Origin of the sequence: uncultured Prevotella sp., assembly GCF_946407605.1 — a bacterium.
Taxonomy (GTDB): Bacteria; Bacteroidota; Bacteroidia; order Bacteroidales; family Bacteroidaceae; genus Prevotella.
Genome location: NZ_CAMJOS010000017.1, coordinates 1 through 57,671, shown reverse-complemented (window position 1 = coordinate 57,671; position 57,671 = coordinate 1). Strand labels below are relative to the sequence as shown.

Genomic DNA, 57,671 nt, shown 5'->3' with positions numbered 1-57,671 from the left:
GCACCGTCGCCGGGCTGTCCCGGATAGTCCTCCATTTGGTTGAAGAGTTCAACCAAGGCATTCTGCTTCTCATGGAAAGCCTGCTTGTCGGCCGGTGCCCACCAGTCGCGTAGTTTTCCGTCGGCATCAAACCCAGAGCCACCATCATCGAAACCGTGGCAGAACTCGTGACCGAAGCAGGTGGAGGTGGCATAAATGATGGCCTCACTCAACTGGCTGTCGAAGCGGGGACGAGTAATCCACGAAGGCAGGATTATCAAGGAGTTGCCTGGTCGTAAATAGGACGCATTGTCTAAGATGAACTGTGAACTTGTAGCAAAGTAGTCCCAGCCAATGTCATCAAGATTTCTGCCTATCATCTTCTTGGCAACAGCTACCGAGTGCTGACGCAGCTGGGTGGCTGCTGCCAGCAGACAGTCGCCGTCGGCCTCGGGCGTCAGGTCATTGTTCCACTTATCGGGATAGCCAACGTAGAACTTCATGGCTTCAGCCTTATGACGGGCTTCGGCCTTCGTGGAAGCGCTCATCCAGTCTAGGTTTTCAACGCGCTGAATGAACACCTGGCGCATCTTCTCCAGAATGTCCAGACACTGGTGTTTGTAGATATTCTCGTAGCCACACGCTTCTGTCAGGATGCGGTACTTATAGTATTTATTGTAGTGAAGCAGGTTGTTCAGGATGGTAAGGCGATTGGTCTGTCCGGTCAGTTTGGGAACGCAGAAGGCATCTTGACTGATAACATTATATATCATATAGTCACGGAAGAGTGGAACCAGTTCCGGCTGCTGACTAGCACTTGCAAACAGAGTGATACAGTTCATAGGCAAGGGTAAGACTCTTCCTTCTCTGATATCTCCCTCGTCAATACCCATCAGTGCCCCCACTTTTATCTTGGCATTCATTGACTCATCTTCATCGTTCCCTCTGGTTGCAGCGAGTTGTGGGCGATTCAGAAGCTCTAAGTTGACGATTATAGAGAAAACCTGCATCTCCATCGTTTCCACCTTCGTGGCATTCTCGCTGATTTGGGCAATGCGCTCTTCAGAATAGTCAAAGTGACGCAGTGCCTGGCAGTAGGATAACACTTTCTCGGGCAACCGTTGTACTTCATTCTTCCCCATCACGGTATCCATCTCCGCCGTCTTTGCGCCAGTAAGCATTATGTTTATAATGTTCTTTCCAGTACTATTACTGACATATGGTGCCAGACGAGCCAGCGGACTATAGCCCAACTGATGCAACTTAGCAAAGGCATCATACAGTTGGTCGGCAGTCTCTATCTGCTCCAGCATCTGCAAACGCTCTTTGAGCAGGGCTGCGCTGCGGCTGTCGTCCGACATAGCATCATCGACCAAACTGCGCAGCCGCACCAACAAGGGGTCGTTGCCGGTGGTCAGCGTCTTGACGAGAAGTGCCTGATTATTCTCACGTATTTGCTGGAAGAGAGAGGGCGCAGGGTCGTCACTGTCAAGCCACTTACCAAGGGCGTAGCGATAGAAGTTGTCGCCCGGTCGCACCGTATTATCAATCTCACTATCGTAGGTGAATGGCTTGTCATCAGTCACCACCACTGGGTTGTCATCGTTGTCACTGGTGCAGGACGTCAGCACCGTCATTGTCATCATCAGCGTTATGGCCGCTGTTGCCATCAAAAATTTTTTCATTCTCTTAGTATTACAATTTATTTTTGTGAACTGTCGTTGCTGTATTTATTGTTTATTGAAGTTTCAAGTACATAAGGGTCAGGTCGTCGCTGGGCTCGGCTCCGTTGCGGTGCTGTTCCACAGCCTCCTTCATCATGCCGATCAGCTGGTGGGAGTCGAGCGACTGTGCGTCGGCCATCAACTCCAACAGGCGGTCATCGCCCAGGAGTTCGTGCTGGGTGTTCTCGGCCTCGTTCAGGCCGTCGGTATAGACGAGCAGTTGATGATTGCGGATATCTTCAATACTTTCGCCATAGAAGGGAGCGCCCTCCAACACACCAATCATCTGATTAACATACTGCATCTTCAAGAACTGACCGTCATACACAGGCGCATTGTGGCCGCAGTTGCAGAAGTCGAGGCGACCTGTGTCGAGATGTAGCAAACCGATGAACATGGTGACGAACATAAAGCTGTCGTTGCCTTCTACCAATTCATTGTTCATGCGTGTGGCAATGTCGGCTGGCATCATTCCCTCGGCGGCGAGGGTGCGGAAGAGGCGGGCCGACTGTGCCATGAAGAGCGAGGCGGGAACACCCTTGCCCGAGACGTCGCCCACGCAGAAGTAGAGCATGTCACCCTGAAGGACATAGCCGTAGAGGTCACCACCCACCTCCTTGGCGGGTGTCATCTCCGCATACATATCAAGACCTTTGCGCTCAGGGAACACACCCGGCACCATCGACATCTGGATGTTGCGGGCGATGCGCAGTTCGCTCTCGATGCGCTCCTTGGCGGTAGTCGTCTCCTCTAGTTGGTCGTAGGCTGTCTGGAGTTCCGTGTGGGCGGTCTCCAAATTCTCGTGCGCCGTCTCCAACTGCTGGTGGGCAGCGGCAAGACGCTTCTGGGCACGACGACGATGGAGCGTATAAATAATAAAGAAGGTGGTGAGCAGTACCAGTGCCGCCAGTGTGCCTATCCACCTTTGGCGGGAGAGCGATATCTGCTGCTGGGCTATCTCGGCATCCTTCTGCTGCGTCTGATAGACGGTGGCTAACTCGGCAGCGGCATTGTTCTTTTCCTTCTTGATGGCCGAGTCAAGGTTTTCAACGATGTATGCCGCTACGGCCAGAGCCGAATCACGACGGCCCGCCTTGTAGTTTGCCTCGTACTTTTCTCCATAGAAATGAGAGATGTTGTCGAGTGACAGTTCCCTTGCAGTTTCTGCAAGGTATTGGTCCATTATAGCGAAGGCATCGGCAGCCTCAGCGTAACGTTTGGCTTTAAGCAGAAGTCTTGCACATTCTAGCTGACCCATAAGGGTCTTTGAAAATTCAGTTTTCTTATAATCATCGATGGCACGATTACCTTCTGTCAGGTAATTCTGACCAATTGCCAAGTCAGCATGGGAAAAACAGTTTAATGCAATACATTCATCCAACGAGGATGCCGGCACGGAATCCCGCTCCGAAAGGATGGCGAGGACGGAATCCTGACGGTGACACCACTTCATTGCACCCTCATAATCCTCTATTCCCGAATAACAGCCAAATGTATTATAGGTGCGAATGAAAAGGTCAAAGAGTGTCCCCCATGTAGGATTTGAAGCACATCTCTCCCGCAAACTGTTGTAACTCATATCAAACGACTTGGCTGCATCTTCCTTCATTCCGAGCGATAATTGGGCCATGGCGACATTTTGTGTCAGAAGTCCAAAACTATGGTTTTTCTTATCCTCTGCGCCATTCATCTTCTCAAGCAGAGGAAGCGCAATCCGCAACACACCTTCGTAATCATCTCGTACATTATATATCCCTGCCATTATACATAAACAATCAATGTAACAGGCGCTATCCTGGGAAGTCGTAGGCGTCATGTCCTTGACGGGTTTCAGTACTTCCTCAGCATGTCGCAAGTGGTTCTGCATTGCATAGGCTCCCCCCTGATAATATGCCGACTTCATCGGTGAGATGTCGCCCGTCTGATCCAGACTGTCAGCAATGACAATGACACGTTCATAATCCCCAGCGTTCCAGACCGCAACGAGAAGACTGTCGGCCTCAGACTGCTTTTCGGCGCTTTGCTGTCCCTGCCCGCATGATAGCATCGCGGTCAGCACTGCCGCTACGGCCAGCAATAGGATGAGATGTTTTTTCATTGTCTAAAATAATTTATTTGTTCGCAGCCTTGTATTCACGGAATTTGGCGAGGAGGTTATTGTAGGCAGCAGGATTAAAGAACCAGATGCGGCTATCGCCTTCGTTGGTCGACAATTTGCGTGGGTCCTTTATCCTATGACCGAAATTGAAGGTCATCGGTCGTTTTTCCCTCTCCTCGTCTGACATGACGGTGAACTGGAAGTCATCATCGCAGATAATGGTTTCATTGCCCTCGAAAGCATCGTTTTCTTCTTTGGTACGCATGAGACTCGGCACCTTCCATCCCACGAGGGGACGTTCCATGTTCCAGTCGGATGTCTGCACGATGAAGTAACGTTTTCCGTCGATGAAAATCAGCGGCAGGGCATAGCGGAAGTATTTGGTCCGTTCGGCAATAAGCATCTCCAAAGCCGACTCCAGTAGAATATTGGCTTCATCCATGTTATTGATGCGCTTGTTATTTGGTGCGATGCTATTGTCAAACATGGCCTCCTGAACCTTGGTGAAGCCACGGACGGGCTGCGGGCCCATCATCATTACGGCATAGACAAGTTTGGTGCCGTTGGTCACGGGGTCGTCACGTCCCAGTTCCACCTCAAAGGCATCTACCGACATCTCAAAGAAATCGTTGGCATTCTCATACTCCTCTTTACCTAAATAAATCATACCAAGTGCCATGTAGGTTAGGCCCTGCAAAGTATCTTGAGGGGCAGGGTGCTCGCGGGCAATCTTCAGCGCGCGGTTGGCGTAGGTCAGGGCGCGGTCGTAATCCTTCTTCTCCCCCAGCTCATCGTTGATGAACATCATCGCAGCCTCGTACTGTTTCTTGCCGTTCTTAGGGTTCTTGTCGGCCTGTTTGGCTTTCTGCTCTGCTGACTTCAACGCTTGTTCTACAGTCATTTGGGCATTCATCTGGAATGTCACGGCGCACATCAGCGCCACAATTGTCAGGATTCTTTTCATGATTCTGCTTGTTTTATTGTTACACATTATTCTTTACAGGATGAGTCCATCATTGTTATTTCGACTGCAAAATTACGTCAACACAGCAAAATGACAGTCTCAAGGTAGGAAAATATAGTCTCATTTTGAGAAAAACTCGCATTTTCTGTCGTCTCAAGACAAAAAAAACAAAGCCCGGCACAAGGATGCCAGGCTAAAAATTACCGATGAAATGGACGGTTTTATTTTCCTGCCGCTTTACGATAGTCTGTGGGCGACATGCCGTAGGCATCGCTGAAGATGCGGAAGAACGAACTGCGAGAGAAGCCGGAGAGCTCGGCAATCAATGAAACAGAGTCTTTCGTGGTAGCTAATAAACGGGTAGAATAGCGCAGACGGTACTCGTTGAGGAAGGCGTTGACGCTCTTACCATCAGTACAGGTGCTGATGGCATCGGTGACGTAGTGTTCGTTGGTGCCGAGGAGCTGGGCCAGGCGGTTACGGTCGAGGTCGGCATCGGTATAGATATGGTCTGACGAGTCCATGAGGTCGCAGATACGACGGAAGAGTTGCTGCTCGGCTGTGAGCGCATCCTCCGGTTTTGCTTTCAACAACTCGATGCTCTGTTGCTGTTCCTGCTCGCGCTGTTCTATCTCAGCCAACAGTCGGCGGTTCTTCTCAAGGAGTGCCTTGTTATATTGATGAGAACGCCAGAGGAAATAGATGATGAGCAGGATGATGAGGACAGCGGCAACGAGGATGATGCGGTGGATGATGAGCGACTGGCGGCGGCTGGCAATCTCTGTCTCCTTCTGGCGGATTTCCTCTTGCTGCTCCACGTCAATCTTCCTTTCCTGTATATGGATGGAGTCGGTCAACTGGCGCATACGGTCGGACAGAATTTGTGCCTCGTCGTTGCGTCCGGCTTTCTGCAAGGTCTCATACTGATACATCAGGTAGTGTTTGATGTATTCGGTGGTGATAGCGCTGCCTTGGGCCATATAGAGCGAGTCGGATTGGCGGAACAGGCGGATGGCCTCGTCGTAACGACCGGTCATAGTCAGGTAGCGGGCATCGGCACCGATGTCATAGACCCTCAGGTTTTCACTCTGTCGGTGTTTCTGATAGAGAGCCTCGGCCTTGTCGTACTGACCGTTAGCGGCATAGATCATAGCCTGGCCGATAGTGATGTTGTTGTGGCGGATTTGACGAGCGAGGTCGGGCAATTCACCGCAGCGATCCAGACGGGCCAGGGCCGTATCGCCTTTAGCCACCAGAGGCAGGGCCTTTTGAGGCATGCCCTGCCCAAGGTAGAACTCGGTGGCCTCTCCAACTGCGATAATCATGGCGTCCATCACCCAGTAGTCGTTGGTATGCGTCACACCGTCCATCATGATGTCAATGCCCTCCAGATAATACTGTTCGGCCTTGTCGGGGTGCCCCATATCCAACTCACAGCTGCCCTTAAGCACTAGCGCACGACTTTTTACGCGTAAAGCCACTTCTTCGCTGATACCGGATATGCCGCCACCCTGCTCCCGCTCATGCTCCACGTCGGCAATAATCTCATCGCACAAGCGAAGGACCTTGCCGTATTCGCCATTCCTCTCCAGCCATCCGTTCAGCATGAGAAGGGCTGAATAGTAGGAAACACCTTCGCGCTTCAGTTCGGGAACGTTCACTATCTGCTCGCCGTAGAATATAGCCAACCGCGTCTGTCCCATTTGCCCGTAGAAGTTAGTCCTGATGAGGTTGGCCGTGGCAGGTGAAAACAAGCCCACCCGCTCTGCACTGTCTATCCGCGCAAAGGCCTTTTCAGGTGTCGTGAATGCCATTTCCTGCAACTCGTTTTTCAGCTTTTGCGCCTCCTCACTGCGGTCTGGCTCTGTGCAACCCACCGTCAAGGTACAGCCAACAAAGAATATAATAAGGTGCTTTGTCTTTCTTATTTTTGCCAACAGCCCAATGACAATGGCGAGGGTGCAGCCTACGGCATCGGCGGCGAAGTCGAGCCATTCGCCAGAACGGGTGGCGGTACATTGTTCCTGCACTATCTCAATGATGCCGCCCATGATGACAGGGAGGAGCCAGGCAAAGAGGAACAGCTTGCGCCACTCCATGCGCTGGTGGCTGCGCAGATACTCTATCCAGATGACCGAGCACGTGCCGCCATACATCACAAGATGGGTCCATTTGTCAAGGAAGTTGATGCTGGGCATCTCCATCTCCTCTGGCGGCATGAACCAGATAGAGAGGTACCACACCAGAGCGATGCAGAGCAGCGAGAATGGGTATTTCTTGATAAAATGAAACATAATTAGCCCTTCTATTTTCAATTTGGCTGCAAAGGTACAAAAAAATTCATAATTAATAATTCTTTTTCAAAAAAAGCGACAAGTCGAGCGCACAATTCATAATTATTTCCTAATTTTGCAGCCGAAAACAGACAAACCATAGTATGAGTCAGACAGAAAGAGCAAATTTTGGAACGAAACTGGGCATCATCCTGGCCACGGCAGGATCGGCCGTAGGACTGGGAAATGTGTGGCGTTTCCCCTATATGACAGGCCAGAACGGTGGTGCTGCCTTTATCATCATCTATGTTGTATGCGTGCTGATGCTGGGCATCCCTTGTATGCTCAACGAGTTTATCATCGGACGCAGGGCACAGGCCAACACGGCACGGGCCTACTCGAAACTGGCCAACGGCACCCCCTGGCGACTGATTGGCATCTTCGGCGTGTTCACAGGTTTTCTGATTACAGGTTATTATGTGGTAGTGTCGGGCTGGTGTCTGCAGTATATCTATGCCTCGGTGGCTGGTCATCTGAACGGCGACGCTTCCTACGTGAAGACTTATTTCGAGACATTCTCGTCGCACCCCTGGAAGCCTGTGGTGTGGATGCTGGTGTTCATGTTTTTATGTCATTTCATCATCTCAAGAGGTGTGGAGAAGGGTATTGAGCGCGCCTCAAAGCTGATGATGCCGCTGCTGTTTGTGCTGCTGGTGGTCATTGCCGTGGCATCGTGTCTGCTGCCAGGTGCCGGCAAGGGCATCACGTTCCTGTTCAGCCCCGACTTCTCGAATGTTGACAGCAAGATGTTGCTGGGAGCATTGGGACAGGCCTTTTACTCGTTGAGTCTGGGCATGGGTTGCCTGTGCACCTATGCCAGCTATTTCAAGCGCGACACACATCTCACGAAGTCGGCTGTGCAGATTGTCAGCATCGACACGCTCATCGCCATCCTGGCAGGTCTGATGATATTCCCCACCTTCTTCGCCAGCTATCCTGATGCTGCCGACAAGTTGGCCGACCCACAGCTGGCCAGTCAGTATTCGGGTCCCGGACTGGTATTCATCACGCTGCCCAACGTGTTCCAGCAGGCTTTCTCTTCTGTGCCGCTGGTGGGCGAGATTGTGGCGTTGCTGTTCTACGCCCTCCTGTCGCTGGCAGCCCTCACCTCGCTGATGTCGCTCCACGAGGTTAGCACCGCCTTCTTCCACGAGGAACTGAAGATAACACGTGCCAAGGGTGCGGTTATCGTCACGTTGCTGTGTTCTGTCATTGGCGTGTTCTGTGCGCTGTCGTATGGCGACACCCGCGACTGGCTGGTCTTTGGCGGAGAGTCGGTATTCAACTGGTTCGACTTCCTTACGGGTCAGATATTCCTGCCTACGGGCGGACTGCTCACCTGTCTGTTTATGGGTTGGTATGTGCCCAAGCATCTCATCAAGGATGAGTTTACCAATGGCGGCACGCTGCGAGGCCGTTTCTTCGGCTTCTATTTCTTTATGGTGCGCTATGTATGTCCCATCTGCATCCTACTCATCTTCCTGCATCAGTTTAATGTGATATGAGACTTAGACTCAGCAACCTATATTACCTGAACCATCACGATCGTAGAATCCTCCTGGTGCTACTCACGGTGGCTGTAGTGGCCCTCGCCCTGATGTTCGTCGTTGGGGGACGCGACGATACGTCAGAAATCGCTCATTCCATCGAGACATCTGCAGCATCCGAGAAACTCGGAGCGACCGCAGATTCCGGTACTTCCACCCCTCAATACTACGCCCAGCCGGAGCGCCCTGTGGAGCGCTTTACGTTTGACCCCAACACCGCCGACAGCACCCAGCTGCTTCGCTTAGGGCTGCAGTCGTGGCAGGTAAGGAACATCTATAAATACAGGGCGGCAGGGGGCATCTATCGCACGAAAGAAGACTTTGCCAAGCTTTACGGACTAACGGTGAAGCAATATCGGGAGTTGGAGCCATTTATTCAGATTTCATCGGACTATCTTCCCGCCACAACGCTTATCAAGGAAGAGAAGACAACCTACGAGCGCGACACGCTGCGCCATCCACAAAAGATAACGGAGGGCGAGACCATTGACCTGAATGCCGGCGACACCACCATCTATAGGAAAGTGCCTGGCATTGGCAGTTACTATGCTCGAAAGATTATGGATTACGGCAACAAGCTGGGCGGCTATGTCAGTATTGACCAGCTGGACGAGATTGCTAACTTCCCACAAGAAGCTAAGAAATTCTTCGCGTTGCCAAGTGGCAACGTCAGACAGCTACATATCAATCATCTGTCGCTCAACGAGCTCAAGCAGCATCCTTATATCAGCTACGCCCAGGCCAAGGCCATCATAGACTATCGCCGTCTGTATGGCGATATCCATTCCCTGCAGGAGCTGTCGCTACTGCCTGCATTCTCCCATCAGGCCATTATCCGCCTGGAGCCTTACATCAGCTACAACTGAAATCACTTCCAGTCCTTATAGGGATTTCTGCGAAGGTGAGAGTTGTAATAACGATGGTCGCCCGTGACCTCATCACCGATGAAATCGGGCTTTTCGTAAGGTTCGTCGGGGGATGACAACTCCACCTCGGCTATCACCAGCCCTTCGTTGTCGCCATAGAACTCATCAACCTCGAAGGTATGATTGCCGCTGCTCACCAGATAACGTGTCTTGTCAATCACACCCGGCTCGCAGATACGAAACAGCTGCTCGGCTTCCTCCAGCGATATCTCATGCTCGAACTCATAACGACTCAGACCACCGTCGAGCGAAGGTCCTTTGATGGTGAGGAAGCCCTGGTTATCACGGATGCGCACGCGTACCGTACGTCCGTTACCACTACTGATATAACCCTGTTTAATACGGTAACTCTTGTGTGCGCGACGTTTGAAGTCATCGCCGCGCACCAAGAATTTCCGCTCAATCTCCATGCCGCTCATTGCTTAAGCGAAGTTGTAGATGGAGTAAGCACAGAAGATGATAGCCAGAATGATGAGGATGCCGAAGAGCCAGTTCACGATATTACGGCCTTCCTGCTCCTGCTTCTCTGCATAAGCCTTCTGCTTCACGTTCGATTTCTTTGTCTTTGCTGTTTTCATAATAGGAATAATTAATTGGTTTTTGTTATGATTCTTCTGTTACAGGGAATTCCATGAGATAAGCCTTGATGAAATCATCGAGCTTGCCGTTCATGACGCTGTCCACATCGCGGGTCTCGAAATTGGTGCGATGGTCTTTTACGCGCTTGTCGTCGAAGACATAAGAGCGGATCTGACTGCCCCACTCTATCTTCTTCTTGCCGGCCTCAATCTTGGCCTGGGCCTCCAGGCGCTTCTTCATGGCGCGGTCGTAGAGTTGCGAGCGCAGCAAAGCCATGGCACGCTCTTTGTTCTTAGGCTGGTCGCGGGTCTCGGTATTCTCGATGAGGATCTCCTCTTCCTCGCCCGTATCGGGGTCGGTGTACCAATAGCGCAGACGGACACCCGACTCCACCTTGTTGACGTTCTGACCACCGGCGCCACTCGAACGGAAGGTATCCCACGAGAGCTTGGCGGGGTCAACATAGACCTCGATGGTATCGTCGACCAGAGGCGACACGAAGACGGAGGCGAACGACGTCATACGCTTGCCCTGGGCGTTGAACGGGCTGACACGCACCAGACGGTGCACACCATTCTCGCTCTTCAGGAAGCCATAGGCAAACTCACCACCCTCAATCTGCATGGTGACACTCTTGATGCCAGCCTCATCGCCGTCGAGCAGGTTGGCAATGGTCACCTTATAGCCATGAGCCTCGGCCCAGCGCATATACATGCGCATGAGCATGCTGGCCCAGTCCTGCGCCTCGGTACCACCAGCGCCGGAGTTGATCTTCAGCACGCAGTCCATAGGGTCTTCCTTCTGGCGCAACATATTCATCAGCTCCAGTTTCTCAATGGCTTCGATGGCCTGCTGGTAGTTGTCATCAACCTCCTGCTCGGTGACCATCTCGTCTTTATAGAAGTCGAAGGCGAGCTGCAGCTCGTCGGCCTTGGTACGCACGTCGTTATAGCCATCAATCCATTTCTTGATGCCCTTCACCTTCTTCATCTGCTCCTCGGCACGCTTCGGGTCTTCCCAGAAGTCGGGGGCCTGAGTGCGGAGGTCTTCTTCCTCCCACTCTACCTGCTTCTGGTCAATCTTCAGGTAAACATATAATTTCTCGGCTCTGTCTAATACGTCTTTTAATTGATCTTGGGTTATCATTTATTCTTCGTACATTTTATCGATTTGTTCCTTATAGTTCTCGTTGAGCACACGACGTTTGATCTTCAACGTGTTGGTGAGTTCACCACGGCTCATGGAGAAGGCTTGAGGCAGCAGGGTGAAACGCTTGACCTGCTCGTAGTGGGCCAACTGCTGCTGTAGCGTCTCGATACGCTCTGTGAGCATGCGGATGATACGCTTGTCGCTACACAGGTCCTCACGACTGTTGAAGGCAATGTCATGGGTGCGGGCATACTCTTCCAACAGCTTATACTCCGGCACGATGAGAGCAGAGACGAACTTACGCTGGTCGGCGATGATGGCAATCTGGTCGATGTACTTGTCGACCAGCAGCTTCGACTCAATCATCTGAGGCGCGATATACTTGCCGTTAGACGTCTTGAACAGATCCTTGATACGGTCTTTCAGGAAGAGCTCGCCATCATTGATATAGCCCGAGTCGCCCGTACGGAAATAGCCGTCCTCAGTAAACGACTGGCGGGTAATATCGTCGCGGTTATAGTAGCCACGGGTGATGGTGGGACCCTTGAGCAGGATCTCGCCCTCGTCACTGATCTTGATGCTGATGCCCTGGATGGGATGACCCACAGAGCCTATCTGATAGGGCTGACCCAGATGGTCGCACGACACGGTGGCCAGCGACTCGGTGAGTCCGTAGCCCACCACCATGTTCAGACCAATGGTATGCACAAACTCCTCAACATGTGCAGAGACGGTGGCGCCTGCCGTGGGGAAGAAATGGGCATTCTCCAAGCCCAGCTCCTTGCGTACCAGCGAGAAGATGGTCTTGTTGAGCAGCTCGTACTCCAGATGCAAAGGCAGGGGCGGCTGCTTACCGGCGGCCAGGTATTCTATGTTATGACGGCGGCCTATCTCCTCGGCATGGCGGAACAGCTTACGCTGCACGCTGCCGCTGGCCTCAATCTTCTCCTGCACACCCTGATATACCTTCTCCCAGAAACGCGGTACACTCGACATACAAGTGGGATGTTGCTCGCGCATCGACTTCTGAACCTCCTGCGGATAGGTGTTCACAATCAGTCGGGCACCAACGGTGATGCACAACAGGGCCCAGCCACGCTCAAAGATATGTGTGAAGGGCAAGAAGTTCATCACGCGGTCGTTCTCGTCCACCGGCACATCCTTATGGTTGGCCTCCAAAGCCGCATGGAACTGTCCCATGCTCAGAATAACGCCCTTCGAGTCGCCTGTGGTACCGCTAGTATACAGGATATTAGCGATGTCGTCCATAGTGGCGGCAGCCTGACGGCGGTTGAACTCCTCCTTACGTGTCAAGCCCTCACCCAGCTTCAGGAATGCCGAGAACGACATCACCGAGGGGTCATTCTCGGGAATCTTCACGGCAGGGTCGAACACAATGATACGCTCCAGCGACTGGCATGTGGGGAACACACGATGTGCTTTGTCGAACTGCTCTTGCTCGCCCACGAAGAGAAAACGTATCTGGGCGTCGTTGATCATAAACTGTATCTGCTGCTCGCTGCTGGTGGCATAGAACGGTACTGTAACAGCACGAATACCCCAGGCGCCGAAGTCAACAAACAGATACTGTACCGAGTTCTGCGAGAAGATACCTATGTTCTCCTGTTCGCCAACACCCAACGCCAGCAGGGCGTCGGACACCTGACGGGCTATGCCCGAGAACTGGTTCCACGAACATGACTTCCACTGTGTACCCCCGAAATTCTTGTATATCAGCGCCTCGCGGTCGCCATATTTGGCGGCTACGTCATGTACCAGACGGGAGAGATGGCTATTAATCTGCATAATATGCTTATATTTGATGTTGCAAAATTACTCAAAATCAGTCATACTGCCAAATCTTTCAACAACTATTTCTCGTTATTGTATGATTGATTATCATGCCTTTAGGGGTTGTATGAAACAAATACAAAAAGAAAAGTGCTATTTTTTGAAAATAACCACCTTACCATTGCGAATGTATAGTCCCGGACGGGGACGGGATACTGCCTGACCCTGGAGATTATATAACTGACGGTCGGAATGGCGGCGAGAAGGGGTGGTGACGATGGAGGCATCATCATCGGTATCGTCGATATCGACATAAGAGAGGATATCCTCGAGAACCCAGTCACTACGGAAGGGGAAATACTCGGTGAGCAGGCGCTCGCGCTCGGCCTGATAATAGTCATCGACGGTATACAGGTGGCCTGCCGACTGCCAACGGTGTACATCGCGGCGGTAGTCGCCCCAACGTGCAGCCTCATCATATAGAGCGGTGGAGATGGTATTGTAGAGGCTGTCCCACAGCGCTACTACAGAAGCCTCACCCAGCAGACCATCATCGGCCAGCAGCTGTTTGGCACGACGGACATATTGACGCGCAAAGGTATCGTTATTCAGCAGGTGCTGGAAGATGCCGGTGGGATATTGCCGGCCGTTGTTCTTACTGAGCACATTCTCGTAGACATTATCAAAGACAATCTCCGAGTCCCAGCAGAGGAAACGGAAGCCGGTGCTCAGCGCGCTGTCGTTGTTATGGCGGCGGATAGCGTACCAGTTGTGATGGTCCCAATCGGTATTGCCGGCATACTGATTGATGAGCATGTAGTCGATAAAGGCAGGGATGTCGAGCAGCGTGTCGAGCTGCTGATAATAAGCATCATCGTCAGCCTTAGCTGCAATCTCAGTCATCAGCTTCCACGCTGTGAGGTCGCCCTCGCTGGCTTCGATATGGTTGCCGCCAGACTCTTCTATCTTAATGACGTCGATATCGCTTTTCTTGCCACCGAGATGGTCCTTGCCGTACTGGTCGTCAACACGCTCGGCAATATTATAGATGCCCCAATACATGCCGTTGAGGAACAGATGGACATAGAGCGCATTGACGCTGGTATGGCCCATTTTGCGCTGCATACGCCGCATCCATACATCGCGGGTATATTGTGCCTTACGGCGGTTGCCGCTATCCCAGTGCTGCCAGGCATTGCCGAAATGGCAACGCAACACCAACTGATCGAACTGACTGGGCTCATCGGGTCCAAACAGCGGGTATTTCATGGTTTTCTTACCATATTCCTTCTTGAACACCAGTCGGAACGAGTGCTTGGGATTCTTCTCGGCCAGACGACCATGACCGCCATGGAGGCGCACACCGCAGAGAGCCGTGAAATCATGACCTTGCGGACCACCTATCAGCTCGATATTGGCAGGACGCGTCCAGCCATGACCTGTGGCATCGCCTACTGGTGGACCAGTGAAGATATAGATGCCACCCTCCTCGGGGTCGTTGTCGTGGCTGAAGAAATGCCCCTTGTCGGCAACGATAGAGAGGATAGGCAATGACTTCAGACCTTCGGCAATCAGAGGACGCAAAGCCGGGTCTTCAGTCATCTCCGGGTCCATCTCGTAGTCTGCTTTCGCCACACCACGAATCTGCGTATAGGCGCCCCACTCTTCCGGATAGCCTGCGGGGTTATTGGGCTGACTCAGTACTGACGGAATGAATAAATACGAGGCAGTGGCCACAGGCGAGAGCGAGTCACCTAACACCTCGGCAGCCCGAAGTATCGTGGTTTTGCTAATGGTAAGGGGCGATGAATAGAGCTGACTCTGCATGGTGGGGGCACTACCATCGGTGGTGTATCTTATCTCTGCTGTCTCGCTACCGGTGATAGCCACGGTGAGGGTTCCCGCCTCATAGAGCCCATGGGGCTGACTAAAGCGGGGCTGTGCGACAGCAGTAAGGGCTGTAAGGCACAAGGAAAGGAGTATGGGGTACTGTTTCATATTTAGCTTTTGTATAAGTTTCACTTTCGTATAAAAAAACGACCGCCTATATTCTCATACGGGCGGTCGTTTTCATTAGTTTACCATAACTAATATACTACAAAACTAAAATCCAACTACTAACTATAACTATAAAATGAATCACTACTATTATTTTACCTAAAACAATTCTTTCGAATGACGGTGCAAAGTTACACACTTTTTGCGTGACTCATTTACAATTATGTTTCGTTTATTTTCATTTTTGCATTATGGTGTCAAAAAACGTGGTTTTCTGACACTTCTTTTCTCATCTCGGTAATGGCAGGAACCAATTATCCTTGTTCATGAGCAGAGCCTTAAGGGCTGCATTCTCAGACCCGTCACGCTGAGCAATACGGTTTGCCAGGTAAGAGGCGTCACGGTCTTTACGTGAGGCCACACGCAGCAAATCATAGAAGCGGTTGCCCTCGAAAGAACCCTCGAGTGCCATCTCATCAATGATGAGATCCTCGACCAACGGAATCTGACACTTGACAGTATCCTCATAGCTGGCCTGAGCCTCCTTAGGCATAGGCATCGTATACTTGGCATTGCAATGGCTGTCGCCAGAACCGCGTGAATGGATACCTACGGTATTGTCGTGACTGAATTCGCTACGGAACGCGATGAGGTCGCCAGCAGCGACCTGCTCACGAGGATCAACATAGTTGTCCACATGCTCAGCACACAGACCGTACTTCAGCACAGCAAAGGCCGAAGAGGGATAGCCTGCACGGTTGAGAGCCTCGGCATAGCGCAGATAGACCATAGGACTGCGATAGGTGGTGATACGATCCTTAGTCGTCAATGACGAGTTGGCCATAAACTTCTTGTTCTCATGGCGCAGCTGCGAGTACTCGGAATAAGCGTCCTGACCATCGACAGACTTTTCGCTGAAGACAGCCGACAGGCGCAGATCGCCCAGATAGATATCGGACAGCAGACCTGTGCGCGGTGCATAAACGGTGTCGACAGCCACCTCGGTCTTGTGCTCGGTGCAGTAGATCTGGCTGGAAGAGAGCTGATAGATGGCCTTCGAAGGAATCAGCTGAGCGTAATAGTTATTGTTCTTGGTAGAACAGAACACATTGATGAGGTCGCTCACAGTACCATCGAATATCTGGGTCTCCATGGGGATATAACTCAGAATCTCCTCGGTCTTGTCGGCCTGATAGGTATTTCTGGGGTTGAGATACTCGGAAATGCCATCCCAGAACACACGGTTATCCTTTTCCATCATGATGACCTTATCCTGATTGTTCAGGTACTCGTGATACCAGTAGGCGGCATCATTGTACTGCTCAGACCAGAGATAGAGGTCGCCCAGCAGGGCTTTGATGGGGAGGAAGAAATCCACAGACTTATAGTCACCGATAGTACCGAAGTCGGGCACTTCAACTTCGACCAGCGGCTTGAGGTCGTCAATGAAATACCGACACACCTCTTTGATATTGCTAGGAGTGATGTTGAGAGCATCGTTAGCCTCACGCTCGGTCATCATAGGTGTCGTGACAAGAGGCACACTGCCATAGGCCTTGACCAGTTCGAGGTAGGTCCATGCACGGAAAGCCTTGACAGCAGCATACTCGCGCTGGAAGAGAATGCGACCACGACGCTGCAAGGTGGTGTCGATATGGGCCAGATAATAGTTGCAATTGTTGATGACGGCATAGTAGTCGCTCACCTGATTGTACTTGTTATCCTGCGTAAAATCGAAATTGGCCAGGCGCTTCAGGTCGGCAGAAGCAGCCTCTGTGGTTGACACAAGGTCGCCACGAACCTCGCCCAACAGAACAGAACGGTCAGCTATCACTTGCATCTTGTTGATGATGCCCATCATGCTGTATACCGAGTCAGTGGGATGATCAAGGGTGTTATCCTTCTCGTATTCCACCAGTTCTGAATCCGTTTCGAGCATGTCAGCGCAGGACGTAAGGGCTACGGCAACGCCACAGCACACAGAACCTGCAATGAAGAATTGTTTTATGCTTTTTGTAATCATAACTATCAATTTTCAATTATCAATTAATTACAAGTTGATATTCACACCCAGTGAGAAGGAACGTCCGGCAGAGAGCAGACCACGGTCGATGCCCTGCGTCAGCACATTAGATCCCAAGGCGCAGTCAGGATTATTGCCTAGATAGCGCGTGATAGTGAAGAGGTTGTTGGCATTGCCCCAGACGGTGATACCCTGCAGGTAGGTGCTGCGTATAGGCAGGTGATAGCTGAGGGTGACGCTGCTGAGACGCAGGTAAGAGCCATCTTCAATCCAACGGTCGCTGAAGCGTGAATTGCCCAGGGGGTCAAGATAACTGATGCGTGGAATGTCGGTCTGCTGTCCCTCTGTCGTCCAGCGGTTGTTCATTGCCGTGGTCTGGTTGAGGAAGTAGGTGCCGCCTTCGAGCAGCGAACGCTGGTAGTTATAGATGTCATTGCCCAACGAATAGTTGAACACCGCATTCAGCGCAAAGTTCTTGTAAGTGAAGTTGGCAAAGATAGAACCATAGATATCGGGGTTGGGGTCGCCGATAATGGTCATATCGTTCTCGTCAATACACTTGTCGTGATTGATGTCGACAAAACGCATGTCGCCTGCTTCGAAATAAGCATTATCACCATTCTGCTTCTTTACATAGTAGCCATCGGCCTGAGCCTCAGAAGTCTTGGAATAGACACCGTCGGTCTTATAGCCATAGAACAGTCCTACGGGCTGTCCCACCTGAGTAAGGATGGTGGCACCATAGATGTCAGTCTTCACACTCTTGTTGTCGGGCAGGGCTGTCACCTTATTAGTATAGTGTCCGGCCGAAGCGCCCAGCTCCCAAGTGAAGTCCTTCAAGGCCAATACCTTCCAGCCAATGGTGACATCGAAGCCGAGGTTCTCGAGTTTTCCATCGTTACTCCAGTTTTCCTGCAGACCACTGGTCCATGCCAGCTGGCGCAGAGAGAGGAGGTTGGATGTCCAGCTCTTATAGATATTGAACTGGGTATTGACGCGGTTATTGAAGAAGTTACCGTTGAGTCCGGCCGTCAGCCTGCGGGTGGTCTCCCATTGCAGATCGGTATTACCGATATTGCCGATGACCTTACCGGTGGCCAGCTCACCCAGCATACGCTTTGAAACGAAATAAGAACGCGAGGCGATATAGTTGATATCATCATTGCCGGTGATGTCAAAGCCCACGTTGAGACGCAGGTAGTCGATACCCTTGACACCTGACAGCCACTTCTCGTTGGTCATCACCCAAGCAGCCTCAACGCTGGGGAAGAAGCCCCACACAGTGTTGAACAGCTTGAGACCACCACTGATATCGGCACCAAAGCGTGAAGAAGCCTGGGCAGAGATGCCTGCATTGAGATAGTAGCGCTCGTTCAGACTATAGTCGGCCAAAGCATACCATGTAATCTCGCGTGTCTGGTCATCGGCACCGCCGGTGGTCTTGAACACCAAGGAGGTGGTCATGTTAGGCTTCTTGTCGTTTGGCGAGTTGTAACCGCCCTGTGCCGTCTGAGTATAGTCGGTGCTCAGATAACGCACGCCACCCATCACCTTCAGGTGAGAAGTGATGGTAGGATCGATCTCCCATGTGATACGGGTGTCGCTCTGGATGGCAGTCTCGCGAGCCGTCTGGCTCTGCGCAATATTGTTGAGTGATGTATCATCGCTCAAACCATCGACAACGAAGGTAGGCACACCCTGGATAGGCAGATAGTAGTTCTCGTTGGTGTTGACCAGTCCCAGCACGAAATGCTCGCTGACAGACAGGTGGCGGTTGAACTGATACTTCGGCGTGATGGCGAAGTTGACCAGACGGTTACCAAACGAGTTGCGGTTCTTGCCATCACCATACTCGAGGATGCTGACAGGGTTGGCCAGACGACCACGGCCCTGGAACTTACCTTCAAGATAGTCATCAGCCTCAGCCAAATAATGACTACGGTTACCATAGAGGTCGTAGGCATAGGGCGAAAGGAACGGCGACTTAGCCAGCGCCAGGAAACCAGGAGAGGTAATAACGGTGCCCAACGGATCGGCAGAAGCACCATCGTCGCGCAGGTCACGGTCCACATCACTGTAAGAAGCGTCGAAGCGCACGCTCAGGTCCTTGGTAATGTTGATGTCAGAGTTCAGACGCATGCTGAAACGAGAATAGTCGTTCTCACGCAGCGTGCTGTTGCCCAGCGAATAGCCTACCGAGAGGTTGTAAGAAGCGGCATCGTCACCACCCTGCACGTTGATACCGTAGTTCTGCGAGAAAGCGTTCTTGTAAACCTCGTCAGTCCAGTCGGTATTGTTGTGATACTGGTTATAATAGAAATAGGTGGGCTCGTTGTTCAGGAATTTCATCTTGCCAATCATGTTGGGATCCATGGTTCCGTTCAGCAACTCTGTGGCATAGAGACGATACGAGTCTGCATTCATCATCTGAGGCAGACGGGGCACCAACTCATAGCGTCCGTTGATGGTCACATCAATCTTTGTGGCCATAGACTTGTTACGCTTGGTCTTGATGGCGATGACACCATTAGCACCCTTGGCACCATAGAGGGCGGTACCGTTCTTGAGCACCGTGACTGTCTCGATGTCGTTAACATTGATATTAGCCAGGAGGTTATTATAATAACCATCGTGGAGCATCTCACGCGAGTATTGCATATCCATGATCACATCATCGATAACTATCAACGGCTGAGCGTTGGCATTGAGTGAGTTGATACCCTCGACAAGCATGATGTTACCCATGCCAGGGATGCCACTACGGTTAACGCTACGCACATCACCACCCAAGCGCTGGGTTATCAACGGGTCGATGCTGAACTCAGAGGTGTTGTCAAACTGACCTGCCTGAGAGCTGAGCACTGCTGTGGTCTGTGTCTGATAGGTCTCGCTGAACGCATTACTATAAAGCTGGGCGTTGGCTTTCCCGTCGGCAATGGCACGCTGCTGCAGGTTATAACCCTCCACACGCATGATGACCGAACGAGTTTCTTCCGGCACACTCAACTCATAGTAGCCCGTCTCGTCAGTCATCGTGGTACGACGCTGATTGCCGTAGGCTGACACGATGACACCCGCCAGAGGCTGTCCTGTGGCGGCATCAACAACACGGCCCGTCACTACTTTTGTGTTCTCCTGAGCTGCCAGCGAAATGGTTGCCAACAGCATGACTACAGATAATATATACTTCTTCATAGTTATTCGGCTTTAGAGGTTCGGGGACGCAGATAGATACAGTCGAGATACATCTCGCGGGCATACGAAGACGTTTCCTTGGCGGAGATGTAGCACTGCAGCTTCACAGTGACCTTGATGTCCTTCTGATCGTAGTTGCAGGCGGGGAGATTGAAATCGGGAGCAATCCAGACAGTATCAACCTTCGTAGGGTCGGTTTCAAACGTCGTCTTGTTGCAGTTGAAGCTCTGCTCCTTGCCATCAGCATCAACATAGGTAATGGTGGCCCTGAACTTACAGGCTCGCGTATCGGGAGCAATCTGGTCAGAAACACGCTTAGGCAGCACCACCACACCAAAGTCGTAATTGCCGGCGAGGGTGTTGTTGACGCGGAAGGTCATCGTCCAGTTTGAGGTGCTGGAGCCTGGCACAATCTGCAGGTAAGCATTGTCGGAGATGCTATCAGCCACCTCACGACGCACATTATATGTACAGTCTTTGTAGTCTGTAATCAATGCGGTGTTCTCACCTTCGCTCCACAACTGCTGGAAGTAAGTCTGCTCAGGAGTGAAAGGCCACTCATCAACCTGATAGAGCACACCATTGCTACATGAAATCTTCTTGGCACCATCGAAAATGCCGCCAGCCTTGAACGGATTGCTGAACACATGGAGTTTGGGCTTACCTGCAACATAGGTCTTGCGCCACTGCATGTAGGGCACAGAAACGATGGAATCCTGTGTGGCATCCTCCGACTTCTGGTCAGTCATATTAAAGATTGCATCATCAAGTAAGGCACGCATCGTCCAATATTGCTGAAGAGAGTCACGCTTGAGTACCTGTTTGTCGTATGTGAAATACTTTTCTGCCTCACTATAGGCCTTCTGCCAGCCTGCTGAGCTGGGAGCCACTACCCAATAGGTGGAGTCCTCGGCATTGATGAGACCGATCTGCTGTAACAGACGATTACGCTCGATAATCACAGAGTCTACATAGACGGGAACGCCTTCGACAATACCACTGGAAACAGAGGCGTCAGCATCGAAATAGTCCTCGTCGTAAAGACGGAGCAGACTACCGATAGCCGACATCTCCTGAAGGTCACACAGACTCTCATAGAGACTATGGAGATAAGGCAGAGGCTTCGAAACGATATGGAGCACACCATTACGGCTGTGCTTGTTGAAGTCGATAGCCGTCACACCCTGAATAGTTGTTCCGCCCAACACCACATTCTTTGAGTTAAGCATTCGCATGGACTGGTCAAAGTCCTTGACTGACGTGGTGGAACGGGAGAGATGGTTCAGAATAAAGAACTTCTCGACAAGCGAGTCGCCCTGGTTGGTCTGCACCAGCTGAAGCAGCGAGTCACAGTTGAACGAGCCATTCACAGGGGCTACCACTGTAAACGACTGACCACTATTCAGCAGGTCGGCATAGCTGACAACGGTCTTCTTGTGCATACGGAACACCTTGGTTTCTTCAAGCACCTTGCAGAAATCACTCAACTGAGCTTCTGACTGCATCTGCTGCCACAGCGTAACGCCACCATTGCTTTCTGTTGCGCTGTCGCCATAATGGTCGTTCCAATCGGCACAGGCCGTGAAGGCTGTAGCGATGCCACAGCAGACACAACCTGCAACGAGATAATGTTTGATATTCTTGCTAATCATAACTTTCAATTGTCAATTATCAATTATCAATTCTTAGTGTGTATCCTCTCCCTCTGGGCTTCCATAAACGCTCTTGGGACAGAGTTCTATATAGTCGAACGACCAATAACGCTGGTTATCATCGAGTACCTGACGGAAACGCAGATGATAGGTCTCGCCCTCGCTCAGGTTCTTCGTAGTCAGGATACGGCGCAGCGGACTCAAGGTACGCATAGAGTCTTCACCGCCACCCGGATGCCACACATCCGTTGACTTCATGTAGCCACGGTTGTGCATAGCCTTGTCGTTGGCAATGTTCTCTTCTTCATCATCTGTGTCGGCCACAGCACCAATGCTGGGATCACCGCCATAGACGCGCAAGTCGACAGGAATGCCGCAAGGCTCGTTTTCGAAATACACCTGAATCACACCACGCTCATCGCCTGGCGTGTAACCCAAACGGATTTCATAGGTGCCTGCCGGAACAGGAGGCAACTTGAAGGTGACATCAAACAGTCCGCTGACGCAGACGGCATTGGCCTGATAGGAGTGCCAATAGTCCACATCACTATGTACACCCACAAAAGTTTCCTTTGTGGTCTTCCAGTCGGAGATATAGCCATTCTTGAAGCCTGTCAGGATATCCTCACCAAAGCGGCCACGGCCATTACAGTTCATAAAGTCGGGACTCAGCACGGTGGCATCAATACGGATACGACGGTTGAGCACCACATCGCGTACCTCAGGTGTATAGGCCAGGATGTCGTCCAGATAGTGGTACACACCATTGACGGCATTCTGATCGACAGAACCAGACTCTGAGGGTGACAGTACCTTCACGCCACGAATGAACTTGCCGCGCTCAGCTCGCTCGCCTACTCCACGACGATTGATGAACAAACCAGAGGCAGGACCAGCGAAACGCATAATGGTACCAGGACACATCGTCTCGTAATACTCTTCAGGATCTATGAGCTTTGTGTCAAGACAGCGCTCACGGATGGTACCAGAAACAACCCAGCTGTTATACTGACCGATACGGGGCAGCAAGTGATAGCTGACGAAACGGTTCAGCGGGTTCTTACGGTTTTTCAGCATACAGTCAGAGCCATTATGCTTACAGCCAGGTGCATCGTCATAGAGACCGGCATCATTAGGATAGGTCTGGTCATAGATGTTCTTGGCATAGGCTATCAGCTCGTCAATGTTTGTGATGCCTTGCTTGTTGAACACGGAATCGGGCTCTACAAAGGCCGTGTATTTGAAGTAGCGCTTGCCCACCCAGAAGGTACGGGTGTATTGCTGGCTACCACTGGTACAACGTTCCATAGTACCGGTATTGACCGAGTCGTCACCGCAGGTATAGCTCTCGTCGAGATATTTCATCAACGAGTCACACATACCAGTCAGCTTCAAAGCCTCAGCGAAGATGGTCAGCGTAGAGTCCTCTGCAATCTTGTCGGGCAACAGCAGGCTGCTCGAAGAGATGGTATTGTTAAGCACATGTACCACACCATTGATCACAGAGTCATCACGCTCCACGATGCGAGCCGTCTTGTTGATGTAATAGATAATCTTATTGTTGTTGTTCACATCCGAATCGCTGGACAACACGATATACGAGTCATCCATATTCAACTCAGGCATGGCACCTTCATCGACATCGGTAGTAAAGAACGCACCTTTCTTAATAATATGGGTACGAGCCAAGGTGTCGCAGGTGGCCAGGGGAATGGACTCAATAGTGGGATAGCCCATGCGTTGCATGTAGTTCTGAATACCATCGTTAGTGGGTGCAAACACCGTGTACTTCAACAGACCAGCCGAGCTGTATGTGCCGTAGGTGGACAGCATGGAGAAGTAAGGTGTGCGCTTCAGTATTTCCACAAAATCGCTGAACAGCTCTGGACGCTCCTCAAGGAACTGGGCTGCCGTCAGCTTGTTGGAAGAATAATAATTCTCAGGCACATCATCGTCATTGTCGACACATGCTGTGAAGACAGGGGCAAGACTACAAAGTAGCAGGCCTGCCATAAAGAATTGTTTTATGCTTTTGGTTATCATAATCTTCAGTCTTTTCATTGTTCTTTGTACATTGTTGCTTACCTGTTCAGCTCAGCATCATCACTATTGGTGAAGGCCGGATTCTGGTTCAAAAGCGGATTGACCTTCAACTCGTTCTTCGAATAGGGGAAATAGATGATGTTGGGGTCAGCCAGCTTGATCTTCAGAGCGTTCACGTTCTCAAGATACTTACGACTAACCAGATTGATGAGACGGGTATTGTCGCCATCGCGACGAGATACACGAACCAGGTCGTACCAACGTTTTCCCTCAAACAGGAACTCACGTTGGCGTTCTTCGATAACCAGGTTCTCCATGGCCGACTTCGAATCGATATAGTCAGTCTTCTTCAAAGTACTGCTTCGACTACCGTTAACGGCATCATTTGCACGACAATTCACAATGTCAATCAGCTCAAAGGCAGCATCAAAATCGCCTGCCTGTCCACGCTCAATCAGAGCCTCGGCCTTGATGAGTAGCATATCGCTGAGACGATAGATAATCCAGTTGGCATAGGCATCGTTCTCTGAACGACGGGTACCACTGAGTGCCAGGTCTTTATCAGTATTGGGGGTTGGTGTGGTCTTATATGAGACGTTTGTTCTCACATATTTACAAATCACATAGTGTGAGCTTCTCAACTCACCACCCTCATAGGCACGTCCATCAGTTCTCTTAAAGAGGTTGTTAGTGCCGGCAGACACATCCTTGAACAGAATGTCGGTGGCGCTGAGGCGACCTTCCTGATTGCGCTCGTTGCCATAGAAGTTGCTTACCATGCTGTTCTTGGTAGACTGAGGTGAACGGAACACCAGTTCAAAGATGCTCTCGAAAGAGTTACCAGTGCCGAAAATCTCATTATAAGCATTGCCACAGTTGGTACTGCCCACGGGCTTCTCAAGAATCATAGGAATGCCGTTGATTAGGTCAATGTTGTTAACATTACCTTCACGGGCCACCATCTCCTGATACTGCTGCTGCTTATACGCAATAACCTTATCGCAGTAAGAGATAGACTTGTCCCAGTCGCCTTTCCACAGATAGAGGTCGGCCAGCAGGGCATAGACAGCCCAGCGTGTGATTCTGGCTGAGTTCTGATAAGCATTGTTGCTCTCATCGACATAGTATCTGCGGACAGCATCCTCCTTAATATTCTCCAAGTCGGAGATGAGCGTGTCGAGCACCTGGTCGAAAGGTGTTGCAGCAATGACATATGTCTGAGTATCATCAATACTTGGCTTTGTGCTATAAGGCACATCGCGGAAAGTGCGTATCAGATAGAAATATGCCAAAGCACGCAATGTGGTGGCCTCAGCAACATGAGCCTTCATCTCTGTTTCAGTATAGTTGGGGTCGATGGCCTGCACCTGAGGAGCATAGTGGCACACCGTGTTACAGCGATTGATGCACTCATAGAACTTAGCCCAGTTGCAATAGGGGTTCGAGGGCAGCAAACTCTCTTTCAGAATCTCCCTCAAGTCATTCTGTATATTGGCGCCTTCCTTCAGGTTATCGCTGCGCAACTCTCCCCAGACCATCATTCTTGTCAGGGCGTCATCGCTTTCCAGCGACTCATAGCAGGCGTTCATCACACTGGCCACGTCTGACTTCTGTTTCCAGTAGTTCTCCAGCACCACCTCGTTCATTGGCTGAATATCGAGGAAGTCATTGCAGGAAGTGGTGATTCCAATAACCAATAAGCAATAACCAATAACCGTTATTTTATTGGTAAGTCTTTTTATGATAGATATCTTTTTCATACTTAGCAATCTTTATTGTTTATCGTTATGGTTAGAATTGGATGGTCACACCGCCAGTAAATGACTTAGCACGTGGAGTCTGGGCATTGTCGGTTGCTACACCGCTCAAGCCACCATATCCCACCTCGGGATCGGATCCAGAATACTTTGTCAAACAGAAGAGATTATTAGCTGAAACGTAGAAACTGAGTTGTGAGAGTCCCCACTTCTTGATAATCTTCGGATCTAACGAATAGCTAATCTGTGAGTAGTTCAGACGGATGAACGATCCGTCCTCAACAAATCGATCAGAAGGCAATGCATTTACACCTTCTTTATATAATGCGCGCGGAATCTCGGTGATGTCACCCTCAACACGCCAACGCCAGTTCACTGCACGGCTTTGGTTGTTGTTGTTGTACATCTTCTCCACGTTGCGGCGAGCCTGATTGATAATCTTGTTGCCATAACGGAAGTTGAACTGGTTGTTCCACGAGAAGCGTCCGTAGTGCAGCTTAAATCCGAAACCACCAGTGAACTTTGGCAGAGAAGAACCCAGATAAACGATATCGAGTTCGTTGATCTGACCATCATGGTTGATATCCTCGTAGATAGCATCACCACCACGGAACTTATAGTTGACGGTACCAGGGAAATACATCATATCCTTGGTCATATTGTTCTCGTCGATAATGACAATTCCATCCTTGTCACGAGCTACAGGAGCATTAGGTCCACTCACGCCAGGTACCTCTTCTTCGCTATAGTCAGTGTACTGATAAACACCCTTATAGCGGAATCCATAGATACTACCGAAAGCTGTGTTCAGCTCTACGCGAGTCAGGTAAGGCGCATTGTTACCACCATTATTACCTGATGCCACATATTCCTTATTCAGGCTGGCGAGACAGGTCTCGTCCATTGATGTAATCACGTTCTTGTTGTTAGCAAACGTGACATTGAAGTCAGCAGAGAACTTACCAGCCTTGATGATACGATTACCATTGAGGTTGAACTCCCAACCCATATTCTTCATGTTACCCACATTCTGATAGCTCAGCGAAGAATAACCTGACGAGGTGGGGATACCACGACCCGACAGCAGCAGGTCGCTGGTGAAGTCCCAATATACCTCCACATTACCTGTGATACGATCGTCAAAGAATCCGAAGTCGGTACCCAGGTTATAGCTCTCTTTCTGTTCCCACTTCAGCTTTTTCATCTGAATGTTCTGTGGAGCCACACTACCCACGCCCAGATAGCCGGGGCCATCGTTATAGCGACTGTAGAACAGACCCTCACTACCAGGCTGGCGACCTACGATACCCCAGCTGGCACGGGCAGACAGCATTGAGACGAAAGGCAGGCTCTTGTGGAACCAAGGCTCTTTGCTGATGTTCCAACGTGTTGACAAGCCTGGGAAGTTACCCCAGCGCTCATCCTCACCGAACTTGGTGCTACCGTCACGACGTACAGAGAAGTCTGCGATATAGCGACCCTTATAGGCATAGTGTACAGAATAAATGAAGTATGCGCTACGCCACTGTCCACTACCTGTCGACATGCTCTTGATAATACCTTCTGCTGCCGTGGTCTGGATAGTACCGCTGGGCAGGCCCCAAACGCCGGTGCCCTGACTTGAAGAGGTACCGCTGACCGTCTGTGCACTCAGCAACATTGAAAGCGAGTGGTCCAAATTGCGGAATACTGGCGTAAAGGTCAGTGAGTGCGTCATGGTCACACCCAGGGTCTTCGACGAGTTCGACGTGCTGCTATTACTGTTCGAGTTGTTCCATCCCGATGTGCTGAGCGACAGCGGCATATATGTCTCGTCGTAGCTGTTGAAGATGTTGAACACCACCTTACCTTCGTAGCTCAGACGTGTCTTGTCGTTTTCCAAGCTCAGCAGGTTATAACGCAACTTGAACTCAGGTGCAATGTTATAACTGGTGCCTTTGCTCTTGGCCTCATAAGCCAGTGCCACAGGGTTCATATAGCTCAGCTGGTCGCGCAGTTCATTATGAACTGTTGGCAGCATACTATAATAATAAGGTAGGTCATTACCGTCTTTGTCCTGCTCATAGATAGAGAGGTTTGGCATGCGGTTATAGGCAATCGAGAGCAGATCGCCATTATTCCTATCGTTCTTCGTATAGGTCAGGGCGATATTGGTCTCGATCTTGATGCGGTCAGAAACGAAGTAGTCGAGGTTCACACGCGAGGTGAAGCGATCCAACTGCTGCTCGATGATAGAACCTGTTTCGTGGTCATAACCGGCACCAATACGGAAGTGAGCCTTCTCACCACCACCAGTCAGTGACAGATAGTGATTCTGACGCCAACCGGTCTTCTTCACTTCCTTGACCCAGTCGGTATTGTTGTTATACATCTCATACTCCGAGAACGTCGGATCGTAGTTGATTTCCTGAATGTTACTGGCATCATCACTCATGCGGGGGTTGAAATATTCTTCCTTCAGCATCATGGTATACTCGTCACCATTCAGCAACTTATAGCCGTTAGGCTGATAAGTACCCGTCAAACGGAAGCTATAGTTGACGCGGGTCTTACCACGTGCACCACGCTTGGTTTTGATTTCAATAACACCATTCGAACCCTGAGAACCCCAGATGGCTGTAGAGGCAGCATCTTTCTTCACCTCAATCATCTCGATATCTTCGGGGTTGACGTTAAGCAGCTCTGCGAACTTCTCTTCGTTCATGTTCGACACATCGTCGTTGATATTCGTTTCCCAGATGTTGCCGTCCACGACAATCAGCGGCTGGCTGTTACCCGTAATGGTCGACACACCACGCAGACGCATGGTGGTTCCTTTACCCAGGTCACCACCTGCAATGATATCCAAACCTGCGATACGTCCCTGCAGGGCTTCGTCGACAGTCGTCATTGAGAGACCCTCGAACTCTGACATGTTGATACTCTGCTGTGAAGTCGAGATTTCATCAACAGGAATGGAAAGACCAGAGCCCTGTGTCTTCTTCTTCGACGTGATAACCACATCGACCAACTGGGTGGCATCCTGCATCTTCACATTGAAATGCGTCTTGTTGAAGGGCAGCGTCACCGTTTTCAGACCTACATAGGTAATACGCAACTTGTCCTTCGGATTTTTCAGACGGAATGAGAAGTTACCACTCATATCGGTCACCGCAGAGGCAACGATACGGTTGGAGGCATCAATTTCTACCACATTAGCTCTCATCACAGGACCGAAGTCATCAGTCACTGTACCACTGATGACATCACCTGCCTTCTGAGCGTTTGCGGCAATCAGGAAATTAAAAAATGAAAATATTAAAATAGTCAGTCGTTTCATAATACTGGTCGTTTAAATGCTTTGATTTTTTAATTCTTTAATCTCCTAACGAAAGAGGTTTGTCAATCAGATGAATCACAGCCGAAGAACTCGTCTCAATTTGATTAGCGTTCTTGGCATCGGAAGAATCGTACTGATACTCACGAGCCACCAGATTAAAGAGGTTCGGATTTGTGGTTACCACCTTTACTGGCTCACGAGACTTGTCCTTCTTGCAGGCCTGATCATAGATGGTGATACCATTGTCGGTCAGCTCTGCTGTCACACGATAGAAGCGCTCTGTCGAGGGGTCGATGACAGCCGTCTCAAAGTCGGCGCTGTCCTTCTCGGCACCAATAAACAGGGCGTTATCCTGAATATGATACTTCAGGAAGTTCACAATCTTCAGCGAGTCACGGGTCTTGGCAGAAAGGTTGCCAGCCTGCTCGTAGGCGTCAACCTGTTCCCATGTAGGCAACTGGTTAGCATCCTGCATGGCCTGGATACTCTCGTTGGTAGGCACATAAACTGTATAGTGATAAGTGTTGAGCAACGAGATATTATCGCCTGCTGTAGAGTATTTCTTGTTATGCTGTGTCTCAAAGATTCCGCTACCGTCCATCAGGTCAAGGAACTTTGAGAACTCAGGATGGTCGGCAAGCACGTTACGCACCGTCTTGCGGGTTGTCATGATTGGCTCAGACTCGAGGATATAGGTTTTTCCGTTACCACCGTCGGTCTGGTCGTAGATATAAGAAACATGAAGCGGCTGTCCCTCGTTCATCTGGAAACTGCCTTCAACAGTCATGCCGTTAACGCCAAGATGTGCGTTCTTGACGCGGATCTCATTGCCACCCTTAGTACGGTAGTACTCATGTCCGTCTTCCACATTGCCAATGACGATATGGTTCTCAAGTACATCCTGCAGACGGTCCTTGATGATGTCGAAATTGGTGATGCGGCCAATAGAGTCGCCAATCTCACCAGTCTCTACATTATAGTTCCACACGCTGGCCCACACATATTCCTTGAAGCTTTTACCATTGCCTTCCTCATAATGGAAGCGCAGCAGCTGTGTCTGACTCTTGCCGTACGAGCAGGGGTCGATATACTGCAACATGGCTTCGTTTTTGGGAATGAAGAAGCTATAGTATGAATTCAATGAGTTCAGATAAACGTCGAACTGCAGGATCTGTCGGTCGATGGCCCAGTTGATGATGCTCATCGTCTCGTTGATAAGAGCAGGGAACGACACGCTGACATAGGCTGTAGGCGTATAAACCTTATTCGTCAGATAGACGGCACCATTACAAGCCAGCCATACAGAGTCGATGCTCTCTTTGGTCACCTTCATGGGATCGTTAGCGTCGTTGAGGATGCTGCTGAACTTTGAAGGCACTGAGCTGACAAACGAATTCAGCATGTTGTTGTTTATCAACTTGAGAATAACGTTGTCGGGCACATTCTCCCATGTGTGGTAGTAGTCACGCAACACCTTACCGGCACCGTTTTCCCAGTACTCATCCATAGCCTCGTCGCTGGGCACCATCATGACACCCATGTCACGCTGCATGGCAATATTACCCTCGGCATCGTTCAGACCGGCATAGTAGTCGTTCCATTCGGGGTCGAACTTCAGACGAATCTTCTCTACGCTTGTCATGCGGTCAGGCAATGTATTCACGGAGACACCGTTTTGCGACTTCTCAGAGAAGAAACGCTTCTGGAATACTGTATCCACGTTGGTATCGTAGAGATAGTTGTACTGCTGAACAAGCTCTCTTGACAGAGGATAGGGCGCACAGAAGCGCTCCAGCAACTTATTGAACTTACTGGCAGCGGGTTTGGTACGCAGCAACTCTGCCATGTTAGGCAATGGCGTCACAACTTCCTTCATCTTGTGGATGAAACCGTTAGAGCACTTAATATTGGGATTCTCTACGTCAACACCATTGATGCTGGCATCGCCGGCTTGGCGCTCAGCCTTTTTATTGGTGAGGATGTAATAGTCCTCATTGGTAATGCGCTTGTTGACTAACTGCTTTTCAATGAACTGTATCAGAGGAACCTGCGAGTTGTCCGTCATACACACGATTGGAGAGCCATTCTCACGATAACGCTTCCAATAGGGGTTGTCGGGCATATCCTTTGCTGTGAGCACAGCAACAGAGTCAAACGGAGAACTCGACGCGTAACGTCTCATACACTCTCCCTCCTGAGGTGGGTTACCCTCGATACTCGAAAGGCTGTTCAGCTGCATGGAGTTGTCCATCATACTGCCGAAGAGCAACAGTTTCTTCTGCGACACTGTCAGGTCTTCATACTTGCTGGCTCCCCAGACTTTGTCCCTGTAGAACCTTGCAAAGGCCTCGTCGTCGGCTACAAACAGGGTCTTAGAACCAGTCTTTGACAACACCTCACGATAGCCCAGATCATCAATGAGCCTCACCGTGTTAGTGTAGTTACCTTGTTCGTCCAGCCAACTGTAGATGCTCGAACCCCATCCGTCGGGGGTGGTCTCATCTAAGTCGTAATCCGAACAAGACATCAGACCACCGCCATATGACAGCAGCAACCCAGCAGCCAGTAGCCAATACCGACCTTGCTTCCAGATTTGTCTTTTGGTTTTCATACGTTTTTGATTTTTTTATTGTGATTCCTTGTTTGCTTATGAACATAGCGCTTCAACTTTGCAAAGGTAGATATAATACACATGAAATACTTCTTTAGATGTCCGCGCGTCTTTTCAGTTCGTCAACAACGCTTTGAAAAACGTTGCTTTTTCTTTTCAATATGTCTCACAAACACAAAAAAGCCCGCCGAAGCGAGCTTTTTCTATTGTATTATTTGTGTTTAGAAGTGCATCCTGACATCAATGCCAGCGTGGAAGGGAAGGCCCTGCTGAGCAAAACTCTGCTGGGTCAGCGCGCTATTCACCAGGAAGGTGTTGTACTTCGTGCCAGTAATGTTGCGTCCCCAGATATCCACATCAAGCTTACCGAAGTTGAAAGTAAGGTGAGCACCCAGGGTAGCATAGAACTTCTGGTACTGTTCGTTGTTTGCCTCCCAGTAGGTCTTGCCCTGGCCCTTGACATTAGCACCAATCGTGATGCCATGAAGCACATCATCCTTTATATCGAAGTGATAGTCAGCATTTGCACTGAACTGATGCTGAGGAATGAAGGGCACGAACTTATCCTTGTAGTCAACGGCCTTATAGCCCTCGCTGGTAGAGACGCTGTCCGTATACTCCTTGAAGGTGGCACGTGTGTAACTATAGGTGGCTGCCCATGAGAGATGGTCGTCGAAAGCCTGTCCGCGCAGTGCCAACTCAATACCACAGCTACGGCTCTTACCAGCATTGACCATCATACGTCCATAACCATAGTCACGTCCCATCACTGAAAGTTGCTGGTTGCGAATCTGTGTATAGAAAGCGGAGGCATCGACCTTGAGCTTGTGGTCAAAGAGATTGAGATGCAGTCCCATCTCATAGTTCCAGCTTTCCTCAGGCTCGTAGGAGATGGTCTTGTTGATATTCTCCAACTGTTCTGCGGTATGCTCTACGGTATAGTCGGCAGTCATCATGGAACTAAGCTGGCTACCCAGTGCGCGCTCCTCGGTCTGGAAGATCTCCGAGAACATCTGAATATTATAGCCACCTGCACGATAGCCCTTACTTACCACTGCAAAGACGTTACAGCCTTCCTCGCAGAGTGAGTAGGTGAAACCAATCTTCGGCAACAGCTGGTGATAGGAATCCTTCTGCTCTGAGGCAAGCTGCGAGAGGTACGAGTGCGTAGTAACAGTACCTCGGGCATTGACAGCCAGGTCGAACTTCGCACTGGTGTTATAGTCTATCTTCACTTGGTCGTAGTCATAACGCAGTCCCAAGGTGATCTTCAGACGGTCGTTGAGCCAGAGGTTCGACTCATGATAGGCAGCGAGGTTCAGCTGTGGTGTGTGGAAATCGCCAGGCACCCAGTTGTTCTGGAACGACAACATGCTGGCGACTGCAGCAGGCATGCCCCACTGTGTCATGATAAAACTGCCCATCTCATCGCCAAAAAATACGGGAGCGTCGGTATGCAGCCACTGATAAGAACCAAACACGCCTGTGGTGTGCTGCCAACCGCCAGTAGACTTCGAGCGGAGCACCAGCTCCTGCGTCAGGGCGTTCATCTTCTGCTGTTGCTGCAGACGCATATAGTCTGCAACCACATAGTCCTGGTCCATATTCATTCGATCCCAGAGATACTGGTGACTGGTGGTCGAGTTAAGAATCAGCGACGGCATATCGTAGGTGATGTTCAGACCAGTGTTGACCATCTGACGGCGATAGCTGTTCATCGTGGTCGTTGAGGGCTTCGCGGTCTCGTCATTGTCAGCATCATACAGTCCATAGGCAAAGCCGTTCTGGTTGGTATACTGATAGTCACTGGTCAGATCCAGCGTCAGGTGCTGCTTGGGTTTCCAAACCAGTCGCAGCTTAGCGCCGGCCTCGTCCATCTTGTCGTTGTATTCCTCCAGATTGTTGTTATAGAAGAATCCATCCTGGCCATTATAGAAACCAGCAACCATCAAGCCCAGCTTATCACTGGGACGATAGAAATGTGCCACCTCTGCCTTGCGTGTAAAAGCCGAACCTGCCGAGATGTTGATATCGGTGCCCTGATAGTTCATTGGGTTCTTAGAGTACACTCGTACGATGCCACCCTCGGTATTGGCGCCATAGAGTGTGCCCTGCGGTCCGCGCAGCACGTCAACACGGTCAATCATATAGAAATGTGTGTTGAAGGCCGACTTCGACATCAGAGGAATATGATCGTAGTAAATGCCAATGGCTGAGTTGTTCACGCGCGAACCTATACCTCTTATATACATAGAGGATGTGAGACGACTGCCATATTGCGGCATCGCAAAAGAGGGAACATAGTCAGCCAGTTGTGAGAGGTTGCGAATCTCAAGACGATTCAACTCATTAGAAGTAAAAGCTGTGCTATTCATGCACTGCTGTCTGAGGGAGAAGCCCTCTTTAGGTTGTGGCACCACAACCACTTCATCAAGGTCCACCACCCTGCTGGTGTCGTTAACCAGCGCGGGCTGGACATTTTCCGTTCCTACGGCCCATGCCGCAGCTGTCATGAGGGCCATCAGCCCTGTCATTATTATCCTATTCATAACTATCTTTTTTGATTGCGGGTGCAAAGGTACATGTTTTTTTCGACAAGCACAATCCTCATTTATAAGGATTATTGCATCCGCGACAGGAAAAACAGGAACAGAGGATACTACTCGCCAACAAACTGGGCGATAGCTGCCAGACAACGCTGACTGCTGATGGGCTTCGTAAGGAACTCCACACATCCCGCCTCTATTGCCATCTGACGATCGCTTTCAAAAGCGTTGGCAGTCAATGCAATGACAGGCATTTCAGGGTTCTTCTCCTTAATCAACTTGGTAGCCTCCAGTCCGTCCATCTTAGGCATCTTGATGTCCATGAGCACCAAGTCGAAACGTCCTGTCATTACCATATCCACGGCTTGTTGTCCGTCAACAGCCCTTTCAAACTCATAGCGGTTTTTCAGGATGTAAGTCATGAGGATGTAGTTACTGTCATTGTCCTCTGCTATCAATACTCTTTTCATGCGCACAAAAACACAGTTTAGTTAATTTGTTACAAAAGTACTACATTTATCTGAAATTCTTTTGTCTTTTACAAACTTTTAACTAATTTTGCACAGACTCATATGAATCTATCACAAAAAAAGTACTACAAGACATGAACTTAAAACTCGTTTCACTTTCAATGGTATTCGCAGCATCGCTTCAGGCTCAGGCCCAGCATGTGATGGATGTGAACACCCAAAAACTTGGCGCACCAGTATCGCCAACCATGTATGGTTTGTTCTTTGAGGACATCAACTATGCTGCCGATGGTGGTCTCTATGCCGAATTAGTCAAGAACCGCTCGTTCGAGTTTCCCAACCCCTTCACAGGCTGGGACATCTCAGGCAAGGTATCGTTGAAGGACGATGGTCCCTTCGACAAGAATCCCCACTATGTCCGTTTGGCACCTTCTGGCCATAACGACAAGCACACCATGATCGAGAACCATGGATTCTTCGGCATGGGTGTCAAAGGCGGCGAGGAATACCGCTTCTCCGTATGGGCCCGTGTGCCCGATGGCGGCACTGCCAAGTTGTGGATCGATATTGTTGACAACGCCACCATGAGCGACGACCAGAAGCTGGGTAACGCCAGTGTGGAGGTCAGCGGCAAGGAATGGAAGAAATACACCACCGTCATCAAGCCGAAGAGAACCTTTGCCAAGGCCCATCTGCGTGTGTGGGGCGACAGCAAGGTGACCACCGATGTCGAGCATATCAGCCTCTTCCCTGTGAAGACTTACAAGGGTCGTGAGAACGGCCTGCGCGAAGACCTCGCCAAGGCCCTCGAGGATGTGCATCCTGGCGTCTTCCGCTTCCCTGGCGGTTGCATCGTCGAGGGTACCGACCTCGCCACACGTTATCAGTGGAAGAACACCGTGGGTCCTGTTGAGAACCGTCCTCTGAACGAGAACCGCTGGCACTACACCTTCACCAACCGTTACTTCCCCGACTATTTCCAGACTTACGGACTGGGCTTCTTTGAGTTCTTCCAGCTCTGCGAGGATATCAAGGCCGAGCCTCTGCCCGTGCTCTCTGTAGGACTGGCCTGTCAGTTCCAGAATGGTGCCGACGCCCATGCTAAGATGGATGAGCTGCAGCCCTTCATCGACGACTGTCTCGACCTCATCGAGTTTGCCAACGGTCCAGTGGACTCTAAGTGGGGCAAGCTGCGTGCAGACATGGGACATCCCGCACCTTTCAACATGAAGTATATCGGTATTGGCAACGAGCAGTGGGACGACCTCTACTTCGAGCGTCTGAAGCCCTTCGTGGCTGCCGTGCGTGCCAAGTACCCCAACATCAAGATTGTGGGCACCAGCGGTCCCGACTCTGAAGGTAAGATGTTCGAGAAAGGCTGGGTAGCCATGAAGGAACAGAAGGCCGACCTGGTGGACGAGCACTTCTATCGCAACGAGGAGTGGTTCCTGGGCACAGCCCCCAAGGACCGTTATCCCAACTGCGGTGCCCTGCGTTACGACAGCTACGACCGTAAAGGCCCGAAGGTCTTTGCCGGCGAGTATGCCTGTCACGGACGCGGCAAGAAATGGAACCACTACGAGACCTCACTCTACGAGGCTGCCTTCATGACAGGTATCGAGCGCAATGCCGACATCGTCGAGATGGCCACCTACGCTCCCCTCTTCGCCCATGTTGAGGGCTGGCAGTGGCGTCCTGACATGATTTGGTACGACAACCTCCGCATGTTCAAGAGCGTCAGCTACTATGTGCAGCAGCTCTACGCCCAGAACAAAGGCACTAACGTGCTCACCCTGCTGATGGACAAGAAGCCCGTAGCCGGACAGGAAGGACAGGACGGACTCTTCGCATCGAGCGTCTTCGACAAGACCACTAACGAGGTCATCGTCAAGGTCATCAACACCTCTAAGCAGCCACAGCCTGTCACCCTCAACCTGCAGGGCATCAAGGGCGACCGCACCGCCGAGACTATCACCCTAAGCTGGAGCGGCTCTATGGACGATGAGAACACCCTCGACCAGCCCGAGCGCATCACCCCCAAGGCCGGCACCTTCCAGTGTGTCGCTGCCAAGAACACGCTGGTAGTCAGTGATGAACTGCCCGCCATGTCGTTCCGACTGTATAAGGTCAAAAAATAACCAAAGTTTTGGTGCAAAAGTTTGGTATTTTGATAAAAATTTTGTATCTTTGCATGTCAGAAGAATAACGTCTAGATGATGAAGACGTGGACAGTGGACAGTAAGGACAGTAGTTTTCTAAAAAACTCTCCTGCGTACGTATGTGCATATACGTACGCAGGAAATATTTCCTTATATTTTACTGTCTTTACTGTCCACTGTCCACAAATAAAACAAACGCAGGTCGTCTGCCCCTTCAATACAGATACAGATAATACAGATGATTTCCAAGAAATGTCTCCTGCGTACGTGCATGCATATACGTACGCAGGAGATTTTTCCTTAAAATAAGTGTATTGATCTGTATGTGTATAGGATTTACGAGATAAACGCCTATCCGGGACAAGATTGAAGAAGAATTGGAGTCAGAGTTTCTGACTCCAATGATTAATGATTACTCCAACAGTTCTGAGAGTTCTTCTTTGCTGACCACAATGGTGAACGAGTCACCATCGACTCCGTCCTGTTACATCTTTCATATCTCTCCTCATTTTTAGATTTATTGTTGGCTACAAAAAAACACCTACTGAAGGGTGAAATCACCTGTCCATGAAGACGTGCCATAGCTGCCATTATTTGCATAGAACGAGTATTTGCCTGAAGTACTGGTGTAGAAATCCAGAGAATACTTTTCTTGCTTTGTACTAGTATAAGAACTGTAGCTTAGATAGATGATAATGGTGGCAGTAGTGGTACTCGTACGCTGATATGTGGCGTATATCTTCTCGTATTTAATAGAACCGCTGTAGCTTGTTATGGCTACGGTGTTGCCAGTCTGTGCGCCAAACTTAAACCAAGTATCAGTAGCATAAGGCACATGCAGCGTCATATACGCGATACTTGACGGAGCTTCTGCCGAACTGCTTCGTGAAAAGTCTTCAATTGTAAATGTACCGTTTACGGCTTCGCCCTTGGCCGTTCCTCCATCTTCTGAAGTAAAGGTAAGATCAACTGTTTTAGTGAATGTCCCTGTAGTTCCAGTCCAAGTATATGTTATGGTAGCAGAGTTAACACCATTTTTCGAGTATGATGCGCTGACGAGTGTGAATGGTGTAGTCATTTTGCTGTACTTCATATCAACGGAGTAGTTGGATAGAAAGTACAAATCAAGACTATAAGAGTGTAGACCTATGTGAATATGCTTCTCTGCAACGTTTGAGGGTGCATAGTCGGTAGTAGATCCACCATTGCCAGAACCATTGTCGTGGTATTTCTCGCAAATGTATTCCACATTATCAATACTGATGACCATTTCTTCTGACGACAGGCTCTTTACAAGCCATCTCTGAGAACCAGACTTGATGGTCGTATATCTGACATCAAGCTTTCCTCCATATGGGTTATAGCTGTATTCGAAATAGATATAGTCGTCAGTTTCTGCAATAAAATCCTCAGAGGAATAGCTGTAATTAAAATGTTCTATCAGTCCTATGCCGTCTTCTGCAAAGCCTATGATTACAGCCTTCTGCTGATCGTCAGAAAAACCAGTCCAAATACCTTGCAGTTGATTAACATCACCAATCGCATATTCATAATCGTCGTCATCTCCTGTTTCGTCATCATCCTTATCGCCACATGCAGCAAAGGGTAATGACAGCATCATGCCGAATAGTAAGAAGAGACTTGATTTAATCCATTTTTCCATAATCTTAGGTTTTATATCAAAATATTAATGCGTCTATATTTTAAAATGCTATACCAATACCACCATATAATCCATAACGGGTACCTGCGGCATAGAGACGAACTTTCTTGATATTGAAACAGAGAAGTCCTCCATAATCGAAGCCACTGATCTCATCCTTCACCTTATAGGAATTTGTGATACCCGTTTGTGAGTTGATTCTGTAATTAGAACCGTCAGTAGTACCATTCTTTACTGATGCATATCCTACAACTGGGATAATGCTGAGCCAATTCGTCAGCGGAAACTGGTAGCCCAAATGCGCGCCTATAGAAGTCTTTTCGTTTTCATGTTTATCGACATCTGTACTTTTCTCATGAGCACGAGGCATACCAAGAAAGTCAACATATATGCCATAAGCTGTGAAATTGAGACCAAAAGCACCATAAGACAAATCGTCATATATGCCCAAAACACCGCCAATAAGGCCTATCTCGTATCCTTTATTAGCATCAAAACCATCTCCTTGAAGCAATTGTGCCTGAGACTTTAAGCCAAAGGCTACCATTAGTAGTAAAACAATAATCTTCTTCATGTCCTTTATGTTTTAAAGTTAATAAGTTCGCAGCATATTTATACGGGGGCAAAGATAAAGAAAAAAAATTGAAAGTGCAAGTCTTTGGGCAAAAATATTTGAAATAATCCTAACTGATTATCTCCGCTGATTCCGTTTCTTGAAAATCAGGGGGTCGGTTCTTTCAGTCGCTACGCTTAGTGAAAGCGGCAGAGCCGAGCGCTCCTGATTATTTTTTGACGCGAATATTTGGGGATAAGAGAATATGTTTGTACCTTACTGTCTATCAGCCGGCGCCCTTCTGAAAATCCTATCACCATCTGTCGCCAGGCCCCCTTCTAAAGTCTCACCCCCTCTTATATCTGTCCCCCTTTAGGGGGACTTAGATATGAGGGGGAGGCTTCCAGAACCCCCAATTTAGAATGTGAGCCGAAGGGACGTCATCTACGACCCGTTCCGACGTTTGTTTCCATCCGTTCCAACGTCATCTACGACCCGTTCCGATGATACTTTAGGGGGGTAATGTATCGCATCTACGAACGCTAAGTGACGCTCCTTCGGGTGAAAGAAACGTCCCGGACGACCCGAAAGTGACATACCTTTCACAAGTCGGCCACGGGCTACCACTGTCAGTTACATGAAGCATGGAAGGTATCTTCATGATGGTGAAAGTATATTTGAAGCATCATGGGTAGTTTTTATCTTCGAACTGATCAAATCTTTGTCTTTGAAATCACAGTTACTATGTTTACTCTTCATCACCTCCAATTACCTGTTTCTCCTCTTGGTAATAGCCATTCAGGTTGTAACTGCCTGCCTCCAACAATGGATGGTGGGGGAGGTTGACAATACACTCGATTCTGGGTGCTTGATATGTTTTTTTCATTGTGTCATCAATTAGAATTAAAAAATCTTGTTACCACTACCGTCGCGTAGGCCGGTACCTATAGAGATCTCTATGGGATAGCTTTTGCCTTTTTCAAGTGTCAATGTGAAGGGGATGTAAGCATCGCCACTGAACGTTTTGGCACCAGTGATGTTACATGTCATCTTGATATAGCAGTTGCTGGGTTCCCCTGATTTATCCCATCCTGTCAGCACCTGCGGAATCAAGAAGAGGTAGTCGGTGCTTTCTTCGCTTGGCAGCCGTTTGGGCGTCGTGGTAACCACCATGTCCACAGCGGTGTTGAGCGTGTAGCTGGTTGGCGTGTTCAAATCATCCCAACTGCTATCGCTAAATTTGTAATTGCCTTTGCTGTTGACGTTACACAGCTGCACATCACTGACATGTATGGTATAATCTGCCAGCTTTGCCGTCTTGGCAATGGTGAAGTACACGGCAGCACAGGCATGGTCGAAGGTCAGGTCCACACGACCATTGTTAGCACTCTGACTAGTGGTAGTGGAAGCCACCAGCAAGTCGCGCTGCGAGTAGGCATCACTGCTCACCGTAAAGCTAATGAACGGGTTACCACCACCCGCATTGTACTCGCCACCAGTATAGGCACAGAACAGCACATCATCTGTCGACGATACTCCTATTGGCCAATAGTCAGGCGACAAGCTCCACGTCGTGCTGCCTTTCGTAACCGTATAGTTGGTATTTTTACCCACCATGTAAAATGGACTAGTCACTGCTGTGGCAATAGCTGTTCTCGTTTGCGTGCCATCAGGGTTCGTCATGGGATTTTCCGTCACATCCACGCTGATGGGCAGTTTCTGTTCTGGCATTGTTTCGTCGTCTGACGAGCAGGCCACCATGAGACATGTCGTGGCCATCGTTATCAAAAGAATCTTTGTCTTCATCTTAAACTTTGAACTATGAACTATGAACTATTTAAATTGTCATGAGAAAATTGATATGCTGCTGTCCCACAGTAATCGTACTGTCAGCGGTATAGACGCCTCCCTTGTCGGTGCTGTAGTAGCGCACTTGCATGATTTCACCCTCTGCACGTGCAAAGATGGTGAAGGGTATGCCCACCTGTCCGACACCGCGACACTCGTCGCCCACGAAGACTGCCACCTGGTCGTCGGCCATAACCGTCGACAGAGAGTTCTGGCGCAGCGTCACCGTCAACTGTCGCTGTACGGGATATTTCGAGCTGCCGCTAAGCAGGGACGGCATAAAATCGCTGTCGAAGCCTAAGGTACGATCCGGCACGAAGGTGTCGACATCCTGTAAGGTAAACAGCTGTTTCTGCTGTGCGCTGTAATAGCTCAGAGTGAGCGGTGCCTGTTGGTCGGCACGGTTGCCATAGACCCTCAGCAGGAAATAGTAGCCCTTATCCTCTGAGCCGTTTCGATTACTGCTCATACCCCTGCATTCATCACCCACGAATACGGCCATGCAGTCATCGTCCGACGAGGTGCCAGCCAGTTCGTCCTGCAGATATACCTTCATAAACATGTCGTACTCATATTTCGAATAGTCAGGGCTTGACCAGTCAGGCTGCTCGTCGCTGCTGGTCTGATCAACGTGCCAGTCGGGTTTCTGACCAGCTATGAACTTGGCACTGCCGTTACTGTCGCTGTCGTCTGACGAGCAGCCCCACGCCATGGTGAGGGCTGCCATCAGTATCATGATCTTACTTGTTTTCATCTGTCTTAAATCTATAAACTATGAACTGTGAACTATGAACTATAAACTATCTAACCACTTTTTTCTTACCGTTAAAGATGTACACACCATTCTTTTTCGGTGCCTTCTGTAGCTTGATGCCCTCCAGCGTGTACCAGCCCTGCTGTGTCAACTGGTCTGTTGGCACGAAGCTAATCTGTGTAGGCACTTTAGGCGTACCTATCACGGCGTTAGCCTTGTAGGTATTCAACTCGCCCGTAGTGGCAATTATCTCTCCACCACGCTCAATGGCAAACGACAATGGCACGTCCTCTTCTCCCTCAATGCTGAGGAAGAATACGGGTTGCGTGGTCAACGATTCTGCCGCAGACATCATCACAGCTTCGCCCACGGCTTCACCTCTTGCGTAAGCCACCAGTCGGTCACCCTCTTCGAGTGTTACACCCACAGCCTCAGCAACCATGTTCATCGTGGTAGCGAAACGTGAAGCTTTGCGCTGAGGAGCCAGTGTGGCACTACCGCCAATGGTTGCCCCAGGTTCTACGTACGGATAGCAGAATGTTGTATTATTATCGGCTTTACGGTAGAGTTTGTAGCCCTCGCCGGGTTTCATGTAGCGCAGCGAACCAATCCATTCACGCGTGCCGTTGGCGCCCTCGGTGAATATAGCAAACTCATGCTGGTTCTTAATGAGATCGCCGTCCTCGGCATCGCTCCAGTAGTCAGCCAGTGCCGTATTCACTGGCAGGTTGGTCATGGGTGTATAGCCTATGCCGTTCCAGCCATTTTTGACGGTAATAGTGCGCAAGTCCACATCTTTCAAGGCAGAACCTGTCACCTCCACATCGACATCCTTGCTCACCTTGACGCGATAGAGCAGTGAAGTGAACGGAATACTTGTATCTGATTTTGGCTTGTCACTATCACTAGTCCAGTTAGAGTCGTTGTACGTGTACCATACATCGTCGGTGGCGATGATGTCGCCATTTTCCCAGTTGAAGGCGGGTTTCCATGCGGCATCTCCTACTTCCTTCAATTTCTCGGCATAGACATTGAACGAAACCCAGTTCCAGCCTGGTTTCAGGTGAATGCTCTGTATATAAGTATCTTTTGCTGTCATGATGACAGGGTCCTTGACAGTGCCTACAACCTTGTCTGCTTCGAATGTGATATCCGTCTCTGTCTGAAGCGTCATGGTCTTACCCGTGTTGTAGTGCCACAGACGGAAGGTGAAGGGCGTTGTGCCTATGCTCGTTTCTTGTTTGTCATCATTGTCATAGACGGTCAGGTAGACCAGTGCCTGGCCCTTATCCTTGTCATAGTCAATATGGGCTGTACCTCGGCAATTGTTATTGGCATCAAAGGCTGCCACGATGTCGCGGCTGTCGGTGACAATGACGTCGGCCATCTTCACCACGCCAGTGATGCTCATCGACTTCTTCATAAGATTCGGATCGACGGTCCACTGCGGCTCTTCGCCCTCAACGGTGAAGTAGAGCGTCAGGGGTTCGGCCAGTCCGTCCTCGTCAGTCAGGTAGATAATCTCATCGTAACTACCCACATTCAAGTCGGGACCAATGGTCAGCACCACCACGTCTTCAGACTGCGGTTCAATGATGTCAGTGGTCTTGCTGGCACTCATCCATCGCGGCATGTTCTCGATGGTGTAGGTATGCTGACGACCCATTGTGTTCTGTATGCGCAGCTCTATCTCCTGTATCTCGCCGCTCATCCACTGTCGACGTATCGTCTTCTCGCTCCATCTCAGCGGGTTGCGGTCCACGAAAAAGGTTGCTGTGAAGGGCGACGCCATATAGTTACCGTTCATGTCGGGTATGTCGGACACGGTGACGTAGAGGTTACGCTTGTTGATGCGGCTCTCGTGTTCGTTGATGTTTACCATCAGCTGGTTGTCGCGTCCCACGAAGTCGAAGTTCAGGTTCTTCAGTTCCTTGAACAACTGTACGGGTGCGCCTACGCTCTTGTCCACGCGTTTCAGCAGCAGTGCTTCGTTCTCGTAGAACACGGTGTCGCGTTCGTCCGTCATGTTGCCGTCCATATCGGTATGTATCACCTTGTTCAGGACGCATGGCTCCAGCACAATCTGGTTCTGCGAGTCGCGTTCCTGCAGGCTGAAGCTCAGGTAGGTGATAAGTCCTTTCTCAGTACCCAACGGTGCCTTCATGCTATAGCGCTTGATAAGACTGTAGGGCAGAGCCTGTGAGAAGAGTCCTACCTCGTCCACATAGCCCGTCAGCGGGTTTGCCTGGTTCAGCGTGTCACCTTTCAGCCATACCTTGTTGCCCAGGTAGAAGTTGTCGCCCGTCATACCGCCCAGGCTGTCGGTGCGGAAGGTCTGGCGCAATACACGGTCTACGTAGATATTGGCAGTGTTGTGGGCACGGTCCACAGTCATGGCGTAGTGATGCCAGCTGTTATCGTTGAAGTTTTTACCTAATGAGTACTCATGACCATTGGTGCGGTATTTCAGTGAATTGTTCTCAATTCCAATGAAGAAGCTGTTGCGGGCGTTCGTTTCATCTTTGAGGCCTAGGCCTGCACCGTTGCTGATGAGCGTTCCGTCCTGGGCCGTCTTAAACCAGAACATCAGCGTGTAGTCAGCCTCAGCAGTACGGCTGAAGTATTTATTCTTCAGCTTCAGTCCATGCATCTTATTGCCGTCCACCTCGGAGGTCTTCTTGCTATCCAGATATAACGACATGCCGCGTGGCAGAGCCCATGTGGCACCGTTCAGCTTCAGATGTGCACCCTGTGCCTTGTCCTCAGCATTGACACCTTCGCCATCGTCCATAGGATAGTAGTCCACCAGTCCCATCTCGTAGCCCGTCAGTTTTCTCATGCCGTAGTTGGCAAAGAGCGTGGCATCCATGGCGCGGTTCCATACACGACCTTCAAGCATGCGGCCAGAGTAATACTGGCGATTGCCGCTGTTGTCCTTGGTCGTTGTACCAAAGATGAGGGTGCCGCTACCACCATAGGTAACATCTTTAAACTGGGCCATCAGCGTGTCGTTGTAGAGTCGCAGTTGCTTCTTGTCGTTGTCCAGTACCAAGGCCACATGCTGGAAGCCTGCCGAGCCGATAGCCTTCGTGCTTATATATTCGCTATAGGTTGCATCATCCTTTGACGACTTTATGATGGCTTTCAACTTGCGATCCTTCGTGAGCCACAGCTCCAGGCGCTGGCCTTCAGTGCCTGTGACGCCATGAGCAAAGAGCGGCATATCCTGGCATGTGTCGTCAGGCTGGATAAGCATCTCCACGCTGATGTTCTTGTCGGCGAAGTTACGCTTGGCCTCACTCTCGGCATAGCCCGTACCACTGAACAGGAGCGAGGTCTCCTCCTGGATATTCGTCTCGTTGGTCTCGCCCATCACCTCGAAGTTGGTGATGCCACTCAGGTAGTTGTGCTCAATAGCCTCCGAGAAGTTGAAGGTGATGTCGTCGCCGGCTCCAAGGATGCCATTCTTGGGCTCTGGCTGTCCGAACAGACGCGGACGGCGGGTGTCCTTGATGCCCGAGAGCACCTTCGACGACGAGGTCAGATATTCGCTACCATTGCGTACGAAGAGCACTGCCCGCAGGTCGTAGGCCTTCTCCATCTCCACGCCGTCGCCATAGAAGTGGGCAGTGATGTTGCCGTTCTCAGGTATCTTCTCCTTCGTACCACTGGCCAGTGCCATGAGTGAGTCGTTAGCATAGTAGGCACAGAGGTTGGTCCAGTAGTCGTCGCCACGTGTGCTCTCCTTATACTGGAACTCTATGTGGTCGAAGTTCTTCTGGTTTTTGTCGAAGCCGCTGATGATGACTGGCATGAAGTAGCCGCGTGAGTCGGTGGCGGCATCGGTGTTCATAATCCATTTGTCGCCAGGGCTTGATATGGCTATCGTGCCTGCTGTACGCAGGAAGTGTACGCTGAACTGTGCCTCCTGGAAGGTGGCGGCATCGCCTAACGAGCGGATGCCGATACGCAGGTTCTCGTAGTCGAAGTCCTCGCTGGCATACACCTCCAGTGTCTTCTCCGTCACCTCGCCGGGCACCACCTTCACCGTACGCAGGTCACCAGTCATCGGCATGCCGTCGAGCATCAGCTTGGCACCCTGGGCGTTCGACGTCTCGTCCATATACAGACCAAAGTAGCTGTAGGCCGCCTCGGGCTGTTCGCTCTCGTTGGTCAGGTATATCTTGAAGCGGGCAGGTTCGCCGTAGGGCACACCGCTCACGCTCTGCTTGTCCAACTTGATGATGGGGTTCTCAATACGCTTGGTAGCCTGGTCGAGCACCGTACCTGGCTGATAGAAATAGGTCTTGCGCTCACCCTCGTAAGGTCGGCAGGTGGCACCTCCACGAGTGCGATACACGAAGCTGCGGGCATACTGCCATTTCTTGGGGTCAAAATGGCGATCCAGATACTCATAGTCGTAACCCACCTGTTTCAGGAAGTTATCATTTGTGAACACATCCATCAGTTGCAGCGTGGTGCGGTTCTCATCTGCTTTAGTATTATCCAGCGAGTCCTTTCCTGCTACGGTCTTGACACGATAGACGTCAAAATCGATGTGGCTCTTCGGGTCCATGCTGATGCTAAAGCTCTCGCGACGGTTGAACTGTTGCGATTCCGTGTTGACAGGCGTGATGTCGTATTGGAAGACAGGAGCAATTGAGAAGGAGAATTTGAAAGTAGGGAACTCCGCATTCCATGTTGGTGAGAAATCATCCTCCCCAGCGTATCCTTCGGCAGTTTCCTTTTGTGTATTCCCATTATAAAGTTTTTTGTATATCAGATTCCCAAGAACCGAACCGAAGAATGTGGCGAACCATTCTCCTGCTTTATCACTACCCTCATTGCCATGGAAAGCATCAGTGGCTCCATTAGAGAAGGGCCATTTGTTCATCTTGCTATAAGAATAGGCACTGGTGAAGTCCTCAGTATAGCTGGTGGTAGAACCACCATCCACGTCGAAATTCTTCACTAGTTCGGTGGCATTCAGTTTCTCCTGCTCATTTTGGGCAATAAAACTCATCCAGGTAAGGATGGCTTGAAGATGCTGCGATAGTCTGTCTGGAGTCTTTTCCTCCCAGCTGCTGGGATAGAATATCTTATAAGGGTAACTATCGGTGCCCTGCGGAACATTAGAATCCTCCAACCAATAGATTGGCTCGTTTTTAGCATTTGCCGCAGCCTGAGCCTCTTCCTTCGTACCAGTAAACAGCATGGACTGGCATTGTTCCACCAGTTCAGGGATGAGCTGCTTGATGATGTACTGCTGCGAGTGGTGGAACACGGATGTGACGGTGTCACCGTATGCAACAATCTCGTCGCGCACAAGATGCACTATGCTGTCGTTCTGGTCCTTACCACGGGCTATCTCCACCATACGGCCTGCCTCCAGTTCACCTTTCAGTTGGTTAAACATACTGTCAGGCAAGGCTCGGATGGCTACGGCAGGTTTCGCAAAGATGTTGGTCTCCATGCCGATATACACGTCAGCATCAGCACCTACCATCGTCGGCAAACTGCTGGTGGCAATATCTTCGGTGGTGGTAATGGCGTAGGAGAAAGCACGCTGTCCGCTGCCTGAGAACACCAAATCCAAGTTAATAGGGAACTGCTTCAACGTAGAAATAGGCCAGGTATAAGTCATACCTCCTCCAAAACCGGCCCATGCACCTTGATAAGCAGTATAGCCAGAACCAAACGTAAAATTAAGGCTAACTCCTGCCGCCCACTTCAGGTCCATCGTGTAGGCATATTTCAGCGTAGAACCTCTACTGATTTTAGCCGATGATGTGGCACCGGGCGGGTCGCGCAGGATATCGACGAGACGTGGAGTATTGATACTCAGAATATCCTGAGCACCTGGCTTATAAGACACGTTTAACACATACGCCCGCAGCGGCTCGGCCTCGAAGGTGGTGCCGTCCAGCGCTAATGTAAAGCTGACGGTGCGCAGGGCCTGCTCGCCAGTAAGCATATAGGGTGTCTGTGCGGCTCGCAGTGAGTAATAGGCCTGTCCCTGGTCGTTGAGCGTCACCTCCTCACGATGGGTGGCACTGATCATCTGGTTCTGTATGGTCACTTTACCGCCGGAAAGGTACACCACATCTCTCTTGTCGGATTGGCGGTCGTTGTTCCAATAATAGGTCTCCTGGGCTGAAAGCTGCAGCGTATAGCTGCGATCAATATTGAACACGGGGTATCCAAAGGCATAGCAAGTGGTACCATCTTTTTTCTTGTAGACCAACGATACTGTTGCCTTATCACCAGCTAGGTTCTGAGCCATATAGTTCTTCTCGCCAAAATAGTCGAGCGTATCCTTGACAGTCTGAAGCTGTTTGTAAGCCAGCTCCACGGGAGCATGATAGATGCGATTGTACTGGGCGTAATACTTGGTGACGGGATTAATGATGGTTTTGCCATCACAGTCAATATATGGGCCTGCTACCGTATCCTTATGCTCGGTCAGCGAGTCCGTCAGGTCTATCACGTCGCCCGTCTTACCCTCTTGGAACAGAGTGGCATAGCCCTCTGCCGTAATCTGTGTAATCTTCCAGGCTACAGGGGGCAACTGCACGCGATATTCACCAGTCTCAGCATCGGGCCGTATCTCAATGCGATGACGGGTGGTGTACATGCGGGTCTTGTGGTTGTCCTGCTGACCATCACGATGTTTGAACTCCTCATTGCGCTCGGTCAACGAAGGATGAGTATTGTCATAGACCAGCCATGAGGTGTGGTCGCCTTCCAGCTCCATCACTATTTTCAGGTTGTCACCCAGGTTGTTACGCGACAGGGAGTTGTCCAACGGCAGGTCGCCCTGGTCCTTACCACCGGCCACACGGCCTATAAGCGTTACACGCGTCTGGTCGTAGAAGTAGAGGCCTGCCACGTCTTGGGTGATATTGGCCGTATAGGTGCCCTTTTTACCAAACGAGTGACCTTTCTTCACGGCATTAACGGTATGCTGACCCTGGAGCGTCCAGAAAGAGAACTTACCCTCATAGTCGGTCTCTATAGCACCTTGTACTGAACGCACTTCGTTACCGTCCACAGTGAAGCCGACACCCTTCACGGGAATGCTGGTACCCTCGTACATCACATAGCCCGAAATGCGGTAGCCCTTGGTGACGGTGAACACCAAGTCGCTCACATCGTTGCCACCGGCATTGGGAGTAAAAGTGGCAGGTAGACCACCGGCACAGTCGTCGCGCAGATCAGTGCTGGGAATACCGATTACAGACACGGTGTACGTGCCGGTAGAGCCTCCGTAGTATGACAGATTCTTCACCTCAAAGTAGCCGCTCGCGTCGGTCTTAGTGGTCACCTCTCCGGAAACGCCTGCCTCGGCAGGTGCTACGGCAACCGTGATATTGGGTATGCCCGTGCCGTCAGCAAAACGCACGTAGCCCTCTAGACGTCCCCACTGATCGCAATAGCCAGACACGGTTTGGGTGCTGTCTAGTATTAGCGTCTCACAGTTGGTCACCGAGCGCACAAAATAGTCATAGGTCTTGATGGGTGATACAGTCTTATCCTCATACTGCATATCAGTGAGGTTGGTGGCAATGCATTCGAAGTCGGTTGCACCTTGGATGCAGCGGAACACCTCGAAATAATCTACAGGCTTTGTGTTATTCTCCAATTCCCATCCTAACAATACAGAGCTATGCAAGGTTGTTGCCTTTAGGCCGTCCTTTTTAATATGGCCTAATGCCCTTTCGTCGTAGTATTGAGGAGCAGTATTTTCAACTACTAATTTATTATGAAGCCACGGTGTTGTAATGCTGTCTAACCGCAAGGCAAACTTATAATATACGCAGGAACGGGGCAGCGTGAATTCAATGCTGCGTTGCTGGCGTTGTTCGTCAGTAACCGTCTGCGTCAGGCTATCTTTCGGATTAGAATTATTATCCTTACTATAGATATAGGTGATGAGCGATAATTCTCCGCGACTGTCCCAGATGCCGCCGTTGTCTTGCCACGTAATAGTCACCTTACGGTCATCCTGGTTGGTCTGACTTGATTTCAGATTCTTCGGTTCATAACCCGTGACATTACTAACATCTACTTTGATAGAATCCACTGTCGGGTTCTTTTTCCATCCCCACATGGCTGTACCAGCGCGGCATATGCGATACTTTATTATGCCTTTAGATTCCATGGAAGTGATGGCCTTATCGTCAAAGTATTCGTAGGTATCTAGCGTATCGTCAAAGGATACCATTGTAAGATCCTCGTAATCAGTTTGACCTGGCAGCTTGCGCTGAATCTGGAACATATCGCCTGGCAACAGATCACGGAACTCTAGATTGTTGACATCCCACGTCAGTTTGATAGAACCGCCCTGAAGTTCAGAACTGAGATTATCAGGCTTATGAATCATGGGCAGAGAGTCGGGAATCATTTTTGTGTATGGTCCGCTCACCGTCGTGGGGCTATTTACCGGTGCGTTGTAAACAGTAGAAAGCTGGATGGTGGGCTCGTACTTGAGAGAGTCGTAAGAAGTGGTAGCATCGACTTTGAGCATCATATAATTGCCAGGCTGGTCGGAAACACAATCGAGTAGCTGCTTGCCCGCCTTGTTATACAACTTAAGGCTATCGATGGTATTGCTACTCACTACGGGAATCATCATCTTACCCTCGTCGCCCGCTTCCGTACAGGGAACAGGGTCGTAGGCATCCAACGTTATATCGTCACCAATGGTGAATGTACAAATCTCTTTTTCTCCATATTGTTCGTCCCAGTAATTATTATTTCCATCATGGCAACTCATTTTGCCACTATAGTAGAATGTCACCTCCTGGCCTACCATGTGAGTAGGATAGTACCACTCGAATTCCACGTATGTGGTTTCTGTCAACGACTGACGTTGTCTGATTGGAGGGTACCCTTTTATCTGGGTCAGCGACCCGTTGGTGCTCAAGAACATCAGAGAACTACCATGCTGGTCTTCATTTTGGGCATTTATCAAATAATACTGATAATAGGCATGATAGTCTCCCTCGGTGTTATTTGACCAGACACCAAGGAAATTACACATCTCCGGCTCACTCTTTCCCTTGGGAATGTATTTTAACCTGATGTTTGATTTACTGCCATCAAGTTGGATGGTCTTCCAATGTGCCAGGCCATTTGTGTCCATATAATCGCAGCAGATGGCCACCCTTATCTTAATCACGCCAGGCGACGTGTTGGTAAACGTAATGGCATTCTGCATATCTCCATTAACATACAAATCTTCTGCATGCACCTGTGGCATACCGAAAAATAGCGCAATGGCAACCAAGAACAAACTGGTACACCAATGGCGCGGCCGTTGTGATTGAATAATTTTTGTCATAACTATTGTTGAATTAATGATTATTGTTTATTTACTGCGATATTTTGCGTGCAAAGATACTAAATAATATTAGTACGGGCGCATAAGGGGATGTTGCAATATCGGGAAACAGTGTTGCAAATCTGCAAAACACTGAAAAAGAAGAGTTTATGAGATACTAAAGAGTGGCAACAAATTCAGATGGAGAACTGCCCATGAACTTCACGAAGTTGCGATAGGCGGCAGTACGACTGCGGAAACCAGCCTCGAAATAGAGCGTCTTATGGTCTTGCTGAGGGTTGAGGCGCAACTGTCCGGAAACGAAGTCGATGCGCTTCTGGTTCATATAGTCGTTGAATGTCAAGCCAGTGTGCTCACGGATGATACGGCCCACATAGTAACGGTTGGTGCCTACGGAACGACTCACCGTCTCAACCGTGGTATTGGGATTGCGCCACTCCTCCCATTCATCCATCACCTGACAGATGCGAGGCCAGTAATCATCCTCATCTTCCGCCTTGCCGTCAGCCTTATCAGTCAATGAAGGCTCTGAGGGCTGTGGTTCTTTCTTGGCAGGAGGCAGAAGTCTGACGACCAACTCAAAATAGAAAAAGAAGATAGAAGCACATAAACCCCACAGCATGTGCAGGTAATAGAATATCTGATGGTTGGTTAGCACATTGGCATAGAAGAGAATGGCGATACCTTGAGCGAGAATTGTAGTCCTACGAATCCATTGGTAGTCGGCACTCGACTTACGCCAGTTGTATGGGATGAAGAGCATTATCAGGGAAAAGATGGCCAGAAGAACAAGGCAAAGCAGGCGTAGCAGTACGTCAAAATCACCGATATGTGCCCATAGATCAGTCCACGAATGCAGTTCGTGAAACTGCAATCCGAACAGCGGTGGCAGCGTAACGAGCAACGCGGGAAGGAAGATTAGCGCCAGCCACCGTCCACGCAGTTCACGAGGGCGTATCACTTCTATCGGATAACATATTATCAGAGATATGGCCCAAAGTCCGCCAATTGTCAGAAAAGGCACCAAAAGTTGGGTTGACTGTTCAGTCAGGTCATGTCTGATAGCCGTGACAATATAAGACGAGACACCCAAAGCCATCATGAAGTAAATAACAGATAGATAGGTACGCGAACAGTCGGGCACCTCTTTTCGCTTCATCCACAAAAATGTGCCAAAAATCAAGCTTATAGTCAACCAAATGCTGGCTAAGATGATGGTTATATATTCGTACATGGTTTATGTCTTGGTTCGCTATATGATTTAAACGACGCCACAAAGATACAAAGATTTTATGAACTGACAAACAAAAGTGGGAAAAAACCTTGCGTATTCAAAAATAATTTGTAGTTTGCGAGTACACAACGGATTTAGAGTTCTGTGAAAAGTCAGTTACATAAAGCATGGAAGACATCATCATGATGGTGAAAGTATATTTTGTCTTACAAAAATATCGTAATTTATTTTGCATTTCCCTCGCTATTTTGTATCTTTGCAGACACAACCCAACATCAAGACTTACTTATGAGACAAGCACTGACTCTGGCACTACTGACAGTTGCCATTGCCGCGCAGGCACAGACTTACACGATTAATCCGAAAAGCCCGCAACAGACCATCGAGCATTTCGGAGCTTCTGACGCATGGTCTATGCAGAGCATCGGCCTGTGGCCTGAGGAAGAGGCCCAGCAGCAGATTGCCGACTGGCTCTTCTCCATGGAAACCGATGACAACGGACAGCCGCGAGGCATCGGCCTCTCGCTATGGCGTTTCAACCTGGGAGCAGGTAGCGCCGAGCAGGGCGACTCCTCATATATCAATAGAGACACACGTACTGAGTGTTTCCTGAGGTTTGACGGCACCTACGACTGGAGTAGGCAGGCTGGTCAGGTGAAATTCCTGAAGATGGCGAAGGAACGTGGCGTGCCGAAGATCCTCGCCTTCTTGAATTCGCCCCCCGTCTATTTCACGGAGAACGAGTTGGCCACGAACACTGGCCGAGGCGGCACGCTGAACCTGCGCTACGAATGCTACAATGCCTTTGCGCAATTCATGGCATCGTGCATGGAGGGACTGGAGCGCGAACACGGCATCCACATCGACTATATCTCACCTGTAAACGAGCCCGATGGCCATTGGAACTGGCAAGGTCCCAAACAGGAAGGCTCACCAGCCACCAACTGGGAGATTGCCGAGGTGGCCCGCAGAACGGGAAAGGTCTTTGCTGAGAAAGGGCTCACCACACAGATCATGGTCAACGAGTCCAGCGACCTGCGCTGCCTCTTAGGCATCTATAAGACCTCATGGGAGCGGGGCAACGCCATTGCGGCGTTCTGGTCGAAGGACAGCACACAGACCTATCTGGGCAACACGCCCAACGTGCCCCGTCTGATGCTGGCCCACAGCTACTGGACGAACACCCCCGTGAACTATATGAAGCGCATTCGTCAGGAGCTGCGTAAGGAGTTGAAGAAATACGGCGTGAAGTTCTGGCAGTCGGAGATATGCATCATGAGCAACGACGAAGAGATTGGCGGCGGTGGCGGCTATGACTTCTCTATGAAGACGGCACTCTATGTGGCACGTATCATCCATCATGACCTCTGCTATGCCAATGCCGAGAGCTGGTCGTGGTGGCGAGCCTGCGGCGGCAACTATAAGGACGGGCTGATCCGTGTGTTTGAACAACGCAGGCGGCAGCCGCGCCGACAGTCTCAGGAGCAGGTACAGCAAGGAGCCAAGGCTCGCGACAGCCGCCTGCTCTGGGCCCTGGGCAACTACAGTCGTTTTATACGTCCTGGTGCCGTGCGCTACGACGTTGACGCCAAACAGAAGGAAGACCCCTACGGCGTGATGGTCTCTGCCTATAAGAACGCTGACGGCACGTGGGTCGTGGTGGCCATCAACTACAGCGAGCAGGAACAGCCGTTCTCCTTTGCCGTAGGCGACAAGCAGAACCGCCAGTGGCAGCCTTACCGCACCAGCGATGTGGAGGGTGAGACGCTGAAACCGATAAATGCATGCGACGGTGTTACGACGCTGACGCCAAGAAGCGTTACCACGTTTGTTGAAAAAACAAAGATTTAATCGACATAAAATGAAACGGATATTGTATCTTCTCTCTTTGCTGCTTGGCAGCCTCACCGCCCAGGGTCAGACAGGACTCGAGGCCGTGAAGGACATACTGGAGCAAGCCCCCGTACAGGAGAAGGTCTATCTGCATTTGGACAACCAATGCTATTTTAAAGGCGACACCATCTGGTATAAGGCTTATGTGGTGCGCGCCGACAACCTGACCTTTACCAACATGAGCCGCATACTCTATGTCGAGCTGGTATCGCCCGACGGCATGGTAGTAGAGCGACAAAACATCATCGTCTCGCCCGATGGCTATAGCGATGGTAACTTTGCCCTGCAGGACTCTATCTATTCGGGTTATTACGAGGTGCGTGCCTACACCCGCTGGATGCTGAACTTCAAGGTGTCGGAGCATGACTATGGCCACAAGGATTATGAGAACTTCTATAACCGCCAGATGGCACAGGACTTCTTCCGACAGTTCGAGACCGTCTATAGCAGGGTGTTCCCCGTCTATGAGCGGCCGCAGGAGCCTGGCGACTATGCCGGTAAGTATATCGTGAGTCGTCCGAAGACACGTCTTGAGAAAGAACTCAAGCAGAAGCTCTTCGTCAATTTCTATCCTGAGGGTGGACACCTCATTGCCGGACAGACATGTACGGTGGCCTTTGAGGCGGTGGACGAGGATGGCGAGCAGCAAGACGTCAAGGGACAACTGCGCATACCCCATGTCAAGGATAGTATAGTCACCATCAGCACCACCCATCAGGGACGCGGCGTCTTCACCGTCAAGGTGCCTGAGAATGGACGACTATCGGCCCGCTTCCCATGGCGCGGCAAGGACTATACCTTCGACCTGCCAAAGACCGAGAAGGCCGGCTGTGCCCTCCATCTCGACGCCGTGGGCGAACAGCTGAAGGCCGACCTGCAGCTGGGCGGACTGCCCGACTCCACAGAGCTGGGCGTTGCCGTGCTCTGTCGTGGTTCGCTGCATTATTTCCAGACCATCAAGGGTAGTACCGTCCTTACCATCGACAAGGCGGCACTGCCTACCGGCGTTAACGACCTGCTGGTGTTCGACGAGACGGGACAGTTGCTCTGCGACCGCCTGTTCTTTGTCAATCATCACGACTACGCTGAGCAGACCATCACCGTTGACGAAGGCAGGAAGATCTACGAGCCCTTCGAACAGATAGAGCTTCATTTCCAGGCCCCTGCCGATGCCCGTCACCTCTCTATCTCAGTGCGCGACGGTGCCACCGACGAGCCTACCTACGACACTGGCACCATGCTCACCGACCTGCTGCTCAGCAGTGAGCTGAAGGGTTTCATTGCCTATCCCGACTATTACTTCGAGGCCGATGATGTCAAGCACCGGCAGCACCTCGACCTGCTGCTCATGGTGCAGGGCTGGCGCCGCTACGATTATCACGAGATGACCAACGGACAGCCGCTGCGCTACACCCCGGAACAGAGCATGACGGTGGAAGGGTCGGTCTATCCCACCATCGAGAACCGAGAGTTCGAGCCTGAGGAAGTGCGCTACTGGCCCGTGGGCATCTTTGGCTATAACCCCAACCGTCAGGGCACGTTCGATGCGCCCAAGTCCGTCATGGACGATTTCTATAGGCGTCTGGGTGTAGAGATGCAGACAGAAGATGAGGAAGACCTGCCTCACGGCGATGAGATTGCCACGGTGGAGAAGACCATGGAGGTTATCAATGTGATGGACCCCACCTGGTCTGTCGGCCAATACTATCAGGCTGGTGGCGGGCTGAAGCATGAGGTCACACTCGAGGGTGAGCTGGTGTTCGACGATGATGTGGCAACGGTAAAGATGGAGACCGAGAATGGCGGACATTTCGTGTTTAACGTGCCTCCCTATTATGGTGAAGCCATCCTCTTCCTCAAGGCCTACGACACCGACATCAGCGACAAGAAGCTGCGACGCATCACCCATAAGGGCGTGCTTGACGAGGAGGCCATCCCAGAGTATTACGTCAAGCGCGACCTGTTCTTCCCTGTCTTTGCCAAGAAGTATGACTTCTACCAGTGTCACCAGCCAGAGGAGCAGGACGCCATGAGCACCATTGACGATGCCGACCTGCCCGAGGTGGAGCGTATCTCGAAGATGGACTCTAAGCTGAAGAACGTCAACGTCAAGGGCAAGCGCCGTCATGGTCGCCGTCGTATAGACTACAGCAAGCCTGCCTGTGTCTATGATGCTCAGGAGCTGTATAACCTCGCCACCGACCGCGGTCTGTCGTTTGGCATGTATGATCCCTACGACTTCCCCTTTAAGCTGAGCATGGCATTGTTGGGCAACTATAACAGCAACCAGCAGATGCACGTCATGGCACGTCTCAACGACGGCTTTTTGGTGCCCTATGTCTATTACCGCAACTTCGACCCGGGCATACCACTCGACCAGTTCCGTAGTGACTTTGTCATCAACCGCGATATCAAGTTGAACCGTCAGGATATCATCCGAATATATACCGACTTCGAGCTGCGCAACGAGGATAAGCGCGTAGAACAGCAGTCCAATGCTGCCGACGTCACCCTCGACTTCATCCTCATGCCCGAGGAGGGTAAGCGCTATACCTACCGTGACCGCCGACTCATCCTGCCCGGCATGTACGAGCCCGATGAGTTCTATCATCCCGACTATAGCCACCGTACGCTGCCCGACAGCGTGAAGGACTACCGTCGCACGCTCTACTGGAACCCCAATGCCCGACTCGACGATGACGGCACCTTCACGGCTACGTTCTATAACAACGGCAAGCAGACACGCATCAAGGTGACGGCTGCCGGACTGACCGATGACGGCAAACCCGTGTATTACAAGAAAGAAGAATAACTAACTATATACATTAAATCGAAACGACTATGAGAGTATTCAAACGTCTGGCCCTCGCGGCCATGCTGTTCACCGCCCCCATCGTGGCAATGGCAGCAAATGGAAAGCCTGGCACGTTTACCACAGGCAACAAGACATTCTTGCTTAACGGCGAGCCCTTCATCGTGAAGGCTGCCGAGGTTCACTACCCCCGCATCCCGCGTCCATACTGGGAGCATCGCATCCAGATGTGTAAGGCGCTGGGCATGAATGCCGTGTGTATCTATATCTTCTGGAACATCCACGAGCAGCGTGAAGGCCAGTTCGACTTCACGGGTAATAACGATGTGGCTGAGTTCTGCCGACTGGCCCAGAAGAACGGCCTCTACGTCATCGTGCGTCCTGGTCCCTATGTCTGTGCAGAATGGGAGATGGGCGGTCTGCCTTGGTGGCTGCTGAAGAAGAAGGACATCAAGCTTCGTGAGCGCGACCCCTACTTCATGGAGCGCGTGAAAATCTTCGAGGAGAAGGTGGGTGAGCAACTGAAGCCACTGACTATCCAGAATGGCGGCCCCATCATTATGATTCAAGTGGAGAACGAATATGGCTCATACGGCGAGGACAAGCCTTACGTCAGCGAGATTCGCGACTGCCTGCGCAGTATCTACGGCAAAGAACTGTCGCTGTTCCAGTGCGACTGGTCGAGCAACTTCGAGAAGAACGGCCTCG

At 50.5% G+C, this 57,671-nt stretch carries 31 protein-coding genes (1 of these 31 running past the window's edge); 6 read left to right on the top strand and 25 right to left on the bottom strand.

What is annotated here, in order from left to right; genetic code table 11:
* From Q0R57_RS08630 to Q0R57_RS08615, 4 genes are all read right to left on the bottom strand, one after another.
* Positions 1-1,664: the 5' portion of a M13 family metallopeptidase gene (locus Q0R57_RS08630; protein WP_294746087.1), read on the bottom strand. 334 nt of this gene lie to the left of the window's left edge; only the first 1,664 of its 1,998 coding nucleotides appear in the window; its start codon is at positions 1,662-1,664; its stop codon lies beyond the left edge, outside the window.
* A 52-nt stretch (positions 1,665-1,716) separates the two neighbouring features.
* Complete coding sequence (locus Q0R57_RS08625) at positions 1,717-3,801, bottom strand: SpoIIE family protein phosphatase (RefSeq protein ID WP_294746084.1); 2,085 nt, start codon at positions 3,799-3,801, stop codon at positions 1,717-1,719.
* Positions 3,802-3,814: 13 nt separating this feature from the next.
* Positions 3,815-4,765, bottom strand: a complete 951-nt coding sequence (locus Q0R57_RS08620; RefSeq protein WP_294746081.1) for a tetratricopeptide repeat protein — start codon at positions 4,763-4,765, stop codon at positions 3,815-3,817.
* A 221-nt stretch (positions 4,766-4,986) separates the two neighbouring features.
* Complete coding sequence (locus tag Q0R57_RS08615) at positions 4,987-7,059, bottom strand: VanZ family protein (RefSeq protein ID WP_294746078.1); 2,073 nt, start codon at positions 7,057-7,059, stop codon at positions 4,987-4,989.
* A 143-nt stretch (positions 7,060-7,202) separates the two neighbouring features.
* Here Q0R57_RS08615 and Q0R57_RS08610 point away from each other — a divergent pair, with 143 nt between their 5' ends.
* Together Q0R57_RS08610 and Q0R57_RS08605 are read left to right on the top strand one after the other, a co-directional pair.
* Positions 7,203-8,603: a sodium-dependent transporter gene (locus Q0R57_RS08610; protein ID WP_294746076.1), complete on the top strand. Its 1,401-nt coding sequence runs from the start codon at positions 7,203-7,205 to the stop codon at positions 8,601-8,603.
* Positions 8,600-9,511, top strand: coding sequence for a helix-hairpin-helix domain-containing protein (locus tag Q0R57_RS08605; protein ID WP_294746073.1), 912 nt, complete (start codon positions 8,600-8,602; stop codon positions 9,509-9,511). Before Q0R57_RS08610 ends, Q0R57_RS08605 begins: the two co-directional genes overlap by 4 nt.
* 2 nt (positions 9,512-9,513) lie before the next feature.
* On the opposite strand, the gene Q0R57_RS08600 is transcribed toward Q0R57_RS08605, so the two are convergent.
* The 14 genes from Q0R57_RS08600 to Q0R57_RS08535 all read right to left on the bottom strand — a co-directional run bounded on the left by Q0R57_RS08600 (position 9,514) and on the right by Q0R57_RS08535 (position 34,704).
* Positions 9,514-9,990: a CYTH domain-containing protein gene (locus tag Q0R57_RS08600; protein ID WP_294746069.1), complete on the bottom strand. Its 477-nt coding sequence runs from the start codon at positions 9,988-9,990 to the stop codon at positions 9,514-9,516.
* A 3-nt stretch (positions 9,991-9,993) separates the two neighbouring features.
* Complete coding sequence (locus Q0R57_RS08595; RefSeq protein ID WP_294746066.1) at positions 9,994-10,149, bottom strand: hypothetical protein; 156 nt, start codon at positions 10,147-10,149, stop codon at positions 9,994-9,996.
* A gap of 25 nt (positions 10,150-10,174) precedes the next feature.
* Complete coding sequence (prfB, locus tag Q0R57_RS08590; RefSeq protein ID WP_294746056.1) at positions 10,175-11,296, bottom strand: peptide chain release factor 2; 1,122 nt, start codon at positions 11,294-11,296, stop codon at positions 10,175-10,177.
* Positions 11,297-13,105 carry a long-chain fatty acid--CoA ligase gene (locus tag Q0R57_RS08585; protein ID WP_294746051.1) on the bottom strand — a complete coding sequence of 603 codons (1,809 nt, stop codon included), beginning with the start codon at positions 13,103-13,105 and terminating at the stop codon, positions 11,297-11,299. It abuts the gene before it with no gap.
* A 138-nt stretch (positions 13,106-13,243) separates the two neighbouring features.
* Positions 13,244-15,088, bottom strand: a complete 1,845-nt coding sequence (locus tag Q0R57_RS08580) for a CotH kinase family protein (protein WP_294746049.1) — start codon at positions 15,086-15,088, stop codon at positions 13,244-13,246.
* Between the two features lie 289 nt (positions 15,089-15,377).
* Positions 15,378-17,111 carry a RagB/SusD family nutrient uptake outer membrane protein gene (locus Q0R57_RS08575; RefSeq protein WP_294746047.1) on the bottom strand — a complete coding sequence of 578 codons (1,734 nt, stop codon included), beginning with the start codon at positions 17,109-17,111 and terminating at the stop codon, positions 15,378-15,380.
* Positions 17,112-17,138: 27 nt separating this feature from the next.
* Positions 17,139-20,306 carry a SusC/RagA family TonB-linked outer membrane protein gene (locus tag Q0R57_RS08570; protein WP_294746046.1) on the bottom strand — a complete coding sequence of 1,056 codons (3,168 nt, stop codon included), beginning with the start codon at positions 20,304-20,306 and terminating at the stop codon, positions 17,139-17,141.
* Between the two features lie 2 nt (positions 20,307-20,308).
* Positions 20,309-21,958: a fasciclin domain-containing protein gene (locus Q0R57_RS08565; protein ID WP_294746045.1), complete on the bottom strand. Its 1,650-nt coding sequence runs from the start codon at positions 21,956-21,958 to the stop codon at positions 20,309-20,311.
* A gap of 33 nt (positions 21,959-21,991) precedes the next feature.
* Positions 21,992-24,019 carry a fasciclin domain-containing protein gene (locus Q0R57_RS08560; protein WP_294746044.1) on the bottom strand — a complete coding sequence of 676 codons (2,028 nt, stop codon included), beginning with the start codon at positions 24,017-24,019 and terminating at the stop codon, positions 21,992-21,994.
* Positions 24,020-24,039: 20 nt separating this feature from the next.
* On the bottom strand, positions 24,040-25,761 hold the full coding sequence (locus Q0R57_RS08555) for a RagB/SusD family nutrient uptake outer membrane protein (RefSeq protein WP_294746042.1): 1,722 nt from the start codon (positions 25,759-25,761) through the stop codon (positions 24,040-24,042).
* A gap of 31 nt (positions 25,762-25,792) precedes the next feature.
* Positions 25,793-29,077 carry a SusC/RagA family TonB-linked outer membrane protein gene (locus Q0R57_RS08550; RefSeq protein WP_294746040.1) on the bottom strand — a complete coding sequence of 1,095 codons (3,285 nt, stop codon included), beginning with the start codon at positions 29,075-29,077 and terminating at the stop codon, positions 25,793-25,795.
* Positions 29,078-29,114: 37 nt separating this feature from the next.
* Positions 29,115-31,688 carry a hypothetical protein gene (locus Q0R57_RS08545; RefSeq protein WP_294746038.1) on the bottom strand — a complete coding sequence of 858 codons (2,574 nt, stop codon included), beginning with the start codon at positions 31,686-31,688 and terminating at the stop codon, positions 29,115-29,117.
* Positions 31,689-31,909: 221 nt separating this feature from the next.
* A complete protein-coding gene (locus Q0R57_RS08540; protein WP_294746034.1) occupies positions 31,910-34,237 on the bottom strand; it encodes a TonB-dependent receptor in 2,328 nt (775 codons plus the stop codon).
* A 110-nt stretch (positions 34,238-34,347) separates the two neighbouring features.
* Positions 34,348-34,704, bottom strand: coding sequence for a response regulator (locus Q0R57_RS08535; protein ID WP_294746030.1), 357 nt, complete (start codon positions 34,702-34,704; stop codon positions 34,348-34,350).
* A gap of 134 nt (positions 34,705-34,838) precedes the next feature.
* On the opposite strand from Q0R57_RS08535, the gene Q0R57_RS08530 reads away from it, so the two are divergent.
* On the top strand, positions 34,839-36,842 hold the full coding sequence (locus Q0R57_RS08530; protein ID WP_294746027.1) for an alpha-L-arabinofuranosidase C-terminal domain-containing protein: 2,004 nt from the start codon (positions 34,839-34,841) through the stop codon (positions 36,840-36,842).
* 562 nt (positions 36,843-37,404) lie between these two features.
* On the opposite strand, the gene Q0R57_RS08525 is transcribed toward Q0R57_RS08530, so the two are convergent.
* The 7 genes from Q0R57_RS08525 to Q0R57_RS08495 form a co-directional block, all read right to left on the bottom strand.
* On the bottom strand, positions 37,405-38,526 hold the full coding sequence (locus Q0R57_RS08525; RefSeq protein ID WP_294746024.1) for a hypothetical protein: 1,122 nt from the start codon (positions 38,524-38,526) through the stop codon (positions 37,405-37,407).
* A 40-nt stretch (positions 38,527-38,566) separates the two neighbouring features.
* Positions 38,567-39,100, bottom strand: a complete 534-nt coding sequence (locus Q0R57_RS08520; protein WP_294746021.1) for a hypothetical protein — start codon at positions 39,098-39,100, stop codon at positions 38,567-38,569.
* 727 nt (positions 39,101-39,827) lie between these two features.
* The gene (locus Q0R57_RS08515; RefSeq protein WP_294746018.1) at positions 39,828-39,965 is read right to left on the bottom strand and encodes a hypothetical protein; all 138 of its coding nucleotides are present in this window, start codon (positions 39,963-39,965) and stop codon (positions 39,828-39,830) included.
* Positions 39,966-39,982: 17 nt separating this feature from the next.
* Positions 39,983-40,885, bottom strand: coding sequence for a fimbrillin family protein (locus Q0R57_RS08510; protein WP_294746015.1), 903 nt, complete (start codon positions 40,883-40,885; stop codon positions 39,983-39,985).
* 31 nt (positions 40,886-40,916) lie between these two features.
* Complete coding sequence (locus tag Q0R57_RS08505) at positions 40,917-41,681, bottom strand: hypothetical protein (RefSeq protein WP_294746011.1); 765 nt, start codon at positions 41,679-41,681, stop codon at positions 40,917-40,919.
* A 46-nt stretch (positions 41,682-41,727) separates the two neighbouring features.
* Entirely contained in the window at positions 41,728-51,024 is a 9,297-nt protein-coding gene (locus Q0R57_RS08500) for a LamG-like jellyroll fold domain-containing protein (protein ID WP_294746007.1), read from the bottom strand.
* A gap of 157 nt (positions 51,025-51,181) precedes the next feature.
* Complete coding sequence (locus Q0R57_RS08495) at positions 51,182-52,183, bottom strand: helix-turn-helix domain-containing protein (RefSeq protein ID WP_294746004.1); 1,002 nt, start codon at positions 52,181-52,183, stop codon at positions 51,182-51,184.
* Positions 52,184-52,546: 363 nt separating this feature from the next.
* Here Q0R57_RS08495 and Q0R57_RS08490 point away from each other — a divergent pair, with 363 nt between their 5' ends.
* From Q0R57_RS08490 to Q0R57_RS08480, 3 genes are all read left to right on the top strand, one after another.
* Complete coding sequence (locus Q0R57_RS08490; protein WP_294746001.1) at positions 52,547-54,109, top strand: glycoside hydrolase family 30 protein; 1,563 nt, start codon at positions 52,547-52,549, stop codon at positions 54,107-54,109.
* A gap of 10 nt (positions 54,110-54,119) precedes the next feature.
* Positions 54,120-56,963 (top strand): hypothetical protein, encoded by a 2,844-nt coding sequence (locus Q0R57_RS08485; RefSeq protein ID WP_294745996.1) that lies wholly within the window; start codon positions 54,120-54,122, stop codon positions 56,961-56,963.
* Between the two features lie 29 nt (positions 56,964-56,992).
* The coding region (locus tag Q0R57_RS08480) for a beta-galactosidase (RefSeq protein WP_366516840.1) at positions 56,993-57,671 on the top strand (679 nt) is incomplete at its 3' end.

Excerpts from the sequence above, each read along its gene's own strand:
- Q0R57_RS08625 (WP_294746084.1), bottom strand. The coding sequence starts at position 3,801 with ATGAAAAAACATCTCATCCTATTGCTGGCCGTAGCGGCAGTGCTGACC.
- Q0R57_RS08620 (WP_294746081.1), bottom strand. The coding sequence starts at position 4,765 with ATGAAAAGAATCCTGACAATTGTGGCGCTGATGTGCGCCGTGACATTC.
- Q0R57_RS08615 (WP_294746078.1), bottom strand. The coding sequence starts at position 7,059 with ATGTTTCATTTTATCAAGAAATACCCATTCTCGCTGCTCTGCATCGCT.
- Q0R57_RS08610 (WP_294746076.1), top strand. The coding sequence starts at position 7,203 with ATGAGTCAGACAGAAAGAGCAAATTTTGGAACGAAACTGGGCATCATC.
- Q0R57_RS08605 (WP_294746073.1), top strand. The coding sequence starts at position 8,600 with ATGAGACTTAGACTCAGCAACCTATATTACCTGAACCATCACGATCGT.
- Q0R57_RS08600 (WP_294746069.1), bottom strand. The coding sequence starts at position 9,990 with ATGAGCGGCATGGAGATTGAGCGGAAATTCTTGGTGCGCGGCGATGAC.
- Q0R57_RS08595 (WP_294746066.1), bottom strand. The coding sequence starts at position 10,149 with ATGAAAACAGCAAAGACAAAGAAATCGAACGTGAAGCAGAAGGCTTAT.
- prfB (WP_294746056.1), bottom strand. The coding sequence starts at position 11,296 with ATGATAACCCAAGATCAATTAAAAGACGTATTAGACAGAGCCGAGAAA.
- Q0R57_RS08585 (WP_294746051.1), bottom strand. The coding sequence starts at position 13,105 with ATGCAGATTAATAGCCATCTCTCCCGTCTGGTACATGACGTAGCCGCC.
- Q0R57_RS08580 (WP_294746049.1), bottom strand. The coding sequence starts at position 15,088 with ATGAAACAGTACCCCATACTCCTTTCCTTGTGCCTTACAGCCCTTACT.
- Q0R57_RS08575 (WP_294746047.1), bottom strand. The coding sequence starts at position 17,111 with ATGATTACAAAAAGCATAAAACAATTCTTCATTGCAGGTTCTGTGTGC.
- Q0R57_RS08570 (WP_294746046.1), bottom strand. The coding sequence starts at position 20,306 with ATGAAGAAGTATATATTATCTGTAGTCATGCTGTTGGCAACCATTTCG.
- Q0R57_RS08565 (WP_294746045.1), bottom strand. The coding sequence starts at position 21,958 with ATGATTAGCAAGAATATCAAACATTATCTCGTTGCAGGTTGTGTCTGC.
- Q0R57_RS08560 (WP_294746044.1), bottom strand. The coding sequence starts at position 24,019 with ATGAAAAGACTGAAGATTATGATAACCAAAAGCATAAAACAATTCTTT.
- Q0R57_RS08555 (WP_294746042.1), bottom strand. The coding sequence starts at position 25,761 with ATGAAAAAGATATCTATCATAAAAAGACTTACCAATAAAATAACGGTT.
- Q0R57_RS08550 (WP_294746040.1), bottom strand. The coding sequence starts at position 29,077 with ATGAAACGACTGACTATTTTAATATTTTCATTTTTTAATTTCCTGATT.
- Q0R57_RS08545 (WP_294746038.1), bottom strand. The coding sequence starts at position 31,688 with ATGAAAACCAAAAGACAAATCTGGAAGCAAGGTCGGTATTGGCTACTG.
- Q0R57_RS08540 (WP_294746034.1), bottom strand. The coding sequence starts at position 34,237 with ATGAATAGGATAATAATGACAGGGCTGATGGCCCTCATGACAGCTGCG.
- Q0R57_RS08535 (WP_294746030.1), bottom strand. The coding sequence starts at position 34,704 with ATGAAAAGAGTATTGATAGCAGAGGACAATGACAGTAACTACATCCTC.
- Q0R57_RS08530 (WP_294746027.1), top strand. The coding sequence starts at position 34,839 with ATGAACTTAAAACTCGTTTCACTTTCAATGGTATTCGCAGCATCGCTT.
- Q0R57_RS08525 (WP_294746024.1), bottom strand. The coding sequence starts at position 38,526 with ATGGAAAAATGGATTAAATCAAGTCTCTTCTTACTATTCGGCATGATG.
- Q0R57_RS08520 (WP_294746021.1), bottom strand. The coding sequence starts at position 39,100 with ATGAAGAAGATTATTGTTTTACTACTAATGGTAGCCTTTGGCTTAAAG.
- Q0R57_RS08515 (WP_294746018.1), bottom strand. The coding sequence starts at position 39,965 with ATGAAAAAAACATATCAAGCACCCAGAATCGAGTGTATTGTCAACCTC.
- Q0R57_RS08510 (WP_294746015.1), bottom strand. The coding sequence starts at position 40,885 with ATGAAGACAAAGATTCTTTTGATAACGATGGCCACGACATGTCTCATG.
- Q0R57_RS08505 (WP_294746011.1), bottom strand. The coding sequence starts at position 41,681 with ATGAAAACAAGTAAGATCATGATACTGATGGCAGCCCTCACCATGGCG.
- Q0R57_RS08500 (WP_294746007.1), bottom strand. The coding sequence starts at position 51,024 with ATGACAAAAATTATTCAATCACAACGGCCGCGCCATTGGTGTACCAGT.
- Q0R57_RS08495 (WP_294746004.1), bottom strand. The coding sequence starts at position 52,183 with ATGAAGCGAAAAGAGGTGCCCGACTGTTCGCGTACCTATCTATCTGTT.
- Q0R57_RS08490 (WP_294746001.1), top strand. The coding sequence starts at position 52,547 with ATGAGACAAGCACTGACTCTGGCACTACTGACAGTTGCCATTGCCGCG.
- Q0R57_RS08485 (WP_294745996.1), top strand. The coding sequence starts at position 54,120 with ATGAAACGGATATTGTATCTTCTCTCTTTGCTGCTTGGCAGCCTCACC.